Raw genomic sequence first — 57,671 nt, 5'->3', positions numbered from 1 at the left:
ATTGCAAACTCTGTTGAACTACTGTCTAAAAAGAAGTTGGTCGACATTCGTACGAACGCGATTAAGATTAAGGATTACGAATCACAATGCGATGATATTCGTCGTCATGCGATTAAACACTTATTCTCTCGTGAAAAAGATCCGATTAAGATTATTCAATACAAAGAGATTTACGAAGAGCTTGAAGAAGTAGCTGATAGCTGCCAAAGCGTTGCAAACGTATTAGAAACAATTATTATGAAGAACGCGTAAGGAGTTTGATCATGGATACACTCTTGATACTGACCGTTTTAGTAGTCATTTGCGCTTTAGCTTTTGACTTTATCAATGGATTTCACGATACAGCAAACGCTATTGCAACGGCTGTTTCAACGAAAGCTCTAAAGCCTAGACATGCAATTATTATGGCAGCTATTATGAACTTTTTAGGTGCAATGACATTTACAGGTGTAGCAAAAACGATTACAAAAGATATCGTTGACCCATTTGCTTTACAAAATGGTTCTCTTGTAATTTTAGCTGCTTTACTTGCGGCGATAGCTTGGAACTTAATTACTTGGTACTACGGTATCCCAAGTAGTTCTTCGCATGCAATTATTGGCTCAATCGCAGGTGCAGCTATTGCTGCTGCTGGTATTAGTTCATTAAACCTTAAAGGATTCATTAAAATTCTTGAAGCTTTAATCATTTCACCGATTATCGCTTTTGTTATTGGTTATATCGTATACAGTATTTTTAAAGTGGTCTTTAAAAACTTTAACTTAACGAAAACGAATAAAAACTTCCGTATATTCCAGATTTTCACTGCAGCATTACAAGCTTATACACATGGTACAAATGATGCACAAAAAGCAATGGGAATCATTACGATGGCTCTTATGGCCAATAACTATCATACTTCTAGCGACATCCCGTTCTGGGTACAATTATCTTGTGCAATTGCAATGGGTCTTGGTACTTCTGTTGGTGGATGGAAAATTATTAAAACTGTCGGTGGACAAATTATGAAAATTCGTCCTGTAAATGGTGTAGCTGCTGATTTATCATCATCACTTGTTATTTTCGGTGCAACATTCATTCACTTGCCAGTTAGTACAACGCACGTTATCTCTTCTTCTATTTTAGGGGTTGGTGCTTCTCATCGTGTGAAAGGTGTAAAATGGGGAACTGCAAAACGCATGTTAATTACTTGGGTTATTACACTTCCTATTTCAGCTTCATTAGCTGCGTTATTTTACTACTTATTACACTTAATCTTTTAATCAAAAGTCGTCTTCCTTATTTTTCTAGGAAGACGACTTTTTTGTGAACAAGCCTATTTCTTATTAAAAAGCGTGTATAATGATTGATGGATAAGTTATATAGAGGAGTTGGCAATTTTGGAATACATCATGTTACTTTTCATCGGATTAATCGCTGGGACCGTTGGGAGCCTAGTAGGGCTTGGGGGCGGAATTATTATCGTTCCGTTATTAATTGGATTACACAGTTTATCACCACAACTCGCAGTAGGAACTTCTATGGTAACAGTCGTTTTTACAGGACTGGCTTCTACCCTTACGTATATGAAGCATAAACGGGTGGATTATAAAAGTGGACTTATTTTATTTATCGGGAGTGGCCCTGGTGGTATTATCGGATCATGGGCAAATAAATTTTTAAACCAAGATACATTTTCTTTATATTTTGGGATTTTCCTTATTTTCGTATCCATTCTTCTTATGCTACGAGACAAATTAAAACCTCTTTCCTTATCAAATATGTCTGTCATTAAGCGGTCTTTTACAGATAACAAAGGAAATACTGTACACTATCAATTCCCACCGTTTCTTGCTATCTTTATCGCCTTTATAGTTGGGTTTATATCTGGATTATTTGGAATTGGTGGCGGTGCCTTACTTGTTCCAGCGATGATGCTTCTTTTTGCATTCCCAGCACACATTGCTGTGGCAACTTCGATGTTTATCGTATTTTTATCAGCAATTGTAAGTTCTGCAACTCACATCTCTCTTGGAAATGTTAGCTGGACTTATGCATTAATTCTTATTCCTGGTGCATGGATTGGCGGAAAAATCGGGGCTTATATTAATACAAAATTAAGCGGTAATGCCGTAATTAATTTATTACGTATCACATTAATAATTCTTGGAACTAGATTAATCATTACTTCACTTTTATAACGCGTTCTTTCTAGAATGCGTTTTTTTATACACATGAATATAAAAAAGCTCCTAGGAGAACAAATAAAACTAAACAAACACTTAATAGCATAAAATTTGAAATATGTACCTTCTTCAAGTTGATCACTCCTATAGCTGCGACTGTTATCTTTATGATAGCGAAAAAACAGTTCGCATGCAGTTACAAAGTGCTAACAATGCAAAATCATTTATTACAAATTTTATCCTTTTATTTCATTTCCTTGTATAATCTATCGATTCAATAAAAAAAGATGTCATATTGACATCTTTTTAGTGAAGAAGTGACCATCCCATAAAGTCTTCATGTACTTGGCACGCCCTCTTATCGTTTCGATCATATAATTCAGCATAACTATCTGTTTCTTCATCATAGGCCATCGTATAAATAATTTGGCCGTCTATTTCAACGGATAGAACGACTCCACCTTTCATCTCTTCTACATGAATGATAGCATTCGCTGGTATTCTCACATCCGTCATCTTCATCGCATCTAACAATATACTAAACCCCCTACAGCGTATTCATTGCTAGTACTATTACACACTAAATAGTATACTACTGTAATAGCATACATTTCGTCAATGAAATTGCTGTTCAAATAGCATATTATCTTTATACATATACGCTAAAATAGAAGAAATAGAAATGTTTAAATGGGGGGCTAACATTGATTCTACACAAAGGAGATGTACTATTCCGTCAAGGCGAGGATGGTCCTTTATATTTTATAAAAACAGGTTTATTAAAAGTGGTTCGGCTAGAAGAAGACGGAACACCATTTCTATTCAACATTATCGTTCCAGGTGAAACGATACCTCACCATTCTTTAATTTCACCGAAGGAATATCACGGTACCGCTATTGCTTTAATAAAAACAGAAGTTGAACCGATTACTAGTAGCGAATGGTACGATAGACTTCAAGCAAACCCTAAATCATATGCCGACATCGCTATGCAATTACAATTGAAACTAAGAATGATGCAACAGCGGATTGACCAATTGTCAACTGTCTCTCCGAAAGAACGTCTTCATCGTTTACAAGAGTGGTTCACACTATATTTAGGTGACATTCCTATATATGAAATATTAACGCAAACTGAAATTGGTCAACTGATAGGTATACGCCGTGAAACAGTAAATCGGCTATTAAGAGAACAAATAAAAAACGAGGTAAAATAATACCTCGTTTTTTGCTTATTCAAGCTCACCCTATTGTAAGCTTGCTGCTGGACCAAAAAATTCATAATGAATATGCTCTTGTTTCACACCTAAATCAATTAGTGCAGTATTTATATGCTTCATAAATGGCACTGGACCACAGAAATAAAATTCTGCTTCAGTTGTCGGAATAATGGTTTGTAACCATTCACCCTCAATGAATCCTTCTTTATCAAAGTTTTTCATTTCCAAATCTTTTTCAGTCGGCGCAGAATAGCAAGTGTATGCTTTAACTTGTTCGTATTCATTGTCTACTGCCTTAACGTGTTCTTTCATCGCATGTGTAGTACTATTTATCGCTGCATGAACAAAATATACATTACGTTTTGAGTCTTGTTCAATTAACGTATTTAGCATACTCATCATCGGTGTAATACCTACTCCACCACTAATTAGTACAACTGGTAATGTTGAATTCATATTTAATACGAAATCTCCTGCTGGTGCACTTACTGGCAGAATATCTCCTTCCCCTACATGATCATGTAAGTAATTAGATACTTTACCACCTGGTGTATCTACACCTTCTTCTTTTTTTACACTAATACGATAATATTCTTTTCCAGGAGCATCAGATAAGCTATATTGACGATTATGTGTATATGTTTCACCTTTAATATTTATTTGAATTGTTACATATTGTCCTGGGATGAATGAAGAAACTTTCCCGCCATCTTCAGGTTTTAAATAAAATGATGTAATAACGTCACTTTCTTTCACTTTTTTAACAACTACAAAGTTTCGGAAATCTTTCCATCCACCTTCTTTATGTGCAGCCTCTTCATACATCTCTGCTTCAATGCTAATGAATGCATCAGCAATCACTCCATACGCTTCTCCCCATGCATTTAAAACTTCATCAGGTGCACCTGCGACCTCTTTAATCGCTCGTAGTAAACATGTACCCACAATCGGATAATGTTCCGCTTTAATACCTAAACTTCTATGCTTATGACCAATTTGTTTTACAACTGGAATAATTGCTTCTAAATTATCAATGTACATCGCAGCTGCATAAACAGCATTTGCTAACGCTTGTTGTTGTCTTCCCTTTTTCTGATTCGTGTGGTTGAAAATATTCAATAACTCCGGATGTTCCTCAAATAAAATTTGATAAAATCTCGTTGTAATTTCAACGCCTTTTTCTTGTAATAATGGTACTGTTGATTTTACGATTTCAATTGTTTTTGCACTTAACATTGTATCCCACTCCTCTATTTCCTTAACTGTTTTTAGTTTAACTGAATTGTATTATACACATTGTGATTTTAATCACTATTAACACGGTGTTTTTGTGAAAAATATATGAACATTGCACTTACAAAAAGAAAATAAGCCAACTAGAATGCTAGCTAGCTTATTATTTGGACTGTATTGCTTGTTCAATTCCCCTTATATATTTCCCATCTCCAAATTCTGTATACCCCCAGATATTCGTTTCACCTCTATATTTATTTACGATAATATCTAAGTCATGGTATACACGATGGGCATAAACTACATACTCAATATTTTGAAGCTCCACACCTTTTTTTACAATTTCATAACTTCTATTTACATCACGTTTGATCTTTTCATTTTTTATTTCTGTATGTATGTTTTTTAAAGATGATTCTTGTTCTTGAAACCATTTCTTTAAATGGTTCCAGTCCCCGTCTGTATAATTCTCTGCCTTACCATAATTTAAGAAATTATTATAACTTTCATGTGTCGTACGAATAAAATCAAGCACTTTTGTCTCTTCTTGTACCGCTTCTATTTGAGCTATTGTATTTACCCCAGCGGGCTTATTCGCATAATGTAATAGCACTTTCATAAGACTATAACTCGCAATGATCATCACGATTATAATGCTGAACACACTTAGCAATTTCCTCATATACAGAACTCCTTTTCTACTATGAATATTACAATAGAGTGTTTCACTTGTATCATTCGCTCGTAGAAATACAATTCCTGTTTAAATTCTTCCTATCATTTCGACCCTATTTTTCTACACATTTCGCCTTGGCAAATGCTCCTGTAAAACAATATAACCTTCATAAGCTGTATAACCAAGTATAGCTATTAATCCGATATAACAAGCGAATACTGTCCATTTCGTTTTCGCATCAACTTTATAATAGTTTTCTTTTTGTACTTTTTCTTTTTCCCATTCATTTAATTGTCTTTCCGCTACTTCAAATGCCTCTCTGATGTGAATTGTATACTCGTCTTTTTCATCCTCATATGGAACATAATCTAGCGGCTCAAACTTCGGAAAAAGATGCTCTAGCACTTCCATTCTTTGAAGTTCCCCTGTTTTTAATTCTTTTTCATGCTCTCTTTGTCTTAATACATTCATCTCATGATGCATCATGTATATAGTCCGATGCACAGCACCAGTTTCTTTTAGTTCCTCTTCAAGCTTAGCAACATATTCTTTCATTCCATCAATTCTATAACCTAATTCTTTAATCGGCTCATCTCTCTTTATTACTCTATATAGTTCCATACAGCCGATAATGAAAATAAATCCTCCCAAAATACTTTTAAAGTAAATTGAATAGCCTAGCAATAAAACAAGCCCTGCTCCCCAAATTTTCGTACTTACCACTGAAATAATTCGGCCACCATCTAGCGGTGAAACGGGAATTAAATTAAAGAAATTAATCATACTTCCAAGCAAAATAACAAGTGCCCAAAACGGCTCTTTTGTGATCATATAAAGTGGAATAGCTGGTAAAAATGAAAGTAATCCGAAAAGAGGCCCCATATAAGCAATATACGCTTCATCTTTTGCGTTTTTCGGCATCTCTTTCATTCCAATAAGAGCCCCCATAAATGGAATGAAGATTGCCGGTGATGTAGGTATCCCTTTTCTTCTTGCCGCCCATAAATGACCCATTTCATGAACAAATAACAAATAAACAAGTGCTACTCCAAATTTCCAACCATATATAACTGCGTATGCACCAAGTGATAGAAACATACTAAATACAGTTGAAAACTTTGCTAATTTAAAGATTGCGAATACCCACTTTAGCTTAGATAGTAAAAATAACCCTATTGCAACAATAATTCCCCATAATCCTTTTTTATTATTTCTCATGTCCCTCTCCTTTATCTTATTGAAATGAGCTATATGCACCCATTTCAGTTTATTCTATTCTCTATTATGACACATTTTTTTCTTTTCTTAGAAATAATGTTTATATCATCCATTTTTAGACAAAAATACAAATGAAAGGAGGTGGATACAAATGAAATTACAATCTCTCATTATAGGTGCTCTCTCTTTCTTAGCCTCAACTCTTATTTTTTATACCGTTAGCTACCTATTATTATTAGATTGGTTGCCAAATCACTTATTCATCGCTCTTATTATTCTATCCGCTCTTATGATTTCATTTCTTATTACACGAAAATCCATAAATGAGCCATCTGCAAAAGCAAAGTAATAGAGAGGGGATTCTCTCCCCTCTCTATTATCATTTCCTAGGAAAGTCCATATAGACTTTCCTATTCACTTTATCTTTGTAAATCCATTTTTTCACCATACTCTTTAACAATTTGAATGATATTTTGAAAAACGCCTATTTTTTCTTTTTTATTATTTAATATTTTCAAATCATAATTTTCATAATATGTTTCTAATGCTTTTAATTGTGATAATGAAGCATCTTTTATCGGAACAGTAACATTCAATTCATACTGTTTATACCCTTCCTTTACTTTTTCACCTGAAATCATTTCACTCTCTTTTGCTCTAATTAATTTTTGAACCTTTTCCGGGAAAATCAATTGCAAATAATATTCTTGTTCCTTTGCTAACTTGTTGTAAAGTGATTGCGAAATTGTATAACGTACCTTATAATTCATTTTTTGATCCCCTGCTTTAATATGAAACGCTGTAATCTGCAAATCTTTTTTCGTTACTTCTGTTAAAGGATCAACCTGTATCTCATCTTCTTTTTGTTCTAGAATCTTTGGAAATATAGACAAAAGTTTTTCCGTATCTTTTTCGTTCAACATGTACATAGCCTTTTTATATTGTAGCCACCCTCGTCGATCTTCTCCTCTTAACCATGCATAATACGTTTCTTTTTTCCCATCTCTACTAATTTGTATTTCATATTCAGGTTCACCAAAGCTACCTGTTATTTCTTGTTTTTCCGCATTATTTATAATATCTATTACGGCCTTAACTTCTGACTCCTGTAACTTTTTCTCTTTATGTTTTTTTTGTATAACAGTTATCCCTATTGTTTCTTCCACTTCATTCACCGTCTCCTCTACTTGTTTCGTTTCTTTCTTTTGCTCTGCTTGACCACACGATGCTAATAAAATCACACATAAAACCATTACATACTTCACTTTCAACTCAATCCCTCTTTTCTAATAAGAAATCCTTATAACCTTCATATAAGAAACAAAAACATGAGATCATATTAAATAAGCTATACTATACACTGAAGGGAGGATTTTACAATGTCCATTAATTTTCATGATGCAAATAATAAGTACACATATGCAACTAGAAATGCCCATGTTTCTTGGGAGGAAATGATAAAAAACATTACAGATATACAAAACAAACAAATAATTGACATAGGCTGCGGCGGTGGTATTTACACGAAAGAACTTGCTTTTATGGGAGCCAAAAATGTTGTTGGACTTGATTTTTCAAAAGAGATATTACAAGCCGCAAAAGAAAATTGTAGCGGCTTCCCAAACATTTCATTCATTCACGGTGATGCACATAGCATCCCATATCCTAATGAAACATTCGACATAGTTATTTCGCGCGCAGTTATTCATCATTTACAAGACATTCCTACATTTTTACGTGAAGCTTCTCGTATATTAAAGAAAAACGGTGTACTTATTTTACAAGATCGAACCATTGAAGATTGTACAATTCCAGGAAGCCCTGAACACATTCGCGGATATTTTTTCTCAGTATTTCCAAAACTCATTGAAATCGAATCAAAAAGAAGACCAAAAACTGCTACTATACAGCAAGAATTACAAAAGCATTCTCTTCACGTGTTCCCTTCGCAAACACAATGGGAAGTACGAAAAATACACGATTCTGTAGAAGCATTACTACAAGACTTATCTCCTCGAACCGGACGATCCATTCTATACGAATTAACAGATCATGAGCTTGCTCAACTTCTACATCATATCCAAATCGCATTACAAAACATCTCTCCTATTATTGAAAGAGATCGGTGGACAATTTGGAGCGGCAGGAAATTGTAAGGAAGGAAGCCTCACAAATGAATGTGAGGCTTCCTTCTTTCATAATCTAATTTTGCAACACTCTTGATATCCTCCACTTCTGGCCTGTGCACTCCCACACTTCGGACATACTAAATATCTAGACTGATTTGTCAACAAACTACCTTTTTGAAAGAGTAAAACTTCTGCTTGTTTAAACGAACGCGAATAATATAACCACATAAAACCAATTATAGCAATAATGCCAAATAATACTCCCATCGCAAGCATTTCAGTCACCTCTTTTGGTTTGTTCTTTCCAGCAAGTGGATTGTTTTATTATTCTCTGTAAATTCTATTAATACCTTCTTTACTCCTATAAATATCAACTTTCTCTACAAATTTTACATTTCTCTACAACTATTCACTCCTGTTTTACACTTCATCATTTCCTTCACAATAACCAATATCATCTTCGATATTTCCGCATATACATATATCTTTCAAAAAACATATTGACTTTCAAAAAAAAACATGCAACAATACTGTCAGAATACTTGAACTAAAATTCATTGACGAGAACGAGTACGTTATAGGACTGTTCCCCAGAGAGTTGGCGATTTGCTGAAAGCCAACGTTCAGTGCGTAGCCGAAAATCATCTCCGAGAAGTAGAACCGAATGTTACAGTAAGTTCTTACCGGCTGTCCCCCGTTACAAGGAACACGTATCATGTTGTACGTTGCAAAGCCGTATACATATAGATTTATTTCTACATGTATAAATTAGGGTGGTATCGCGGGTAAATATAACTCGTCCCTTTCTTTAGGGGCGAGTTTTTTGTGTTCTTACAAATGAATTTTAAAAAAGGAGGAAAAAAAAACAATGAACACTGTATCAAAAAAACATATTTTTTTCACAGGTCTTATGCTATTTTCTTTATTTTTTGGGGCAGGTAATTTAATTTTCCCTCCCATGCTTGGACAAAATGCAGGTGAAAACTTTTGGCCTGCAATGATTGGATTTTTACTAACAGGAGTCGGCTTACCTTTATTAACTGTTATTGCAATTTCTTTATCAGGAAATGGTATGCAACAACTTGCAAGTCATGTTCACCCATTATTCGGAATTTTCTTTACCGTAGTTGTATATATTGCAATCGGTCCATCTATGGGGATTCCGCGCGTCGCTAACGTCGCCTACGAAATGGGTGTTAGTTCTTTCTTACCAGAAACAATTCGCTCTAGTAGCCTAGCGTTATTTTTATACACAGTCATCTTCTTTGCTATCGTATTTTGGCTTAGTTTAAATCCATCTAAACTTGTTGACCGTATCGGAAATATATTAACACCTATTTTATTACTCTCTATTTTCTTATTGTTTGTTAAAAGTGTATTTACACCACTTGGGCAATCCGGACAAGCAATGCAAGAATATCAAACTTCCCCAATCTTCAAAGGTTTTATGGAAGGATATTTAACGATGGATACTATTTCAGCACTTGCATTTGGGATTATCGTTGTAAATGCCATTCGCTCTAAAGGTGTGAATGATCGTAAAACCATTGCCATTGCAACAGCAAAAGCAGGATTTATTGCTGCTACCGGACTCGTACTTGTATATGGTGCACTTGGCTGGCTCGGTGCGACTAGCGTCTCTCTCGGATACGCAAAAAATGGTGGACAGCTACTTACTGTTATCGTACAACAACTATTCGGTCCATATGGTCTTCTTCTATTGTCTCTTATCGTTACACTCGCTTGCTTAACGACATGCGTTGGACTCGTATCTGCATGCAGTCAATATTTCGCAACATTATTGACTACATTCTCATATAAAGCATTCGCGAGTATCATTTGCGCATTAGGGTTACTAGTTGCTAACTTAGGTTTAACAAAAATTATCGCCATCTCTGTTCCAATTCTACTTGTTGTATATCCAATTGCGATTGTACTCGTTCTCCTATCGTTACTACATAAATATTTCGGCGGTTATCGATCTGTTTATGTAGGTGCTTTATTCGGGGCAGCAGTTGTGAGCGTATTTGACGGATTAAAACAAGGCGGTATTCCAGTTTCATTTATCACACCCTATTTTGAATTTATCCCTTTATATAATGAAGGAATAGGCTGGCTAGTACCAGCATTAGCCGGAGCTCTTATCGGCCTTACTATCGCTAAGCTAAGCGGTGCGAAAAAAGTTCCCCTACTAACCGAATCCAGCGAAGCAAAAGCATCCTAAAAAAACTCCCGAAAGGGAGTTTTTTTACATTTGATAAGCAGTATGATTAAAACTGCTTATTTTATACGCTTTCGTATAATATTCAATATTTGTATCAACTGTTTCTACTTTGACAACATCATAGCAATCTTCTTGCTTTACTAAAAATAAATAATACTCTTCTGTCGCCTCAATAATTGCAATTTTATCTGTTTCAACATTATATTGTTCACAAAGCGCTTGTAATGCGTTCACATAGTCCCCTAATTTTTTAGACTTATCCATTCCGAATATAGTTTGAACTAACATATACATTCTCCCCTCTGTATGTACTGTTAACAACTTAATGATAACGCTTACATTATTTATCGTCAATAAAAAGATGCAACGATTTTACTGCCAAATCCAAATTGATGCAAGCTAATAATCAGCGAGGAATCTCCCCCGCTGATTAAAATTTCACTTTCCCCCGCATTAACGGGCAGTAAGACTCCCCCCTCAAAATTCAGCGAATACGAGGAAGGTAAGCGGGAGATAACTGCCCGTAAAAGCCCGATTGGTGAAGGCCAATAATCAGTAGGAATAACCCCCCACTGATTAAAGTTTCACTTTATCATTTCGTTAATTGATGTCTAAATGCATAAATAACCGCCTGTGTACGATCACTTACATTTAGCTTATTTAATATGTTACTCACATGTGTCTTTACTGTTTTGAGGGCAATAAATAACTCATCTGCAATCTCTTGATTACTTTTCCCCTCTGCAATTAATAACAAAATTTCAGACTCTCTTTCTGTTAACTCCTCATGTAAAGGTTGTTCTTTTTTCTGGCGCATACGAGACATCATTTTGCCAGTAACTTTCGGCTCTAATACCGTTTCTCCATCATAAGTAGCTCTTACAGCGTCTGCAATATCACTTGCTCGGGATGTTTTTAATAAATAACTTGTCGCTCCTGCCTCGATAACAGGATATAGCTTTTCATCATCTAAAAAGCTCGTTACAACTACAATTTTCGCTTCTGGCCATTCTTGAATAATAGCACGTGTCGCTTCAACCCCGTCCATTTCATCCATAACAAGATCCATTAAAATAATATCTGGTCTTAATTGCAACGCTAGCTCTGAACCTTTTCTTCCATTTTCAGCTTCACCAACTACTTCAATATCTGGCTGCGTTGATAAATATGCTGATACTCCCATTCGAACCATTTCATGATCATCAACTAGTAATACTTTTATCATGATTCTCCCCCTTTCTCAATCATAATTGGCACTTTCACTTCAATTTGCGTACCTTTTGCCGGAAAGCTAAGTACTTTTAATGTTCCACCAATTTCATGAACACGCTCTTGCATTGATCGTAAACCGTATGAACCCGCTTTATTCACTCCCACTTCAAAGCCAACACCGTCATCAATAATTTTTAAAATCGCATATTGATCTATTTTACGAAGACGTACTTCCGTTTTCTTTGCCTTCGCATGTCGTAACGTGTTTGATAGAGCTTCTTGTACAATACGGAATAAATGATCTTCTACACCTTTTTTTAATTCAATTGGCTCAATTAACCATTCAATTTTCATATGTTGCTTTCTAGACAGTTCTGTTAATAATTCTTCTATACCCTCTGTTAACTTCTTACCTTCTAACTGTACTGGGCGTAGATGTAAGAGCAATGCTCTCATTTCTGATTGTGCATTTACGACCATATTTTCAACAAGTTGTAATTGTTTTTTTGTCGTGTCTGGAATTTCAGCTACTTGTTCATTAATGGCTGACATCATCATCGACATTGCAAAAAGCTGCTGACTTACTGAATCATGCAGTTCCCTTGCTAATCTATGCCTTTCTTGAGAAATCGCCTCTTGCCTCATCTCTTCATTCCAATGGGCTCGTTCATTCGTTACTTTTTGAAATAATCCCGCTTGCTCCTCTAATCGACGAGCAAGGCCGATTACTTTTCGTTCCACTTCATGGAATTCATCATCCGCAGTAAATGAAACATCGTTCGGAAAATTCCCTCGTTCTACTTCAAATAGAAACGTATTTAATCCTTGTATACGCTGCTCAATATAATAGCCGATTGCATATCCTATAATCCCCCCGATAAGGAGACTTGTGCTCATAATAAACAAGCCAATTGGAACAGAAGCGATGGATTCTTCCCATAATAAATCATAAACTTGTTGCTCGCTTTTCCATACATACACAATTGTACAAATAAGTGCGATACTCACTGAGGATAACATCGAATAACGAATATACATCCACGAAATATTTTTTTGTTTTTTCATTATACTTTCCTCACTTCCGTATCACCTACTACAAGTGAAGAAATGATTTTTATACGACGAGGAGCTTCTTTATACTGTTCTGTTCTAAATGTAACATTACGATTAAAACCTGTTTCTTCATGCCCTGGCAGGAGTACTCGCCCAACAATTACAGAATGATTTAAAGACAATTCAATATCATACGGTACATATAAACGAATGTTACCAACGACACCTCGAATAACAATTACCGTTTCCCCCTCCGGAATCATAGCAGTTGTTAAATCAATCTCGACATCACAAGCACCATATTGGACGTTAATATCTTCAAGTTCATAAATATGATCCATCATTCGTACATTACCTACGAACATATTTTTTATATACGGTTCTGTACGATATATTTGTTTTTCTTCATCTATATATCCCTTTTCTTTAATTTCAACTTTCATTACTTTTTGCTGATGTCCTTGTTGAATCAGTTGATAACCAATTAAAGCTAAACAAGCAAATACGACAAGTACAAACGCTGCTGATGAAAATAAGAAGAATAAGAATACTATACCACCGACAAATAAAAATACATTCCCTCTTACGTAACGATTCTTCTTTCGATAATGTCTTCCAAACATAAGCATAATAAATGCAAAAATTAGACCACCCGGTTCAAAATGTCCAAGTATCATATCAAGAAATAGACCGAATCCAAATATGATGAGGAGCATCCCCATTAATTGTGTTTTTGAAAAGCGCTTCTTCATTTCAGCTCCCCCCCTCCTTGTCACATATACATAGAAGAAAAGGCATTGCTTTCCAACACCTTTTCTCCTATCACTATATCATAAGCCTGTTTTATAATATACTACAATTATTTTGTTACTTCTTTCGTTAACGATACTTCATTTTTCTCTTTCATTTCACGCTCAAGCTTTGCAATTTTCATATCAAATGTATCACGCTCATGCTCTTCATTTATACGAAGCTCTATGTCACGAATATGATCTTCAATTTCTTCGAATCGTAAGAACGGATTATTTTCATCCATTTTATGAATAGCAGTATTCATACGGCGGTTTGCATGCGCCATATTTTCACGAGCCATTAATTCCATACGCTTTGCGTTCATTTCTTTTAATTTATTTTTCATTTCTGAAAGACGACGCTCTAACTCATCAATTTGCTCTACAACACCAGCATACATTTCTTCTAAGCGAGTTACTTGCCCTTCATAATACGCCACTTCTTCTAATGCACGTTCATGCAGTTGTAATTCGCCTGCTTCTTGAGCAATGATAGCTTGCTTTGATCTTTTGTTAACAAAATAGCGTGCTTGCTCAAGCTCACGAGCGAAGTTAGATTTTAATGTTTTATGACGCTGAATTAACTTCTCAATTTTTGTTATTTCACGCTCACTATCGCGTAAATATTGGTTTAACATTGCAATTGGATTTTTTCTTTCTTTCTCATCTAACACATTATGAAAATCAGCTAAAATTGCATCGCGTACACGTCCGAATAAAGATTGTTTCATTATAAATCTTCCTCTCTTCTACTTTATTTATAATTTATTGTTTTATTGGTTTATTGTTTTAGTTTTTCATTAATTTGTTCCACTCATCTTCAAAGTTGCTATATGGTTTAGAACTTTCTGAAGCTGAATCAACAACTACATCTTTTTCTTTTTTCCATTCACGGTATCCGTAGTACAAAACTACCAATGCAGCGATACCAATTAATGCTGGTGAATGAGAAAGTGCAATGGATAAACCGATTAAACCAACAATGCCCCAAGCTAGCTTTCCAAAAAATGATTTAGCTCGCACAAATGATTTATAGCTCCAGTACACAACTCCTGCTCCGATTGCGAATCCTACAATACCAGCAAGACTACCAAGAGCAATTAAAGCCAAAATACCGGCCGCGATAAACGCTAGAAATTGTTTCATCTTGTGCTTGCCTCCCTTCGATTTGATACTCTTATCTTAACTATTTTTTCATTTTTCCATAACGAGCTTAAGAACCGTTTTCAACTCAGACTTAAGACCGAGATACATTCAGCCTTCTGTAAAAAACATAAGGTAGAATAGGATGATTCACTCTTTTACCACACATAAAAAAAACGTGCAGAGAATATTCTCTGCACGGTTTCAATTACTAAAGTTATCATTCATATTAAATTATGCTGTTTTATGATACTCTTTTTTCTCCGCCACTTTCGAAAACTTCGGAAATCCAATCAAAATCGAAACAATTCCACATACCCCAACTAAAATTGGATAAAATGCATACGGTAACAGTTCAATCGGAGATAAAGCAGCAAACCCTGCCGCAGTTAACATTTGAGCACCATACGGAATTAATCCTTGCACACAACATGAGAAAAGGTCTAATACACTTGCTGATTTACGGGGATCAATTTCATATTGATCTGCAATGTTTTTCGCAAGCGGGCCTGTAAAGATAATTGAAATCGTATTATTCGCTGTACACATATTCGTCATACTCACTAAACCAGCAATACCGAACTCTGCGCCTTTTTTCGAACGAATATTACGCGTTAAAAGATTCATTAAATATTGAATCCCACCATTATATTGAATTAGTTCAACCATACCTCCGATTAAAATAGCAAGTAATACTAACTCCATCATACCGCCCATTCCAGTCGTTACACTTTTAAAGAAACTCTCCAACGTGTAACTTCCATCTATAAGACCGATAGCGCCAGATAATACAGTTCCACCAGTTAACACAATAAGTACATTCCAGCCAAGTAGCGCGGTAATAAGTACTCCTGCATACGGTAAAATCTTTATCCAATCAAAACTATGAGCTTTAACCTGCGTATCACTTCCTGAAGTAATTATTACTAATAGTACAATTGTAATAATAGCAGCTGGCAATACAATTAAAAAGTTCGTTTTAAACTTATCTTTCATTTCTGTTCCTTGCGAACGAACAGCTGCGATTGTTGTATCTGAAATAAATGATAAATTATCACCAAACATCGCTCCACCAACAACAGTAGCCATCGTAAGTGCAATTGAGATATCAGTTTGTCCACTAATACCTACAGCAATCGGTGCTAACGCTGCAATTGTTCCCATTGAAGTTCCCATCGCTAATGAAATAAACGCACCTATAACAAAAATTCCAGCTACGATAAATCCTGGTGGCAAAATAGTTAACGCTAAATTAACAGTTGAGTCTACTCCGCCCATTCCTTTTGCTGTTTCAGAAAATGCACCTGCAAGTACAAAAATTAATACCATAATCATAATATCCGGATTTCCTGCACCTTTAGCGAATCTTTCTACTTTCACATTAAAACTTTCTTTACGATTCATCACCAAAGCAATTCCTACAGCAATTGAAATCGCTACAAGTATCGGCAATTTATAGAAATCACCCGTAATAATTCCAGAACCAATAAATAGTGCTAAAAATATCCCAAGTGGTAATAAAGCTAAACCATTTCCTCTCGTTTCTTTCAAAGTACCATCTCTCCCTAGTTTCAACCTTTTTTCTAATGAATAACAAAAGACCTCTTCCAACGAGAAGAGGTCTTATACATCTATAAGGAACGCTCTTCTCATCTTTCAAGCACATGCTTGCTGGATTTGGCACAGCACTCTAAAATCGAGTCCGCTGCCGAGGCATCGTAGGGCCAGTCCCTCCGCCTCTCTTTATAAGAAGGTTTCATATTTATTTTTTAATAATAATTTCTTCCCTAACTTTACTCGCTTACAAAACAAAAGTCAATTATTTTTTGTATAGATTTTTTTGGTAATTATACAAAAATATGAATACACCCATCATTTTAACTTTTCGATTTCTTTATCTAATATTGAAATCCAATAAAATTCACTATTGTTTATCGCTTCCATGATCCATTTCGTTGTTTGCCAGGCTAATTCATATTCTTCCTTTGTAACATCACTATTTTTATAAGCGTCCTCTAACTCATCTTCATCCAATACATACATCTTACCATTCGGCAATAGCACTACATCTAAATATAAATCATCAAAATACGGTAAACCCCGGTCGTCTATTTCGTATTCTTTCGTCACATCAATATAATATTGTACTAAATTCCCCTTATTATCTAACATAGCTGTAATCGCAAAGTTTTTCCCTTTTATGAAATACTGAATCCACGTATACTCATTACCTGCGATACAAATTTCTTTACCATCATATTCTTTATAACTAGGTTCTCTCACCTTTTTTATGTCCAGTATTCCTAGCATGCCCTCTTCTACTTGCTTAACCATATAATCCTTCTCTATTAGTCGCTTCCACGAAGAACCGTCACCATATTTACGTTTCATTACGCCCGCTCCTCTTCTATATATAGAAAAGCTCCCACATATATTATGTGAGAGCTTGTTCATATTATAATTAAGCTGCTTGACCCTTTTCAGATATCTCTTTTAAATAGGCTTGTCCTTTTTCAGCGTCATATTGACCTTCCCACTTAGACATAACTACAGCTGCTAAAGAGTTACCTACAACGTTAACTGCTGTACGAGCCATATCTAGAATACGGTCAATACCTGCAATAAAGGCTAAACCTTCTGCTGGAATACCTACTGTACCAAGCGTTGCTAATAATACAACGAATGATACGCCCGGTACACCTGCGATACCTTTTGATGTAACCATTAATACAAGTAATAATGTAATTTGTTGAGAAATAGATAAATCAATACCGTACATTTGTGCTAAGAAAATAGCCGCAATTGCTTGATATAAAGTTGATCCATCTAAGTTAAATGAATAACCTGTCGGAATAACGAAAGATGTAATTGCTTTCGGACAACCGAACTTTTCCATTTTCTCCATGATTTTCGGTAAAACTGTTTCTGAACTTGCTGTAGAATACGCTAAGATCAGCTCGTCTTTTAAAATCTTAAAGAATTGGAAAATGTTAATTCCAAATATTTTCGCTGTAAGTCCTAAGACAACTACAACGAAGAAGATCATCGCTCCGTATACTACAATTAGTAATTTCCCTAACGGAATTAATGAAGCTAAACCGAATGTAGAAACTGTAACACCAATTAATGCGAATACACCAAATGGTGCAAACTTCATAACTTGGTTCGTTACGTAAAACATTGCGTCTGCTACACCTTGGAAAAATTGTAGAACTGGTTTACCACGTTCACCAATTGCTGCTACACCTAAACCAAATAATACAGAGAAGAAAATAATAGCAAGCATATCACCATCAGCTAATGATTTCATAATGTTCGTCGGAACAATATTTACAAACGTATCCGCAAACGAATGACTTTGTACTTGCTCTGTCGTATGTGTATATTTAGAAATATCTGTTTTTGTTAACTTATCCATATCAACGCCTTTTCCAGGTTGGAAAATGTTCGCTATTAATAGACCCACTACAATTGCAAGTGTTGTAATAATTTCAAAGTAAATAATTGTTTTTCCGCCTAGTCGACCTAACTTCTTAACATCGCCAACACCAGCAACCCCAACAACAATACTTGCTACAACAATCGGTACAACGATCATTTTAATTAATCGGATGAAAACATCACCAATTGGTTGTAAGTACTTCGCAACTGCTGGATTATCAAAGAAAATCGCACCAACTGCAATACCTAACGCAAGACCTATTAATATTTGCCATGCAAGTCCTATTCTTTTCATATTTGTTGTAACCCCCTCTTCGATGTATCACTCTATCCCTCATTCTATCTCTATAAAACTAAGAAATTAAGAGTATTATATATTATTCGACAATTCACTACATTTTGTCCCTGTTAAAAATCATAAATCAAAAAATTAAATCTGACAACAAAATAACTTTTCCCGAACGCAAATAATTTTCTTGACAAAAATAAAACCCATGTCAGAAAACCTAACATGAGAACGATTCCTTACTAGTGTTTAATTGACTCCCTACATAATTTTTCGCTATATACAACAATTCCGTTTATTCCTTTATTTTATAAAAATACCTAAATATACCTTTATTTCATATATAAAAAAATATAACTTTCATGACAATTACTGTTGAAAAATGATAAATTCCGACAAAACTTAGCAATTTTATAAAATTTTCTTTACATTATGATTACAACGATAGACACACTTCTTCTTATGATATATAACATTCATAGGGAAAGGAGCCAGACAACCATGAAAAAGAAATTTGCAGCGTTTAGTGTTTTAGCAGCAGGAACGATTTTTGCTTCCCCATTACTTTCACCCGTATACGCTGAAACAAATCAAGATAAATTATCGAATATACAATCAGAATTAGACGGCAAACAAAATGACTTACAAAATAAATCAGCTGAGAAAGAACAAATAGAAAAAGAAATCCAAGATTTACAGAAAAAAATCGACGAATTAACTACTTCTATTAATAAAAACGAGGCTGAATTAAACGATACAAAAAAAGAAATTAGCAAAACACAACAAGTAATTGCTGACAAAAAGAAACATATAGAACAATTACAAACAAACATAGATACACGTCAGGAAGTTATTAAACAACGATTACAATCTATGCAAGAAAAACCACGTACAAACATCATTACAGAGGTATTAACAAACTCTGCAAACATTGCTGACCTTATTGATAATATGTACTCCGTCAGTTTAATTTTAAACAATGATACAGATATTGTGAAAAAACAAACAACTGATCAAAATGCTGTGGCGACAGAAAAAGAGGCTGTTGAGAAAAAAGAACAACAACTAAAAGAGGCCGAACAAAAATTAATCCAAAAACAACAAGAGCTACAAACAAACCAGCAACAGCAACAATCATTTATTAATGATCTACATACGAAAGTAGCAAAAGTAGATTCAGAGATTGAAGGACTAGAAGAATCAAAAGGCATTTTAGAAAATCAGCGTCAAGCTGTTCAAAAAGCAATTGAAGAAGAAAAACGTGCAGAAGAGGCTCGTAAAGCCGAGGAAGCCCGCAAGGCAGAAGAAGCTAAACAAGCTACTACATCTGCTCAAAAAGCTCAAGCTGCTTCACCGCCACACGATACAAATACTGGCGGCTTTATTAAACCAGCAGCTGGATCAAAAACTTCTGGGTTTGGTACACGTTCTTTAGATAACCATAAAGGTATCGATATTGCCGCTTCGGGAACGGTTCCAATTATTGCTGCTGCAGATGGTGTAGTTATCCGCTCGGAATTCTCATCTAGTTACGGAAATGTTGTGTACTTATCTCACCGTATAAACGGAAAGACATACACGACAGTATATGCACATATGAGTAGCCGTTCTGTATCAAATGGACAAACTGTAAAACAAGGCACTCAACTTGGATTCATGGGGAATACTGGCCAATCATACGGGCAACATTTACACTTCGAACTTCACCTTGGAGAATGGAATGTCGGCAAGACAAACGCAGTTGATCCATCTTCATATATCGGATTATAAAAAACTCGGTGCATACCGAGTTTTTTCTTTACACTTCACACACTATAGGCATTCTACATAGACTATAACTAAATGCCTATTGGTTACGGGGTGATCAAAGATGGATACACAATTACAACAAAAAATAGAAGAAGCTAGAGAAACGTATATTGGCCGGTTATTTACATTTGGCGGCTCAGCATTGTTTTTAATCGGTTCTTTCATCGCAGTTGTCACAGCTTATAAAGCATATAACCGCTTATTAAATACTCCTGCAACATAATAAAAAGACGGAGGAATCTCCGTCTTTTTATTATGCAAACATTTTAAATACGCCTATCGCATTTAAAAATACGATAATTACAGTTACTGGAATAACATAACGAAGCAAGAAGAACCAAATGTTAAATAACGTCTTCCCTTTCGTTTCCGTAACTTCTAATTCTTTCATTAATAACTCTTTACTCATTTTATTTGGTACAAATAGCGAAATAGCTAGTACCCCTAGCGGCAGCAATACATTACTTACCGAGAAGTCGACGAAATCAAAGAATGTTTTCCCAAATATTTTCACATCACTCATAATTCCAAACGATAATGCTGACGGAATTCCAACTGCAAAAATAAGAATACCAATTAATAATGATGCTGAAGGACGCTTCTTTTCATTACCTTTCGCAACAGATGCTACTACAATTTCAAGCATTGAAATAGCTGATGTTAAAGTCGCAAAGAAGAATAAAATTAAAAACATAATAAAGAAAAATTGTCCAAATGGTATTTTTGCAAATACGGCTGGAAGGACGATAAACAGTAATCCCGGTCCTTCCGTCGGTTTAACTCCTAATGCGAAAATCGCTGGGAAAATCGCTAATCCCGCAAGTACTGTAACGAAAACAGTTAAACTTACAATAGATGTTGCTGATTTCGCTAAATGTTCTTCTTTCTTTAAATACGAACTATACGTTACCATTACCGAGGCACCTACTGTTAGTGAGAAGAAAGATTGTCCCATCGCATATAAAATCGTATCTGCTGTAAGCTTTGAAAAGTCAGGTTTTAAGAAGAACTCTACTCCAGCAAAAGCACCATCAAGTGTCAACGCACGAATAATAATCGCGATAAATAAAATAAATAATAATGGCATCATATACTTACTTGCCTTTTCTATACCTTTCTCTACACCTTTACTTACGACAAAAATAGTACAAAGCATAAAGATAAATTGCGCTCCAATCGCACTTACTGGATTTGAAATCGCCTCACCAAACACACTCGCATAATCGACAACACCATTCCAGAAACTACCTGTAACACTGTAGTATAAATACAGTAAAATCCATCCACCTACAACACTATAGAAAGAGAGTACACTAAAACATGTTACAACTCCCATACGACCAATCCAAGGATATACTTTACTATTTGGCACTAATACTTTATACGCTGTAACTGCCTCTTTTTGTGTACTACGACCAATAACAAATTCTGCTAGTAATAGCGGCATCCCAATAAATAAAGTTAATAGTAAGAAGACTAGGAAGAATGCGCCTCCCCCGCCATTACCTGCAACATATGGAAATTTCCATATCGCACCAAGACCTACTGCTGCTCCGGCTGCTGCGAGTACAAAGCCTATTTTCGACGTCCATTGCTGTGTTTCTTTCATCATAAATTCCCCTTTTCTGAATATTTAAACTTTTAACAATTATACACTTTCATTTCATACTCGCACACCTCCTTTAGAAAATAAAAAAGTCCCCTACACGCAAATATGCATGTAGAGGACGATATATGTAATGTAAATACCGTGGTACCACCTCAATTGGACTGATAAATCCCACTTGTTCAAGTACAGGAATAATTCCGATACTCTATCCTTTTAACGGCGGAACCCGGGTTGCCTACTACAATGTTCAACATACCTCTCGCAAGCCCATTCTGTATATTTTATCGTACCGGGCTCACACCTTACCCCAGCTCTCTGAACGCATCAAATATACGTACTCTTCTTGCTCATCGATTTCATCTATTGAAGTTACTTGTGATTATAAATTATATTTTTATACTTGTAAAGCGCTATTTACTTTTTATCTCTTTAGAACTCTCTCCTCTAATTCTTGTAAAAACTGTTCTCTTTTCCCCTCATTTTGCACATATGCTGATTTCAATACTTCTTGTAGTAATATATGCCGTTCTTTCTTTTCTAACTGTAAGTCTTTTAACTTCACCCTTACTTCATATAAAAAATCTAAATATATTTCGTATGTTTCATCGTATTTATTCGCGATATCATCTCGAATTTTTTTTGCGAGTTTTGGACTTGCTCCTCCGGTAGAAACCGCTATATTAAGTAACCCACGATGAATCGCTGCCGGAAAGTGAACATTGCCACTTTCCGGGTTCGTAATAACATTTACCAATTGATTCTTTGCAGCATCTTCAGCAACTTGTTCATTTAATATAGAATCACTACTCGCCGCAACAACTAAAAAAGCATCTTTAATATCACTTTTTTCATACTCTCTTTGATACCAACGAATTTTCTTCTCCTCCACAAGTTTCACTAAATTTACATCTAATTCTGGACTTACTACTACTATATCCGCACCTTGTTTGAGTAAAGGAATTATTTTAAATCCGGCAACTTTTCCTCCGCCAATGACAACAACCCGTTTCTTATTAACTTGCACTGTAAGTGGATACATATGGATCTCCCTTCAATAACTCCTTCGTTTTCTGAATTAACATATCTTGAACCACTTCATTTTTTCCTAAATACGGACTTATTTTTATCTCATCCAACTCATATTGACGCACTTCTTTCTCAATCTGTTTCATAAGTAAGCCTGTAAATAACAAATAAGGTAATACAATAACACACCCTTCTTTTCGCTCTACAACTTCCTTTAATTTCCCCTCAAATTTCGGCTCCGCAGCTGCTAAAAAACAAACTTCTACTTTAGCAATTTTTTCTTCCGCTTGAAATAAAGTAGCGATCCTATTTATATCTTGTAAAGTTTCAGGATCGCTGCTACCCCTTGCAACAAGTAAAAGTGTTACTTCATCTTTATATTTTTCAATACCACTTCCGTTATATACCGACTTTATAAGTGTCTCTGATACACCAAACGGATTACCATACGTCACTTTAATATTAGGGTATTGATTATTTAATTTTTGTAATTCAAAAGGAATATCATTCTTCACATGCCCTGCTGCTAATAAGAAAACAGGAATAGCAATAATCTCTGTCGCACCACGCTTCGCACATGTACGAAATCCTTCTTCAATAGAAGGATTCGCCAGCTCTAAAAAACAAACTTCTTGAATAGCCGCTTCTATACGGCTCATACATGTCGTAATAAATTGAATTGCCTCTTCTTTCGCTGCCCTCAAACGACTTCCATGACATATATATAAGATGGCTTTCATTTTATAACACTCCGCTTACTTGATAAGTCTGTTCCGTTTGTTTTTCAAACCAATGAATTTTCTCTCTAAAACGGACAACTTCTCCAATTACAATCATACTCGGATTTTGAATTTGTTCTTTTCTCGCAACATCTACAATTGTCCCTAACGTCCCGACAACTGTACGCTGCATAGACGTCGTTCCCCGTTCAATAATAGCAGCAGGTGTACCTTTATCTTTTCCATGCTTCATAAGTTGTTCGCATATGTAGGGCAAATTACTAACTCCCATATATACTGCCAAGGTCTCTACACCTTTCGCTAAATTTTCCCACTTCACTTCCTCTTCAGCACCTTCTTTTCTATGCCCTGTCACAACCGCAAAACTCGCACTTGCATCACGATGCGTCACCGGAATACCAGCATAAGCAGGTGCAGCTATTCCAGCTGAAATACCAGGAACGATTTCAAATGGTACACCCTGCTTTGCTAACGCTTCAGCTTCTTCCCCCCCTCTACCAAATACAAATGAATCCCCGCCCTTTAACCTCGTTACAACTTTTCCTTTTTTCGCATATTTAATAAGAAATGTGTTAATTGTCTCTTGCTTCATCGTGTGATAATTCGGGAGTTTCCCGCAATAAATTAAATCCGCTTCAGGCTTTGCATATGAAAGCAATTCTTTATTCACGAGACGGTCATATAAAATAACATCTGCCTCCTCAATACATTTCAATCCTTTAACAGTAATTAAATCCGGATCGCCAGGACCCGCTCCAACTATATACACCTTCCCCATCATCTCTCCTCATTTCTACTATTAAAATGAAACTTCCATCCTTATGCATGAATGGAAGTTAGTATACGTTCGTATTTCAATGTTATTTACTCATGAACAACAAATGCCGCACCTTTTCGAATCTTCTTTTTTTCAAATAAGGAGATTTCCTTTACTTCTGGCAACGGTAAAAAATGCTTTTCAAGCTCAATCTCCGCAAGCTTAAATGCCTGCTCTTCACTTTGAGCAACAACAACAATCGGAACGATATTATTCGCTAACACAGCTTCAAATCGATATAAATCCATATTGCCCCTCCTAAGACGCTATTACTTCTTCTAACACGTTATTTAAAGCTATTTGCAATGTATCTACACCGATACGTCCGACAAAATCATAAAATGTTTCGGCAGGTAACTTATTCTCTTTAAAATAACTTATAAATGATGCGAGTACATCCGGTAAATCCTCGCCATCTATTTTCCCTTTTAACTTTTGATTATAGGCACCGCCATCTAACAACGTTCCACCTACATATATTTCAAATGCTTCAACAATCCCTTTTTCCTTCGTTTTCATTTTTACCCCTTGTAATCCGATGTCAGCAATTTGACGTTGACCACATGAATTTGGGCATCCTACCATATGAATTCGAACTGGAACATCAAGTGCAATTTCTGTATCTAAGTATTCTGCAATTTTCCGTAATCTTTCTTTCGTTTCTACTAGAGCAAGATTGCAATATTCAATACCAGTACATGAAACCGCATGACCAATAAATGATTTCGGACTTGCAGATATCGCTTCAAACAACGGTTCACTTAATAAACCCGTTACATTTTCTGGTGGAACATTCGGAATGATGAAGTTTTGTGAGTTACACGTACGAATTTGCCCATTTCCATACTGCTTTGCAATTCTTGCAATCTCAAACATTTCTTTTGCATGTAAACGACCTACCGGCACATTAAAACCGACATATTTTAATCCATCTTGCTTTTGATCTTGAACACCATAAAAATAACCTGCATTCCATCCTTTAAGTGCACTTTCTCCTTTACTTTGCAATGGTCCTGTATACTCTATTAGTTTCTCTTTAAATTTCTCTGCTCCCCAGTCTGCAACAAGAAATTTCAAACGAGCTAAATGACGTTTCTCGCGATATCCAAAATCACGGAATATAGTAGCAATCCCAATTGCTACCGCCTTCACTTCTTCTGGTAAAACGAACACATCTAATTCATCAGCTAAATATGGACGGGCTGATAATCCACCGCCTACTTTTATATGAAAACCAACTTTTTTCTCACCATCTATTTCTTTCGTAGCAGGTGTAAATGCAACACAGTTAATCTCTGCGTTTGCCGAGTTATAAACGTTAGAACTAATAGACATTTTAAATTTACGTGGTAAGTTAGAAAACTCTTCATTATGTTGGAAATAGTCATATACCTCCTTCACAATATGCGTTGTATCAAACAGTTCATTCGCATCAATTCCTGCAAGTGGATTACCTGTAATATTACGTGTTATATCACCACACGCCCCTGCTGAAGATAACCCAACTCTTGCTAATCTTTTAAAAATATCTGGCATTTGCTGAATTTCTAACCAGTGAAACTGAATCGCCTGTCTTGTCGTAATATCTATTACATCACGTCCATAATCCTCAGCGATAGAAGCAAGCACTTCCGCCTGCGCATTTGTAATAATCCCTGAAGGAATATTTACACGCATCATAAAATAGCCAGCTTCTTTCGGTCTTTGCAAATACAATCCTGCCCATTTAAATGCGTCCCACTCTTCTTTCGGAATAGATTCGAATCCATTTTCCGCATAGTAAGGAATATCATTAAAAATTTCCAAACCATCTTTTGCTAATTTATTTTTCTCAGTCTGATTTAATTTTTCATTATTAGCCCATACTTTTTCATAACTCATTTTTAAATCCCCCTATATAAAGTGAAACTTTAATCAACCCTCACCAATCGGGCATTTACAGCCTGCTCCAGCCGAATTTTGAGGTGGGCGTTTTACTTCCCAGCAAACAACGGGACAAAACTACGCTCTTGTAAGTACTTCACGATTTGTTCTGCACATTCTTCAATAGAATACTTGTGCGTTTCTACAATTAATTCCGCTCGATCTGGTTCCTCATACGGTGAATCAATACCTGTAAAATCTTTAATATCACCTTGTCTCGCTTTTTTGTATAACCCTTTTGGATCACGTTTTTCACACTCTTCAATTGGACATTTTACAAACACTTCTATAAACTCATCTGCCGCTAATAGATCCCTAACTTGTTTTCGATCTACTCGAAATGGTGAAATGAACGCTGTAAGAACAACAGTACCTTGATCTACAAATAGCTTCGCCACTTCGCCAATACGCCTTATATTCTCCATACGATCACTTTCAGAAAAGCCTAAGTCTTTATTTAAACCATGGCGAATATTATCCCCATCTAACACATAATTTCCAATATTCTTTTCAAATAGTTTACGAGCAACCGCATTCGCTACTGTAGATTTACCCGAAGCTGATAAACCAGTAAACCAAATTACAAAACTATGATACCCATTCTTCACTCTTCTCTCATTTTTCGAAACAGAAGCTGTGTGCCAAGTAATATTCGTATCCATCTCGTTCTCTCCCTATTCTGTTACTACTTCTTTTTTCAAACCTTTAATTAACACTTCCACTACTTCTTTACGACTAAATGTACTTGGCGGAATCTCACCATTTCTTAACATTTCTCTTACTTTTGTACCTGATAAAATGACACGGTCCTCTTTTCCATGCGGACACGTTTTCGTTGAAGCCATCGCTTCACATCTCGTACAGTAAAAGCTATGTTCAAAAAATAGCGGCGTAATCCCTAACTCTTCCACTGTAAAGTTCGTAAAGATTTCCTGCGCTTCGTATGTTCCGTAATAGTCTCCTACCCCAGCATGATCACGTCCTACAATAAAGTGGGTACACCCAAAATTCTTTCTTACCAATGCATGAAATATCGCTTCCCTTGGTCCTGCGTAGCGCATCGCTGCAGGAAATACACCTAAAAAGACACGATTTTTCGGATAATAGTTTTGAAGCAATACTTCGTAGCTTTCCATCCTTACATCAGCAGGAATATCATCTGACTTCGTTTCCCCAACGAGCGGATTTAAAAAGAGACCATCTACAATTTCAAGAGCAGATTTTTGAATATACTCATGGGCACGATGTACCGGATTTCTCGTTTGAAATCCAACTACTGTTTTCCAACCACGTTTTTTAAATTCTTCTCTCGTTTCAATTGGGTCTAAATGATAAGAAGGAAATTGCTTATTTTCCAAGCGTTTTATAAGCGTAATAGCTCCTCCAACATAAACATCTGGTCGTTCATATAATTTTTTCACGCCTGGATGAGCCTCATCCGTCGTTTTATATACAAGTAAAGCTTCTTTTTCTTTATCAGGTGCAAAAATATCTTCTATTTGAATGACACCATATATATTTCTGTCGTTAACAAGTTTTACTTCCTCTCCAGCTTTCAGTCCCTCTGCTACTTCTTCTGTTACCGGCAATGTAATCGGTATACTCCATACGCTTCCATCTGCTAAACGAAGCGTTTCTACGACCGAATCATAGTCTTTTTCCCCTAAAAAACCAGTAAGCGGACTATATCCCCCTGTCGCTAGCAGTTCTAAATCACTTAATGCAATGTTGTCTAATTCAATTTCTTTTTCAATTTGTGATACGTCGTATGTCTCATCTACACGGTTTATTAATTCGTTTCTTGTAGTCATTTTCTATATCCCCTCTTAGCTTTATTTCAAGATACATCTTATTGGTAATGAAGACCGCATTCGGTTTTCATTTTCCCGGTCCACCTACCATCTCTTGAATCACCACCGGCACCTACAGGTAACGTACACTTCTCACACCCGATACTTGGATATCCAATATCATGTAATGGGTTGTATGGCAAGTTATGTTTGTATACATATCGCCATACTTCTTTCCACGTCCAATGAATAAGCGGACAAACTTTAATAGATTGAAAACGATGATCTTGATTTATAAACTTTGTATGCTTACGCGTTTCTGATTGTTCCCTTCTTAAGCCCGATATCCACGCTTTTTCCGCTGTAAGTGATTTTTCTAACGGCAAAATCTTCCTAATCTTACAACAGAGATTCGGATTGCTTTCCCATAGTTTCTCACCGTGCAACTTCGCTTGTTCATCGAGTGTAAGTTCCGGCTGTTTTTCTATAATATTTAATGAAGGAAACCGTTCTCTTACTTTTTGAATTAATTCATACGTTTCTTGAAAATGAACATTTGTATCCAAAAATACAACTTTAGCAGATGGATTTACTTGGTTTATAAGATGCAGTAAAACCATGCCTTCCACTCCGAAGCTACACGCGTATACAATTTCATCTTTATATTCTTTATAAGCCCAACTTAATACGGATAGCGCGCCTTTCGTTTCATCTTCCTCTGAAAATGAAACACGATTTTCTTCCCACGTTTCATACGTCAACATGTTTTTTCCCCCTGTAAAAGCAAAAAGACGGTTTTAATCTATTAAAATAGATTAAAACCGCCTCTAGTTTTTCTAGTCAGCGCTTTTCACTTTAAACGTACTTTTTCACTTTTCTCTAATTGAATTACTTTTCCATCTTGCACCACAATTGTAATTGAACCATATTTCATATCAGCAAGCATCGCTTGAATTTTCTCAGATACTTCATCAAAATGTTCCCGTACGCTCACGCGAACAGCCCCCCTTTTTATTCATAAAAAAAATCTTTCCCATTTCGAAAAGACTGTTCGGTAATATATTTTACCTTATCTTTCAAAATGGATTCCATTTTGCTGGATTTAGCACCTTGCTTTCTATAAGCAGGTTGCCGAGCTTCTTCGGGCCAGTTCCCTCCGCTTCTCTTGATAAGCTTTGTATTTGTATTTTATCACAATTCTGATTTTTTTCAATCCTAGTTTTCCGATATATTTTAATTATTTTATTTTATCCCACTATTTGCGGGCAATACCCCCCCCACTGATTATAGTTTCACTTTATAAAAAAGGAATTGCCCATTCGAACAACTCCTTTTCCTTATTTAAACAAGCTCTTTAATACGTATGCGATCGTTCCCAATGATATTTTCGTATGTTTCACGTTCCACAACAATTTGCGATGTGCCACCTTTCGCAAAGACGACGGCTGGTCTCCGAATTCGATTATAATTATTCGCCATCGAGTACCCATATGCTCCCGTACAAGAAATTGCTAGTAAATCAGAAGAAGCAACTTTCGGTAGATTAATATCCCAAATGAGCATATCTCCACTCTCACAGCATTTCCCAGCAATTGAAACGAGTTCCTCATTCTCATCATTTCCTCGATTCGCTAACATCGCTTCGTAACGAGCGCTATATAAAGCCGGTCTTAAGTTATCTGTCATTCCACCATCGACGGATACATATTTCCGAATGCCAGGAATTTCTTTCACAGATCCAACTGTATAAATTGTCGTTCCCGCATCACCTACAATACTACGACCTGGTTCAACCCATATTTCTGGCAATGGATATTCACATACTGTAAATTGTTCTCTCACTGCACTTGTTACAGCTCGCACATATGTCTCAAGAGTTAATGGTGTATCTGACTCTGTATAGCGTATTCCAAATCCTCCGCCTACATTTAATACTTTTACTACATAGTTCGTTTGCTCTCTCACCTCTTCCAAAAATTTACGAAGAACTTCAATCGCTCGAACAAAACCAGCCGTTTCAAATATTTGTGATCCGATATGTGAATGAATCCCTAACACATTATAATTTGATTTTTGTAAAGCAAGCCCAATTGCCTGCATCGCTTGACCATTTGAAACGCCAAATCCAAATTTTGAATCCTCTTGGCCTGTCGTAATATATTCATGTGTGTGCGCCTCTACTCCAGGCGTTACACGAATTAATATGTTTACAAATTTCCCATGTTGCATTGCTAAATCGTGTAAAACTTCTAATTCCAAGAAATTATCTACTACAAAACAACCGATATTCGCCTGAAGAGCCATCACTATCTCTTCTTCTGTTTTATTGTTTCCATGAAAATGAATACGTGATGCTGGAAATCCTGCTTGGAGCGCAGTATATAATTCCCCACCCGAAACAACATCTAATGACATGTTCTCTTCACGAGCTACTCGGCACATCTCCATGCACAAGAACGCCTTGCTTGCATATGCTACTTGATAAGAGAAACCACTTTCTTTAAAAGCACGATGAAACGCACGACATTTCCCTCGAATAGACTCTTCATCGTATACATAAAGTGGCGTTCCGTATTGTTTTGCTAGCTGCGTCGTATCGCACCCTCCAATTTCTAAGTGTCCTTGCCCATTGATTCGGCTTGTGCCGTGTAAATACATTTGAATTCCTCCCTTATTTCCTCTAAAACTCATAACCCCAATCTTCTATTCATTGCAGCACGCTTTTAGATAGACAAAAAACGCGCGGAACAATGTTCACACGCGTTTCTTATTAGGAAAAATATATATTGAAAAAATAAACAAGTTGTTATCTTCTCAAAATAAGAAACCGCATCAACATCTCCAAATAGCTCTCCATAAAATAAATCTTATGACAGTACTACATTTATTCAATGCAGTCCCAATATATGAATAAGGTGGTTATTCTTATATTTCGGCAATAGTCCCTTTCAACCCATGGTCACAGATTCCACTAAATCTCCCATAGCTTACTCTTTCCTATCGCGGCCTCTACCTTTGAGAGTAGATGAGGTAAGTCTATTTAATTTTCAAACATCTAATTGTTGCTATTAACAATACCAAAGGACCATTTTATTTGTCAAACAATTTTTTATATTGTTTTTTTACAGTTTAATTTCGTATCATTTGGTAAGCGCTTTACTATTATCTTCGTTACTTCCCATTCGCCTTCTTCATTATTAAACGTAATAGTTACTTTTTCAAATGGCGGAACAATTTTCCCACCAATCTGTTCGTACTTCGTCACTTCAATAACCGTTTGAAATAAATATGTACCACTATACACTTTTTTTAAACTAATAATTTTAGGGCATTGATAAGGTTTCAAACTCCCATATTGTTTTTCAATTGCTTTATTTATTTTCGGAAATAAAACAGAATAAAGTGCATCTTCCATAAGAGGTGCATCATACTGAGCTACTGATACACTCGGTGAAGCAAAGAGTATAAAAATACTGCACATTATAAGATAAAATAATTTTCGCATTATAACCTCCGCACCATTACGCGATACTTTCTATGTTTAATGAATTACAATAATCGCGCATAGAAATTCTATTTTATTGTCTCCTACTTCTCTTTTTCTACTCAATTGTTGCAAAAAAAGCCCACAATCCTCTTTAATTTTCGTATAATGATACTCATAGTATAATAATCATAATAACAAAAGACTGTTCGTATATATAAAGTGAGACGCTAATGAAAACGGCTCGCAAGAACTGTCATGCTTTCTAGGAGAGGAGTATATTATGCTACAACATCTGTTTCCAAAATTACGATTTGCACTCGTTGCAGTCGTTTTATTATGGATTAAAACATATATTGTGTACAAGCTAGCGTTTGATATTAAAATTGATAACTTCTTTGAAGAATTTATGCTGTTTATTAATCCACTAGCTGCGTTACTTTTATTTTTCGGTTTAGCTTTATTTGCATCTAAGCATCGAAATCGAATTATAATTGGAATTAGTTTTATACTGTCATTTATTTTATTTGGAAATGCAATGTTTTATGGGTTTTATAACGATTTCGTTACCTTCCCGGTTTTATTCCAAACAAATAATATGGCTGATTTAGGGACGAGCATAAAAGAGCTCTTTACGTACAAAACATTACTTTTATTTGCAGATGCAATTATTTTAATGTTTATTTCACGTAAATTCCCATCATTTGGTGATAAAACACCACTTTCACGATCTGAGAAGAGAACTTTCTTTAGCGGTGTCACTGCGTTATTAGCACTACAAATTGTTGTTTCAGTTATTTATAAGCCACAAATGTTCTCACGCTCATTTGACCGTCAAACTGTCGTGAAAAATTTAGGGTTATACACATATCATCTATTTGATATTACGCTTCAATCTAAGTCTTCGGCTGAACGTGTATTCGCAAGTGGCGACGGATTCTCTGAAATTAAAAACTATACAGATGCAAAAGATAAGCAAGTTGATAAAAACTTATTTGGAGCTGCAAAAGGTAAAAATGTAATTTTAATTTCAATGGAATCTACACAAAGTTTTGTTATTAATAAAAAAATAAATGGAAAAGAAATTACTCCATTTTTAAATGAATTTATTAAAGATAGTTTTTATTTCGATAACTTCTATCATCAAACGGGACAAGGTAAAACTTCTGATGCTGAATTTATCGTTGAAAATTCACTTTATCCGTTAGACCGTGGTTCTGTATTCTTTACTCATGCAACAAATGAGTATACTGCCACACCAGAACAATTAAAGAAATACGGATATTCTTCTGCTGTCTTCCATTCAAACGATAAAACGTTTTGGAATCGTGACGTAATGTATCCTGCGCTTGGTTATGACCGTTACTTTAATTTAAATGATTACGTAGGTACGGAACAAATGTCTGTTGGTTGGGGATTAAAAGATAAAGAGTTCTTTGAACAATCTATTCCAAAGTTAAAATCTTTACCGCAACCGTTCTATACAAAATTTATCACTTTAACAAACCATTTTCCATTTCTTCTAAATCCAGAAGATCAATATGTTGATGAGTTTAATTCGGACAGTGGTGTTTTAAACCGTTACTTCCCAACTGTTCGTTACACGGATGAAGCTCTTAAATTATTTATTAAACAGTTAAAAGATGAAGGACTGTATGATAATTCAGTTATTGTCATTTATGGTGATCATTACGGTATTTCTGAAAACCATAACGCAGCTATGGCCCAGTTCCTTGGGAAAGACGCTATTACACCGTTTGATTCTATGCAATTACAACGCGTCCCTCTCATTATTCATGTGCCAGGTCAAGAAGGAAAAACGATTTCTAAAGTATCCGGTCAACTTGATATTAAACCAACGCTCCTCCATTTACTTGGGATTAAAACAAATCAATCCGTTGAATTTGGAACGGACTTATTTATTAAAGAAAAAGATCCACTTATGGTAATGCGTGATGGTAGTTTTGTTTCGGAAGATTATGTTTATACAAAAAACATGTGCTATAAACGAAATACAGGTGAAGAAGCTGCTATATCACTATGTCAGCCGTATATTGAAAAAGCAAAAACAGAATTAAAATTATCCGATAAACTCATTTATGGAGATTTATTACGTTTCGATCCTAACAATCGATATAAAACCGGAACGATGACAACAAAATTTGAATAGTGCAAGAAGCAACTTTATAAAAGTTGCTTCTTTTTCTACTTATTTTCCAAATCATTCTCCCATGAAATCTTTCACAAATTGGTAATTTCTTTCGTATGAGGAAGAAATTTATGGTATGATAAAATAAGTAAACTTTCATACACTAATTAAGAATTTATTACAGAAAGCAAGGGATCAGATTTTGTATAGAGCAGCTATTCCAAACTTATTTACGCTCGGAAATTTATATAGCGGATTTTTATCAATCGGCTATGCATCTTTAGGATATTATAAATCAGCTGCTATTTTAGTACTTATCGGGATGATGTTAGATAGTCTTGATGGTCGTGTTGCTCGTTTATTACGCGTTGATTCACAAATGGGAAAAGAGCTTGATTCACTCGCAGATGTTGTAACATTTGGCGCGGCGCCAGCTGTTTTAATGTATTACACATCTTTCTCAAACTACGGAATCATCGGATTATACATAGCGGGATTATTCCCTCTTTTCGGAGCATATCGTTTAGCACGATTTAATGTAACACCATCTTCTACTTCAATGAAATATTTCACTGGAGTACCGATTACAGCAGCGGGAGGGCTTGTTGCTTTCTTAACATTATTTTCACATACCATTCCCAAAATCGTTCTTATTACAGTCTTTGTAACGTTCGCATTTTTAATGGTGAGTCGTATTCGTATCCCAAGTTTAAAAGATGTACCAATTCCAAGATATAGCATCATTATTACATTATTTTTAGTTGGAATCATTATCACAATGTATCAAACTGGGATCGGTAATTTTTCTGTTTTCTTATTCATTGCTATTCCACTATATATTTTGTATATGCTATCTCAATTTATTAGACAAAGACCGTCTAAAAAAGCGAATAAAGAAAAATAAGAAAAACAAAAACCTTCCGTATTCGGAAGGTTTCTTTTTATCCCGCTATTTGCGGACAACCTGATTAATCGGGAGGCCTTACAAATTAAAGTCTCACTTTATTTTGTAACTAATACTTTTGGATTTACAGGTGTTACAGGGTCTTCACCGTTTAATACAGCTAAAATATTTCTTACTGCCATTTCAGCCATCGCATCACGAGTTTCGAATGTTGCATTCCCTACGTGAGGAGCAAGCACCACATTCTTTAATCCTTTTAGTTCTTCCGTAATTTTCGGTTCAAATTCAAATACGTCAAGAGCTGCTCCTTCAATTTCTTTCGTTTTTAATGCATAAGCAAGTGCTAATTCATTCATAATTGGTCCACGCGAAGCATTTATAATATATGCTGTCTTCTTCATCATTTTAAACTGTTCTTCATCGATCATATGATGTAATTTGGGATTATAGGCACAGTTAATTGTAATAAAATCTGCCGTTTGTAACAGCTCTTCTAATGTTACATATGTCGCTTCTAGTTCAACTTCAGCTTCAAGCTTACGATTTGGTCCTGTATATAAAACGTTCATTCCAAATGCTTTCGCACGCTTTGCAACTGCCTCTCCGATTTCGCCAAGACCGATAACTCCAATTGTCTTACCGTGTACTTCGCGGCCCAAGAAAAATAATGGCGCCCATCCGTTAAATCCAGTTGTACGACATAACGTATCTCCTTCAGGAATTCTACGTGCTGCTGCTAAAAGAAGTGCAAATGTTAATTCTGCTGTCGCTTCAGTTGATACTTTCGGTGTATTCGTTACCGTAATCCCTTTTTCTCCTGCATGCAAGTAATCAATATTATCGTAGCCAGCACCATAGTTTGCAACAATCTTTAAATTAGGTGCCGCATCTATAACTTCTTTCGTCACCTTTGTAGAAAGTAAGCTTAACAATGCATCTTTATCTTTTACACGCTCTGTTAATTCATCTAAAGAAATTAACTCTTCTTTATCATACATTTCTACATCATGATCTTTTAATAGTCCTAATCCGATTTCTGGAATTTTCCCTGCTACTAATATTTTTGCCACTACTAACACCTCTTCTATAGAAAATAAGATATCTCTTATATTTCATTGTAAGAAATCCACTTATAAAAACCAAGGAATTTGATTATAGTTTTGAAAATCGACACTTTTCCATGAAAAAAGAGGAGATGCAACTCCCCCCTCTTCTTACGCTTTTTCCTGCGATTCTTTTCCGAGCTTTACATCAATTGTTCCTTCTGCAACTGTATCGCTAATTTGCTCCTCAATAACTGATTGAGATGCAGCATTCGTTTCAGAAGTATAAGCTTGTTGCTGTGCACCTTGTACATTTTGTTTATTTTGTTGTTTCGCCATTTCTTACCCTCCTTTTTTTCTTTCTTATTTTGAACAAAAAGGAAGGTTTTCATCAAAAAATCGTGGGTCATTTTATAATTGTTATTTCTTCTTCAAGTAGTCTCATTACTCTTGCTCGTTTCGTAAATGTTGCGATATGAGTAATACCATGATTTCGTAATGTTTGCACATTTTCTTTTACGTATTTCCCTAAATCATTCGGATAATGAGCATCTGAAGAAATAGTAATGGGAACACCATGTTTAGCTAACACTTGTAAATACAGTGGACTCGGGCACATTTCCCGTACAGGATAACGATAGTACAATCCCGCATTTATTTCTGTTGCGGTATTAGTTTCTACTAATGCACGGGCTATTTTCTTATAATAAGAAAGCTGTTCATTCTCATCCAACCTGTAATTAAATACTTTTATGTTATCAAGGTGGGCTATAATATCAAATAATTCGGAACGAACTGCACTCTCAACTGTTTTGAAAAACGTATCATATAGTATATGTAAATCATGCTCTTCAAAATATTCTTTCGTATCTGGATTATCAAACCCCCAGCCGTTTAAAAAATGAACAGACCCAATTACATAATCAAAGTCTCCTAGTGCTAACAATTCTTTTAGCTCTTCTTCACAGCCAATAAAATAATCCGCTTCAATTCCAAGTTTAAGTGTAACGCCTCTTTTACTCCATCGTTCTTTCGCCTCTTCAATCGACTTTGTAAAATCGTATAGTGAAACTACTCTTACTTGGTCTAACCATTCCTTCTGTAAACGCCCAAGCTTCGAATCACTAATATTCACATATTTTTCATAATATACTTTCGACTCATGAAAGCGGTATAAATGATCCACAATCCCAACTTCTTTTATACCTTTTCGCAATGCCTCTTCTAAATATAAATCAATCCATTTCGCTGTAAATGGTCCTTCCTTCACACGTCTTTGCAGGCGTTCTTGCGTCTTCATAAGCCATTCGATAGAATGTCTTTCTTCTTGAAGCGGCTCATAATATTGTAGCGTTTCATTTATTTTGGCAAGCCAACCTATTGAATAAGGCCCTTCTTCTAAATGAAGATGATAATCCACTTTCATACATATTCCCCCTTATAACGTATCTATTTCTTTTCGTTCCCCTACTCTCGAAAGCTTTCCATTTCTTTCTTTCACTTCTTCCATAACATCTTCTAGTGAAATGTTTTTTTCGGCTAATAGAACAAAACAGTGATAAAACACATCAACCATTTCTTTTACTAGTTCTTTTTTATCATTATTTTTAGAAGCAATGATCACTTCAGAGCACTCTTCCCCAATTTTCTTTAAAATTTTATCTTCTCCTTTTGAAAATAAATAATTTGTATATGATTCTGGCAATGGATTTTCCTTTCGGTCTTCAATTGTTTCAAATAATAATTTAAGGACATCTTCCATCTTCATCCCCCTATATAACTTTATAATGAAAACATGTTTTCTCTCCCGTATGACAAGCAGGTCCTACTTGCTTTACAACAACTACAATTGAATCTTGATCACAATCTAAATAAAGGGATCGAACATACTGCATATTGCCCGATGTTTCTCCTTTATTCCATAACGATTGTCTTGAGCGAGAATAAAACCACGTCCTTTTTGTTTCTAACGTCTTTTCATACGCTTCTTCATTCATGTAAGCGAGCATTAAAACTTCTTTCGTATCTTCCTCTATCACCACTGCTGGTAATAACCCTTTTGAGAAGTTAGGCTTCATAGTCGCACCTCAACGTTTGCTTCTCTTAATTTTCTCTTTACATCCTGCACAGTCTCTTCACCATAATGAAAGATTGATGCTGCTAGCGCTGCGTCGACTGTTGTCTTTTTAAATACCTCTATAATGTGATCCGCATGACCACATCCTCCTGATGCAATTACCGGGACGGAAACGCTACTTGAAATTGCTTCTGTTAACTGAAGATCGTATCCATCCTTCGTTCCATCTGCATCCATACTCGTTAGCAAAATTTCTCCTGCCCCTAATTGTACGGCGTGCTTCGCCCATTCGATTACATCCATTCCTGTATCAACCCTCCCGCCATTTACGTATACATTCCATTTACCTTCTGCTACTTTTCTAGCATCGATTGCTACAACAATACATTGCGAGCCAAAATGTTCTGCACCTTCCTGAATTAGTTTTGGATTCCGTACTGCTGCTGAATTAATTGAAATTTTATCCGCACCGGCTCGTAGCAGATTGTATATATCTTGAACATTAGAAATCCCCCCGCCTACTGTAAGAGGAATAAATATTTTTGAGGCAGTTTTTTCTACAACATCTATCATCGTTTTTCGCCCTTCATGTGTCGCAGTAATATCTAAAAATACAACTTCATCTGCTCCCGCATCATTATATAAAGCCGCTATTTCAACAGGATTACCGACATCTTGTAATCCTATAAAATTTACACCCTTTACGACTCGCCCTTCTTTCACATCTAGACATGGAATAATTCGTTTCGCTAACATAGCTTTGTTACCTCTAGCACTTCTTCTAAATCAATTGTATTCTCGTAAAGAGCCTTACCAATGATAACACCATGTATATTCATATCATTTAATCTTTTCACATCTTGAATAGACGCCACTCCTCCAGAGGCAATGAGACGAATACCCACACTTTTTTGCAGTAACCCTAATTGCTCAAAATTTGGTCCTGCAAGTGTCCCATCTCTCGAGATGTCTGTAAATACAATCGTTTGAACACCTACACTCTCCATTTGCTTCGCTAAATGAATATAAGAAATTTCAGACACATCAAGCCAACCTCTAGTTGCTACGAAACCATTTTTCGCATCAATTCCAACAATTATTTTCTCTTTATATAGCCGAACTGCTTCCTCTAAAAATGACTTATCATAAAGAGCAGCTGTTCCTAAAATGACTTTTTTTACACCTGCTAACAATAACTTCTCCACTGCTACAAGCGATCGAATTCCTCCTCCAACTTGCACAGGAATACGTACCGCCCTGCATATTCTTTCAATGATAAACAAATTTAAAGACTCTCCAGCAATTGCACCGTCTAAATCAACAATGTGTAATATTTTCGCTCCAAGCTTTTCAAATATGATCGCTTGTGCAACCGGATCTTCATTCATAACCGTTTCTTTACTAAACTCTCCTTGATAAAGTCTGACACATCGCCCTTCTTTTAAATCGATAGCTGGGAAAATTTCCATGCTTCTACCACCCCTTTAAAATTCTTTAAAATTTGTATTCCGACTTCCCCACTTTTTTCAGGGTGAAACTGCGCTCCAAATACATTTCCTTTCGCTACAAAACCAGGTACTTGCACCCCATACTCGCTTGCCCCATACACAATTCCCTTTGGACAATCTGCATAATAAGAGTGGACATAATATACGAAAGAACCGTCTTCTATTCCATTCCAAAGTGGTATTTCTCCTTCTTTCTTCAATTCATTCCATCCCATATGTGGAATTTTATAAGGCACTTTTAATTTCCGAATAACACCTGGCAATAAACTTAATCCGCTACAGTCTTTTAATTCCTCACTTTTTTCAAATAAAAGTTGCATACCTAAACATATACCAAGGAACGGTTTCCCTAAATTTCCAACCTCTTTTAGCACAAATACTAATTTTTTTTCTTCTAGAACGTCCATCGCTTTCGGAAATGCCCCTACTCCTGGTAAAATAACGCCATCACTTCTCAATATTTCCTCTCTATCATCCGTTACGATATACTCTGCTCCAATATATTTTAATGCCTGTTCCACACTACGAATATTTCCCATCCCATAATCTACAATAGCAATCAATTACAACATCCCCTTCGTTGAATTTACACCAGTAATGTTGTCATTTTTTTCGACTGCCTCTCTAAGCGCTCGACCAAATGCCTTAAATAAAGCTTCAATTTTGTGATGTGTATTACTTCCGTATAAAATACGAGCGTGTAACGTAATATTTGCTGCATGAGCAACTGCTCTAAAAAACTCTTCCGTTAATTCTGTGTCAAAATCGCCTAATTTCGGATTTGTTAACTCGCCTTGAAACACAATATAGGAACGTCCACTTATATCAATTGCGACAAAACCTAAAGATTCATCCATCGGTACATATGCGGAACCGTACCTATTAATACTCTCTTTATTTTGCAATGCTTCTTTCAAGCAATTTCCGAGTACAATTCCAACATCTTCAACCGTGTGATGTGCATCGACAAACACGTCACCTTCAGCTTCAATTTGTAAACCAAATCGTCCATGCCTTGCAAATAAAGTTAGCATATGATCAAAAAAACCTACTCCTGTTTGAATAGAAACATTCGTACTTTCATCAAGCTGCAAACTTAATTTAATTTTTGTTTCTGTCGTTTCACGTACTTGACTCGACTGTCGCATTATTCTTCCTCCTCAAATCTCATTTGGACTGCTCTTGCGTGTGCGTATAAACCTTCTTTATTTGCCAGTTCTACAATATGATGTTGTACATTTTTTAACGCTTCCTCTGTATAAGAAAGAAAGCTTGATTTTTTTACGAAATCATCGACTGATAACGGGGAGAAAAATCTTGCTGTTCCACTTGTCGGTAAAACGTGATTCGGTCCTGCCAAATAATCGCCGAGCGGCTCTGGTGCATATGGCCCAAGGAAAATAGAGCCTGCATGTTTCACATAAGCTAGAGCATTCATTGGCTCTTTTATATGTAACTCTAAATGTTCTGGAGCAATTTCATTTGATAACTTTAGTGCCTCATCTAAAGAAGAAACGATAAAAATGGCTCCATTTCTTTTGATTGATTCACGAGCGATTTCACTTCTTGGTAATGTTTCTAACTGTCTTTCTATCTCTCTTCCTACTTCTTTAGCTAGTTCTATATTCGTTGTAATACAAATCGCTGTTGCCCTCTCGTCATGTTCTGCTTGCGATAATAAATCAGCAGCGATATATTTGGCATTGCCTGTTTCATCAGCGATAACTACAATTTCTGATGGCCCAGCAATCATATCGATATTTACTATTCCGTATACTTCTCGCTTCGCTAAAGCGACGTACAAATTTCCCGGTCCAACTATTTTATCCACTTTCGGAATCGATTCCGTCCCATACGCTAAAGCAGCGATTGCCTGGGCACCACCAGCCATATAAACTTCATCTACACCTGCAAGACCTGCGGCAGTTAATATATGCGGGTCAATTCCTTCTTGCCTTGGCGGTGTTACCATTACAATTTTTTTCACACCTGCCAGTTTGGCTGGCAATACATTCATTAATACTGAAGAGGGATACGATGCCTTCCCGCCTGGCACATATACACCTACATTTTCTAACGGTCTAATGAGCTGCCCTCTAATTATCCCATCACTTTCGCAATCAAACATAGATTGCCTCTTTTGCTTTTCATGATATGAGATAATGTTTTTTTTCGCCTCTTGTAGCGCCTCTAAAAAAGAAAGTTCTACAAACGCACTTGCTTGTTTTATTTCTTCTTCACTTACACGAAAATTTTTAACATCCGCACCATCAAGCTTTTTTGTATAGAAAGATAAAGCCTCATCTTTACTTTCTCTTACGTTTTGAACGATTTCCCTTACACTTCTTTGAACAGTTTCTTCTATTATATTAGCGTTTTCTCGCAACACTTTTATTTTGGATAATGCCTCCTTGAAGTCTTCATAAATGATCTCCATTGTAAGCCCTCCTATTTCCCTGATAAAATTTCTTGCTCCATCATGTTTATAATACTGAATATTTCGTCTTTTTTAGTTTTTAAAGCTGCCTTATTTACAATCATTCGAGCGGATATAGAATACATTTCCTCAAATACAATGAGCCCATTCTCTTGTAGTGTTTTTCCTGTTTCAACAATATCAACAATCGCATCTACTAATCCAAGAAGCGGAGCAATTTCTACAGAACCTTCTATTTTTATGATTTCTACATCTTCTCCCTTTTCGTGAAAATAATTGGAAGTGATGTGTGGATATTTCGTAGCAATTCGTTTCTTTCGGTAACTCTTCGGATTATACGTAGGAATAGAAGCGACACAAAATTTACACATACCCACTCCTAAATCCAACATTTCATATATATCTTTCTCGTTTTCCATTAAAATATCTTTTCCAACGATCCCAATATCAGCTACTCCATGTTCTACATAAGTAGCAACATCAACCGCTTTTACTAAAATAAATGAAATATTTGTATTTTTACTTTGAAAGACAAGCTTTCTCCCTTTATCTTTAAGCTCTGAACAATCAATTCCAATTTTCTCAAACAGCGGGATAACATGTTTCTCTAATCTTCCTTTCGTTAACGCAATTTGAATGTTACGCATGAAGTCTCCCCTTCTTTCTGAACGACCCATTTCTCTTTCCATACATATTCCACCAATGATTCATTCCTTGCCTCAACGACCGTTACTATTTTATTGTTTTTTGCAAATTGAAATGTGTCGTTTAAATTAGAGAATAAAGATAACTGGGCATTCTTCCCGTCCTTTCGAAGTAAGTTTCTTAACCTTTCAGCTTCCGCTAATCTATTCAATTCATAATGTATCATCATATCTATTGGCTCTCGTTTATAAGATTCTTGTTGCTCTTGAAGTGCCTTGACTATTTGATTTACTTGCACCGCGAGGCCAACCGCTGACACCATCTCTCCAAAATTCCCAATTAACTCATCGTATCTTCCACCACTAACAATCTCTTCTCCAATTTCATATATATACCCTTTGAAAATAATACCCGTATAATAGTCCAAATGTTGAATCATGCCTAAATCAATGGATATGTAAGGTCCATAGCCTAGCCTTTCAACCGCTTCATATATTTCTTTCACTCTTGCAATGGCCATTTTCATTTCATTACTTGAGGCGAGTTTTTCAGCTTCCTCAATAACCTCTAAATTCCCAAATAACCTTGGTAATTTCTCAAGTAATTTTACTGTTTCATCGCACCGATCTAATTTCTTTTCTCCGATAAAATTTGAGAGAGCAGCATAATTTTTGCTTTCTATATACGTTCTAAGTACTCTCTCTTCTTCATCATGAATAGAGAGCTTTTTTACAATACATTTATATAACTCTACCTGCCCAATTTCGATTGTAAAAGATTGTACCTTCAACCTTTGTAGTGCTTGCATTACACTTATCACACATTCAATTTCAGCTCTTATATTATCAATCCCGATAATTTCAATACCACTTTGTACAATTTCATTATATTTTCCAGACAGAGACTCATTCGCCCGAAATACATTTCCACTATATGTCACCTTAAGAGGCGTATCCCACCTTTGCGTTCCAATTACTCTCGCTAAAGGAATCGTCATATCTGGACGTAACACGATAATCCGTCCCTTTTCATCAAAAAATTTATACATCTTCTCTTCATCTATCGGCCGATTTTGAAAAGCAAACACATCATAAAATTCAATTGTAGGTGTCCTTATTTCCTCATAGCCTCTCTCTAAAAATGTATGTCTTAATTTTTGTTCCACTTCTTCAATTAACGTACATTCTTCAAATAAGTAATCTCTCGTTCCATTCGGATTTGCCCGCTTCCACTTTGTCATCTGAATTCACACGCCCTTCCCTTTCTAATGTATGCCCACTCCATTCACCCAAACCGAAAATAAAAAGAGCCTTGTAGACAAAATACCTACAAGGCTCTTTAGTAGAGTGTAGGTACAACGGGAATAACCCTTGTGCCTACACGTTTTCACGTTAGGTTCAAGGGTTTCATGTATGATGATGTAGTTGTGTAAGCATTTTAATAGATTGTACGATATTCATAATACTTACTCCCTTTCTCCTCTGATTTTTCCATAGTATATAACAGTTAATTCTGAATGTAAATACATTTTTAATATTCCGTTATTTCTTAATATAAAGCTACTTTTCTTTCATACTCTTCAATTTCTTGTTCATATTGCATCGTAATGGCAATTTCATCTAGACCATTTAATAATTTTTCTTTCCACATTTTCTCGATTGTAAAATGAAACCTGTGCGTATTTGTAGTAATGACTTCATTCTCTAAATCGACTTCCATTTGATCTCTCACATTTATTGTAGCAAGTTGTTCACGCATCTCTTTATCCATTACAATCGGTAACATACCATTTTTCATACAATTCATATAAAAAATATCTGCAAATCCCCCTGCGATAATAACGCGGAAACCATAATCAGCAAGGGCCCACGGAGCATGCTCTCTTGAAGAACCGCATCCAAAATTATCACCTGTAATTAATATACTTGCTCCCTTTCGTTCTTGTGCATTAAGGGGAAAATTAGGATTTTCATGGCGCTCATTATCGTAACGCCACTCATCAAATAAATACTTTCCAAATCCTGTCCTTTCAATTCTCTTTAAGTATTGTTTCGGAATAATTTGATCTGTATCAATGTTATCATTCATAAGTACTGCGGCAGTACCTTTATGAATACGAAATGGCTCCATCGTAACTCTCCTTTCTAATATCAACAAAATGCCCATATAATGCAGCTGCTGCTGCCATAGCTGGACTTACTAAATGTGTTCTTGCCCCTTTCCCTTGCCTTCCTTCAAAATTACGATTTGAAGTAGACGCACAATGTTCTCCTTCAGGTACTTGATCTGGATTCATCCCAAGGCACATTGAACATCCAGGCTCTCTCCATTCAAACCCCGCTTCTTCAAATATGTGATGTAAGCCTTTTTGCATTGCCCGCTCTCTCACACTTTTTGATCCTGGTACAACGAGTGCTCGCACACCTTCTTTTACCTTTTTCCCTTTTACAACAGATGCAGCAATTTCTAAGTCAGATAAACGTGAATTTGTACAAGAACCAATAAAGACATGCTTAACAGGAATTTCAAACGTACTTTGTCCAGGGCTCAATCCCATATATGAAAATGCTCTTTCATCATTTTCGTTATGCTTTTCTGGTAACTTTTCATCAATAGGGACACCCATACTAGGATTTGTTCCCCAAGTTACGTATGGAGCTAGACTCGTAACATCTATTGAAATATGTAAATCATAAATTGCATCTGAATCCGTATAAAGCTCCGAACATTTTTCCGTGAAAGATTCATAGTCTTTTGGTGCATATTTACGCCCTTTTACATAAGAAAATGTTTTTTCATCCGGTGCAATAATGCCTGCTTTCGCTCCTCCTTCAATTGCCATATTACAAAGTGTCATTCTCTCTTCCATTCCCATATCACGAATCGTCTCTCCGTAGAATTCCATTACATACCCAGTCCCAACCGCTACACCGTACTTTGAGAGAAGATGTAAAATAATATCCTTTGCATAAACGCCTTTCGGTAACTTTCCTGTTAATTCAATCCCCATCGCTTTCGGTTTTCGTTGCCACAACGTTTGAGTTGCTAATACATGTTCCACTTCACTCGTACCAATACCAAACGCTAGCGCGCCGAAAGCACCGTGAGTTGCTGTATGGCTATCACCACAAACAATCGTTTTCCCTGGTTGTGTGAGTCCAAGTTCCGGCCCGATAACATGAACGATTCCTTGCTCTTCATCACCAATATCAGCTAATCGCACCTCAAATTGTTTACAATTTTCACGAAGTGTATCCAATTGCTGCTTCGCAATGCGATCGGTAATATTCCAAACATCTTTCGTTGGAATATTATGATCCATCGTTGCAAACGTTAATTCCGGTCTCCGAACAGTTCGATTTGCAAGCCGCAAGCCTTCAAAGGCTTGCGGTGAAGTTACTTCATGAACGAGATGAAGATCAATATATAATAAATCCAATCCATTTTCATTTGTTGTAACTACATGTCTTTCCCAAAGTTTATCTAGCAACCTTTTCCCCATTATCTTCCTCTCCCTACTAGTGCCTGCTCTTCCATTTCTTGAACAACCGCCTTCGTAAATGAAGTTGTCGTCTCATCTCCCCCAATATCAACTGTACATTTTCCAGATTGAAGAACTGCAGAAATTGCCTCTTCAATCGCATATCCTTCTCTCGTTAATCCAAATGATTGCCCAAGCATCATCGCAACCGAACGCATCATCGCAATTGGATTTACTTTATTTTTCCCTGCAATATCCGGTGCTGAACCGTGAATAGGCTCATATAAAGATGGCCCGTTTTCCGCATGACTCGCTGATGGAAGCATTCCTAATGATCCTGCTAATACAGAAGCCTCATCACTTAAAATATCACCAAACAAATTCTCTGTTACGATAACATCAAATCTCTTTGGGTTCCGAATTAACTCCATAGCAGCTGCATCTACTAAAATATGCTCTAACTCAACATGAGGATAACGAAGAGCGACTTCTTCCGTAACAGTTCTCCATAATTTACTAGATTCTAAAACATTCGCCTTATCAATAGACGTTACTTTTTTCGATCTCTTACTCGCTAATTGAAAAGCATAAGAAACGATACGTTCAATTTCATGACGATGATACGTAAGTGTATCCGTTGCGACTTCTTCCGTTCGCTCTTTCGGATAAGAAAAATAAATACCACCTGTTAATTCACGAACGACAACGAAGTCAATTTCATCAGCATTTTTTAATGGGGATAAATGCGAAGTTGAGCTTTCTACCGTTACAGGGCGAACATTCGCAAATACACCAAGTCCTTTTCTTAAAGCTAATAATCCTTTCTCCGGTCTTTCTTTCGCACCATCCCAACGAGGTCCACCAACTGCCCCAAGTAAAACCGCATCACTCGCTAAACAAGCGGCAAGTGTTCGCTGTGGTAATGGTTGCCCCGTTAAATCAATAGCAACACCACCAAAGTGCTCATCTTGCAAATGAAAATGATGCCCATATAGTCTCTCTACCATATGCAATACTTCCTTTGCACTTTCCATAATTTCCGGGCCGACACCATCACCAGCTAAACAAACGATACGTTTTTCCAATTTTAACACTCCTTTTAACTGAATTTTCAGAACTTTTTTGATAGGTGAGGAAAGCTTCACTCACCTATCAAACCCTTATTTTACAAGCGCTATAAACGATTTCAATTTTCCAGCTGCATGAACATATGCTCTCGCCGATGCTTCCAATACGTCTTGCGCAACACCAAAACCTGATACTTGATGCGTTCCTTCTTTTAATTCAACATGAACATGAGCAAGTGCGTCTTGACCTTGTGTAATAGATTGTATGCGATAATCTGCCAATTCACATTCTAATCCTAAAATTCTTTGGATTGCATTGTATATTGCTTCAATACTTCCAGAACCAGTCGCTGCATCTTCGTATATAGTTCCCGCCTCATCTTTCAATACAACTGTCGCACACTGTGTACTATTCGATACGAAGTGTACTTGCAATTGCGTAATGTTATATTGCTGCGCTGCAAAAGCTGCTTCACCAAGCATAAGTGCACGTAGATCTTCTTCCGTAATTTCCTTTTTACGATCAGCTAATTTTTTAAACGCTTCAAACACCACATCGCGTTCTTCGTTTGTAAATTCATAGCCTAGTTCTTTCATTTTTTCTGTAAATGCGTGACGCCCAGAATGTTTGCCAAGTACAAATAGGTTTTGAGATTCTCCTATAAGTGCTGGTTCAATGATTTCATATGTTGTCACTTCTTTTAAAACACCATCTTGATGAATGCCTGATTCGTGAGCGAAAGCATTTGCTCCCACAATCGCTTTATTTTTCGGTACAACCATACCCGTTAACCTACTTACTAATGTACTTGTCGATTTAATCTCTTTTAGCGCCATCGAAGGCTCCGCCTTATAGAAATCTTTTCTAATATGAAGAGCAACTGCGACCTCCTCTAATGCAGCATTCCCTGCTCTTTCTCCAATGCCATTAATCGTTCCTTCTACTTGCAGTGCTCCACCTTCAACCGCAGCTAACGAATTTGCCACCGCCATCCCAAGATCATCGTGGCAATGACAAGAGAAAATCGCTTTTTCATATGAAGGAACGGATTCTTGTAAGTATTTAAATAAGGAATAGTATTCTTCTGGGTTCGTATATCCAACTGTATCCGGAATATTAATTACATTCGCTCCTGCACGAATCGCAACTTCTACTGCTTCAGCTAAAAAATCTCTTGATGTTCTTGTCGCATCTTCTGCAGAAAATTGCACTGTCGGAAATAAAGATCTCCCAAGCGTAACCGAGCGATAAATACTATCTAACACATCTTCTTTTGACATACAAAGTTTATATTTCATATGAATATCACTCGTAGCTAAAAATACATGTAAACGAGGAGATACGGCACCTTTCACAGCTTCATATGCTCTTCGAATATCACTTTCTTTCGCTCTAGCTAAACTCATAACTGTAGCATTTTGAATGGTATTTGCGATGCGCTTTACCGATTGAAAATCGCCTTCGGAAGCTGCTGCAAAGCCAGCTTCCATTACATGAATACCAAGTCTCTCTAATTGCCTTGCAATTTGCAATTTCTCTTGTTCATTTAAATTCACTCCTGGTGATTGTTCGCCATCACGTAGCGTCGTATCCATGAACAAAACCTGCTTCATATTATTTAATCCCTACCTTTACACGCGGTTGTACGAAAGGCATCATTTCACGTAATTTATGTCCAACTACTTCAATTTCATGTTCATTTTCTTTCTCATTTGTCGCATGGAAATTTGGTCTTCCTGCTTTATGCTCTGCAATCCATCCTCTTGCAAAAGTACCATCTTGAATTTCAGCTAGTACTTCACCCATCGCTTTCTTCGTATCTTCCGTAACAACACGTGGTCCTGATACGAAGTCTCCCCACTGCGCTGTATCTGAAACAGAATATCTCATATTTTCAAGACCACCTTCGTACATAAGATCAACAATAAGTTTCAGTTCATGTAAACATTCAAAATATGCAAGTTCAGGCTGGTATCCTGCATCAACTAGCGTTTCAAACCCTGCTTTTACAAGTGCAGTCACTCCACCACAAAGTACTGCTTGCTCGCCAAATAAATCTGTTTCTGTTTCTTCTTTAAACGTCGTTTCTAATACTCCAGCTCTCGTCGCTCCAATTCCATCTGCATAAGAAAGTGCCTTTTCAGTAGCAACTCCTGTTGCATCTTGATATACTGCAAACAGCGCTGGAACCGCACCGCCCTCACTAAACGTACGGCGCACTAAATGTCCTGGACCTTTTGGTGCTACTAGAAATACATCTACATTCGCTGGTGGTTTCACTTGATCAAAGTGAACATTAAATCCATGTGCGAACACGAGAGAGTTTCCGGCCTGTAGATTTGGTGCAATTTCAGCTTCATATACCTCTGGTTGCAGTTCATCAGGTAATAAAATCATTACTACATCCGCCTGTTTTGCTGCTTCTGCTACTGTATATACAGAAAATGCATCTTCTTTCGCTTTATCCCAAGACTTGCCTTTTCTTAAACCTACTACTACATCAAATCCGTTATCACGTAAGTTTTGTGCATGCGCATGACCTTGTGAGCCGTATCCGATGATCGCAACTTTCTTTTCTTTTAATACATTTACCGTTACATCTTTTTCATAATATACTTTTGCCATTTTCATTTCCCCCTATATTTAAATGATTATTGAATTAACATAACTTGCTTATCTTGCTTTTTCATACTACGTGTAAATGCTGTTACACCTGTTCTAGCAATTTCTTTCAAACCGTATGGACGAAGTAATTCAATTAACGCTTCTACCTTCTCCTGCGTACCTGTTACTTGCACAACTATGGAATCCTTCCCAACATCTATTACAGCGGCTCGAAATGGCTCAATTAAACTATATAATTCTGCTCTTGCTACAGACGTTGCGACTTTAATAAGTGCCAATTCTCTAGCAATCATTGCTTCTTCTGTAATATCTGATACTTTCAAAACATCAATTTGTTTATGAAGTTGTTTAATTAACTGCTCCACTTGCTGTTCATTTTCAACGTGTACAACAATCGTCATCCGCGATATGTCCGATGATTCCGTATGACCTACTGAAATACTTTCAATATTAAAATGTCTTCGTGTCATAACACCTGTAATTCGGTTTAACACACCACTTTGATTTCGAACTGTTGCTGTAACAATTCTCTTCACCTTTTTTCCACTCCCTCCATTTGGTGAACACCTTTCCCTGGCGCAACCATCGGCATTACCTTTTCTGATTGAAGTACACGGCAATCAATTACGAATGGCTCTTGTAATTCAATCGCATGCTGTATTTGCTTCTTTGCAAGAAGTGGATCATCTATGCGAATTCCTTTTATGCCATACGCATTCGCAAGAGCGACGAAATCTGGTTGGCACGATAGTAAAGAGTGCGAATATCTTTGATTATAAAATTCATCTTGCCATTGTCTTACCATTCCTAAAGCTTCATTATTTAAAATAAAAACTTTAACAGGCAAAGAATGTTCTTTTAAGACACTTAATTCTTGCAGAGTCATTTGAAACCCAGCGTCACCTACAATTGCAATAACTAGTTCTTCTGGCTTTGCAATTTGTGCACCAATTGCTGCTGGAAATCCGAATCCCATCGTTCCTAATCCTCCAGAAGTTACCCATTTATCTGGATTTTTCAACGGATAATATTGCGCTGCCCACATTTGATGTTGCCCAACGTCTGTTGTTACAATCGCTTCTCCTTTCGTAATTTCATATAGCATATCAATTGCGTATTGAGGTTTAATACTTTCAGGATTTCGTTTGTAAGAGAGTGGATATTTTTCTTTTCTACCCTTTAATAAAATGAGCCATTCATGATGATTTTCTTTCTTCCCTTCTGATTGAAGTAATACTTTCAAAGCTCGCTTAGCACTTGCAACAATAGGAATTTCAGTCGGCACATTTTTTCCGATTTCTGCTGGATCAATATCGATATGTGCAACAGTCGCCTCTTTAGCAAAATAAGCTAAATTCCCAGTAAGACGATCATCAAATCTCGCCCCAATATTGATCAGTAAGTCGCATTCATATAGCGCCATATTGGCTGTGTAAGAACCATGCATTCCTCCCATCCCTAGAAATAGTCCATCATCTGGCGGAAAACCACCAAGACCAAGTAACGTATGCACAACAGGAATTTCATATTTACGAGCAAAACTTGTTAATTCTTTCGAAGCTTTCGCATGCAATACACCTGCTCCAGCTAAAATTAACGGTTTTTTTGAAATCTCAATTGCTTGTAATAATTTGTTTATTTGGAGTAGATTCGGTTCATAATTAGGGTTGTACCCTGGTAAATCCATTTGCACGTCACTACATCGTTCCCCTTGTTCTACTACCATATCTTTCGGAAGATCAATTACGACTGGACCTGGTCTTCCTGTTCTAGCGATATGAAATGCTTCTTTAATAATTCGAGGTAAATCCGAGGCCTTTCGCACTTGATAATTATGTTTTGTCACTGGCATCGTAAGCCCCATAATATCCGCTTCTTGGAAAGCATCACTTCCAATTAACGTTGTTGCTACTTGCCCTGTAAATACAACAAGTGGCAATGAATCAATCATCGCATCAGCTAGACCAGTAATAACATTTGTAGCACCAGGCCCGCTTGTTGCAATTACAACCCCTGGATTTCCAGTAATTCTGGCATACCCTTCAGCTGCATGAATGGCCCCTTGCTCATGCCTTGTTAAAATATGCGGAATTTCACAGTCATAAAGCGCATCATAAAGAGGTAAAACGGCACCACCCGGATAACCGAAAATCACTTCTACGCCTTCCTTTTCTAGCGCTTCTAACAATAGCTGTGCACCAGTTGCCAGTTTCTCTTCCGTTTTTGAAGACATTGTTCTTATAAGCCCCCTTTAAAAAAAATTTATAAATAAAAAAAATCCTACGTCCACACTCCAGCTATGTGCTGAAGGGACGAAAGATTTCGCGGTACCACCCTTCTTCGCAAGAATACTCTTGCCTCAGTGACCCATAAATGAGTCTAGCTAATAACGGAGCTACCGTCTAAGCCTAACCAAATGCTTCAGCTTAGCACTCAAAGGCGATGTTCGTCGACGTGAACCATCGGTTTCCAGCAACCACCGACTCTCTGTGAGGCTTCACAATCAACTACTCCTCCCTATCAACGCTTTCTCATTTCATAAAGAGTTATTATCCAACTTTATTTTCTTCGTAAATTTTCTCTCCATCTTCTACAACTAATTTACGGAATTCTTCTAGTAAACGATTCGTATGTAGTCCCGTTTTTCCTAAACCAATCGTCCTACCATCTACTGTCGTAACAGCAATAACTTCAGCAGCTGTTCCTGTTAAAAATACTTCATCAGCTACATATACATCGTGCCTTGTAAATAACTCTTCTCTTACGTCATACCCAAGTTTTTCGCCGATTTCTAAAATTGCGTTTCGTGTAATACCTTCTAACGCTCCAGCAGAACTTGGTGGTGTAATTAATTTATTTCCTTTTACAATAAATACGTTATCTCCTGAACCTTCAGCTACGTATCCTTGATCATTTAACATAAGTGCTTCTTGTACTCCAGCTAATTTCGCTTCAATACGAACTAAAATATTGTTTAAATAATTTAAAGATTTTACTTGAGGTGATAAAACATCTGGTCGATTTCGGCGCGTTGCAACTGTTACAACTGGAATCCCCTTTTCATAATATTCTTGTGGGAATAAAGATAGTTGTTCTGCAATTACTACTACATTCGGTGTCTTACAAGAATCAGGATCTAACCCAAGATTTCCTGCTCCTCTCGATACAACAAGGCGAATGTATCCATTAGATAATTTATTTTGTCGAATCGTCTCAACAACAATATTCGTTACTTCATCTAACGAATATGGAATTTCTAACATGATGGATTTCGCTGATTCATATAACCGGACAAGATGCTCTCTCAAACGGAAAACATTACCGCTATAAACCCTAATGCCTTCAAACACTCCATCGCCATATAAATAGCCATGATCATATACTGAAACTTTTGCTTCGTCTTTTGGAACAAATTCTCCATTTAAGAAAATCCATTGTTCGTTCACTGGAAAGCGCCTCCTATGTTCTATGAATTTTTTATTGTTTCCTAGTTTACTCTCCTTTCTAAATAAATCAAGTAAATTTTTAGAAAATTTTTAATTTTTAATCGTACGTACATCTTTAATTATATTGATTTAACAACATTGTTAACGTTTACAAAAAGTCAAAAATTTTTTTCGCCAATTTCCACTAAAAAAAATATTTGTTTAAAAGAAGGATTTTCTCTAAGAGGTACGAATCTATTGTATTCAATAAACGGACGTCCGATTTTATAAATTCGGGAATATATAACGACTTTTGCTGAAAAAGGGGGAAAATAAAAAAATTAGTGCTGTGTAAAAATAACATTCATAATTTTTATTTCGAAATCATAATCCTATTTTTAAAAAACAATTTGTCAAAATGAAGGAGGAAATAAATATGGCATGTGTACAAATTAAAGGAACGAGACAAGAGGTAGTTGAAATGCTACAACTATTTGATCTAATGGATACGAAAGGTTTTTGTAAATTCGATAATTATGTAGAGGTAGAACCGAATAACAAAGAACATAATAATTTTATCGCTTCAATCGATATTCAATCTAATCCTTCTTCCGCACAGGATACATTAAACGATCAATTCGTTAGTCAAATGCTTACTGGTGTTTATAACGACTAAACAAATATATGCTTCCTACCATCTTTTCATAAATATATGCTATAGACTTGAGCATACTAGCAACTAGATGGTAGGAGGTGAGAATTATGGCTAGAATTGGCGTTGAAAACTCATTAACAGATGTTCAACAAGCTCTTCAGCAACAAGGACATGAAGTCGTTACACTTAACTCAGAACATGATGCACAAGGCTGCGATTGTTGTGTTGTAACTGGGCAAGATTCTAATGTGATGGGGATTGCAGATACATCAATAAAAGGATCGATAATTACAGCTCATGGTTTAACAACAGATGAAATTTGTCAGCAAGTTGAGAACCGCATTTAAAAGTCATTTCTCATTATGGTATAACACACAAAAGAAAGAGGACTCCTTTTAAAAAAGGAGTCCTCTTTTTTATATTCACCTAACGGGAAAGTAACATATACTGGATGAAAGCCCTACCTCTCTCTCATCATTACGGTTCCAATGACCGCTCCTTGATTCACTAGTATACATATATGGCTTACAAATACAATTTATAGGGTTTGTTCACAAAAGTTGTTGATAAAATTACCCGATCTTTCGCAAACTTTTCGTATTGTATTCATAAGAGATATTTACTTTACACTAGCTGTAACCGAGACACGAATTAAAATTCTAACACCAATTCGGTAACTTGTCAATATTTTTTACAAATTAAAAACAGACAGTAACGGTTTGTCTGTTTTAGAATGGAGCTTTTTCTTTTATTACATATACAACAAAGCCGCTTACTAACATAAATAAGCCAACTACTAAGTTTTTAATATTAATCATACATTCCTCTCCCTTATTCCACACATCTTATTATATATTTACATTTCAATTATTCCGATCATCCTAAAGCGCACTTTTTCTAATATATCACAATTCCTAAAAATTGCAAGTTCACTTTTGACGACCATTCACAAATTTATCTACAGTACTTGGTACAGTGTTTAAAGCTTTTTCAATTAAATGTGTACTACTGTTAAGATGCAATACTTGTACTCCGTTAGAACCAACTACTAAAAAAGCAACGGGACTAATGGAAACCCCAGCCCCACTTCCGCCTCCAAATGGATGCCCTGACTTATTCTCTTTATGCTGACCTTGTCCACCATTATGTTTTTCAGTAATGAAATCCCCTTTAAAGTCACTTCCACCAGCTCCAAAACCAAACGCCACTTGAGATACTGTTAATACTACATTTCCGTCAGCTGTCGAAACCGGACTTCCAACAATCGTATTTACATCTACCATCTCTTTTAAATTTGTCATCGCTGTTTTCATTAAATTTTCAATTGGATGTTCCATTATGTACTGCACCCTTTCCTCATTATTCCTTTTTATACTTTCCAAAATAGAGGAAGTCATACTAACTTTTCCTATTTCAAAAAAACAATTTTCTTCTACATGGATATTACTCCCTGCCTATCCTCGGATAAAAAAGAAAAAGAGATACATACTACTATTGAACCTTGTTATGAAAGGAGTCATGACTTTGACTGAGAAATTTGATGATTACAAAAAAAGAGATAGAATAGATAGTGATTATAGTGACTATAAAGAAGAATATGCAGCTGAAGTTGCACCACAGCGCATTGATTATGATTACGATAAGAAAGAAGATAAAGATGATGTAAGATCGTCTGCCGCTGGATCAACTGCCGGTTTTATCGCTCTTGCCTTATCTATATTATCACTCTTCACCTTCCCAACACTATTTGGTCTTGTTTCTGTGTTACTAGGAATTTACGCTTATAATCGCGGAGCTACTGTAACTGGTGGTATCGCTGCCATTGTTGGTGGAATTGCTGCACTCATCGCGATTTTATTCCGTGTAGCACTTATCGGTTTATTGTTCTCCCTTTTTTAAAAAGAAAAAGGTATCTCGCTTTATGCGAGATACCTTATCCTGTAAATACATCTTCTGATGGATATTTTATTTTTTGTTTTGCTGGGCGTGCTAAAGAAAACACAAGTGTTAGCGGTCCAATTAATCCACAAAACATAACAAACATAATAATACATTTTCCAAATGCTGATAGCTTCGCAGTAATCCCCATCGTTAATCCAACTGTGCCAAATGCTGAAATTGTCTCAAATAGTAGCTGAATAAAGCTAAAGTCTTCTGTAAGCATTAATACAAATACTGCTGTAAAAATAAGTATTTGACTGGCAACGACAATTGCTAACGCTCTCGTTACTGTCGACATTTTAATTGTACGCTGAAATAAAACAATTTCCTCCTTCTTTCTAAAGAAAGAAAGGACAGATGTAATTAAAATAACAAACGTCGTTAATTTAATACCTCCACCCGTCGATACACTTCCTGCACCGATAAACATTAAAACCATCGTAAATAATATAGATGATTCTTCCATCCCTCCATAGTCAACTGTATTAAAACCAGCTGTACGAGGTGTAATACCTTGAAAGAAAGACGCCCATAACTTTTCATTTAAAGATAAATTCCCTAACGTCTTCACATTATTATATTCCAATACAAAAATCACAATCATTGCTATAACATTTAGCGCTACTGTTCCAATAATCATTATTTTTGAGTGAAGTGATAATTTTCGAAAACTACGACTATACCATATATCAATTAATACGGTAAAACCGAGTCCTCCTATTACAATTAAGGAACAAATTCCAATATTAATAATAGGGTCTCCTACATACCTTGTTAAATTATCTGGCCAAAGAGCAAACCCCGCATTATTATAGGAAGCAATTACATGGAAAATACTATAGTATAAACCTTTCCCAAAACCAAACTCTGGAATAAAGCGAAACGATAAAAAGATGACTCCAATGAATTCAATACAAATAGAAAAAATAAAGACACGTTTTACTAATTTTACAAGACCACCTATATTTGTTTGATTAAATGCTTCTCCAATTAATAATCGATGGCGTAAGCCAATTTTTTTACCTAGTACCCAAACAATTAAAATGGCAATTGTCATAAGACCTAAACCACCTGTTTGAATTAGAAGCATAATAACAATTTCACCAAACATCGTAAACGTACTTGCAGTATCTACTACTCCTAAACCCGTTACAGTCGCTGCCGACGTTGCTGTAAAAAAAGCATCTACCCAACTAATATGTACTTTCGTTGCGAATGGTGACTTTAATAACAAACCTCCGGCCACAATTAAGCAGAAAAAACCTAATGCTAATATTTGTGGTGGGTTTAATTGTATAAAACGATTATACAAACTTTGTCTTTTTGTTACTTTCATATCACTAACTCCCTTTATTAAGTGAAGCTTCTATCCTCACATAAATACAGGTTTTTAAGAACCTACAAGTAGCGGGATAAACCTTATATTCTCATAACATAGTTGAGCATAATCCTTTTTTTCATAGATTTCAACTTTTATTTATATTCGAACTTTACTTCATTTTATGACAGAAAAACTTTCTATTATCTTTCTCTTAACTCTACAACTCTTGCAACAATAATTTTATATGTACTATTTTTCAAATCCCCATACCTTTCACTCTATGTTCACATGGGGGTCACATCTATCTTTTATAGTATATGTATCGAAGCTGTTCCTCCCTAATTTAAGACATTCCCCAGTGTCTTTGAATAGCTTCCATCCCTAATTAAATTGACATAAATTG

At 36.1% G+C, this 57,671-nt stretch carries 64 protein-coding genes, 1 pseudogene, 3 riboswitches and 3 other annotated features (1 of these 71 running past the window's edge); of the genes and pseudogenes, 14 read left to right on the top strand and 51 right to left on the bottom strand.

Going from position 1 to position 57,671, the window contains the following annotated elements; translation table 11 throughout:
• The 3 genes from ACS2MN_RS11295 to ACS2MN_RS11285 form a co-directional block, all read left to right on the top strand.
• A protein-coding gene (locus ACS2MN_RS11295) for a DUF47 domain-containing protein (protein ID WP_000231446.1) crosses the window boundary here: on the top strand, positions 1-252 show its final stretch. The gene continues 369 nt to the left of window position 1, outside the view; 252 of the gene's 621 nt are visible here — the last part of the coding sequence; its start codon lies beyond the left edge, outside the window; the stop codon is at positions 250-252.
• 11 nt (positions 253-263) lie between these two features.
• Complete coding sequence (locus tag ACS2MN_RS11290) at positions 264-1,262, top strand: inorganic phosphate transporter (protein WP_000380277.1); 999 nt, start codon at positions 264-266, stop codon at positions 1,260-1,262.
• 117 nt (positions 1,263-1,379) lie between these two features.
• Positions 1,380-2,180, top strand: a complete 801-nt coding sequence (locus tag ACS2MN_RS11285; protein WP_000455752.1) for a sulfite exporter TauE/SafE family protein — start codon at positions 1,380-1,382, stop codon at positions 2,178-2,180.
• Between the two features lie 291 nt (positions 2,181-2,471).
• Here the strand turns inward: ACS2MN_RS11285 and ACS2MN_RS11280 are convergent, their stop codons facing one another.
• The gene (locus tag ACS2MN_RS11280; RefSeq protein ID WP_000883006.1) at positions 2,472-2,699 is read right to left on the bottom strand and encodes a hypothetical protein; all 228 of its coding nucleotides are present in this window, start codon (positions 2,697-2,699) and stop codon (positions 2,472-2,474) included.
• A gap of 170 nt (positions 2,700-2,869) precedes the next feature.
• On the opposite strand from ACS2MN_RS11280, the gene ACS2MN_RS11275 reads away from it, so the two are divergent.
• A complete protein-coding gene (locus ACS2MN_RS11275) occupies positions 2,870-3,382 on the top strand; it encodes a Crp/Fnr family transcriptional regulator (RefSeq protein WP_000600583.1) in 513 nt (170 codons plus the stop codon).
• A 30-nt stretch (positions 3,383-3,412) separates the two neighbouring features.
• Here the strand turns inward: ACS2MN_RS11275 and hmpA are convergent, their stop codons facing one another.
• From hmpA to ACS2MN_RS11260, 3 genes are all read right to left on the bottom strand, one after another.
• On the bottom strand, positions 3,413-4,621 hold the full coding sequence (gene hmpA, locus ACS2MN_RS11270) for an NO-inducible flavohemoprotein (protein WP_000947326.1): 1,209 nt from the start codon (positions 4,619-4,621) through the stop codon (positions 3,413-3,415).
• 160 nt (positions 4,622-4,781) lie between these two features.
• Positions 4,782-5,300 carry a hypothetical protein gene (locus ACS2MN_RS11265; RefSeq protein ID WP_001228786.1) on the bottom strand — a complete coding sequence of 173 codons (519 nt, stop codon included), beginning with the start codon at positions 5,298-5,300 and terminating at the stop codon, positions 4,782-4,784.
• A 114-nt stretch (positions 5,301-5,414) separates the two neighbouring features.
• Positions 5,415-6,512, bottom strand: coding sequence for a site-2 protease family protein (locus tag ACS2MN_RS11260; protein WP_087949110.1), 1,098 nt, complete (start codon positions 6,510-6,512; stop codon positions 5,415-5,417).
• A gap of 151 nt (positions 6,513-6,663) precedes the next feature.
• Between ACS2MN_RS11260 and ACS2MN_RS11255 the strand changes: the two genes are divergently transcribed.
• The gene (locus ACS2MN_RS11255) at positions 6,664-6,861 is read left to right on the top strand and encodes a hypothetical protein (protein WP_000776283.1); all 198 of its coding nucleotides are present in this window, start codon (positions 6,664-6,666) and stop codon (positions 6,859-6,861) included.
• 70 nt (positions 6,862-6,931) lie between these two features.
• Here ACS2MN_RS11255 and ACS2MN_RS11250 read toward each other — a convergent pair whose 3' ends face one another.
• Positions 6,932-7,783: a hypothetical protein gene (locus ACS2MN_RS11250; RefSeq protein ID WP_000865658.1), complete on the bottom strand. Its 852-nt coding sequence runs from the start codon at positions 7,781-7,783 to the stop codon at positions 6,932-6,934.
• Positions 7,784-7,891: 108 nt separating this feature from the next.
• Here ACS2MN_RS11250 and ACS2MN_RS11245 point away from each other — a divergent pair, with 108 nt between their 5' ends.
• On the top strand, positions 7,892-8,668 hold the full coding sequence (locus ACS2MN_RS11245; protein WP_000026265.1) for a class I SAM-dependent methyltransferase: 777 nt from the start codon (positions 7,892-7,894) through the stop codon (positions 8,666-8,668).
• Positions 8,669-8,707: 39 nt separating this feature from the next.
• Here the strand turns inward: ACS2MN_RS11245 and ACS2MN_RS11240 are convergent, their stop codons facing one another.
• Positions 8,708-8,917: a hypothetical protein gene (locus ACS2MN_RS11240; protein ID WP_000880630.1), complete on the bottom strand. Its 210-nt coding sequence runs from the start codon at positions 8,915-8,917 to the stop codon at positions 8,708-8,710.
• Positions 8,918-9,189: 272 nt separating this feature from the next.
• Positions 9,190-9,448, top strand: a binding site (T-box leader).
• A gap of 61 nt (positions 9,449-9,509) precedes the next feature.
• On the opposite strand from ACS2MN_RS11240, the gene brnQ3 reads away from it, so the two are divergent.
• Positions 9,510-10,865, top strand: coding sequence for a branched-chain amino acid transport system II carrier protein BrnQ3 (gene brnQ3 / locus ACS2MN_RS11235; RefSeq protein ID WP_033661247.1), 1,356 nt, complete (start codon positions 9,510-9,512; stop codon positions 10,863-10,865).
• A gap of 24 nt (positions 10,866-10,889) precedes the next feature.
• Here brnQ3 and ACS2MN_RS11230 read toward each other — a convergent pair whose 3' ends face one another.
• From ACS2MN_RS11230 to gltP, 9 genes are all read right to left on the bottom strand, one after another.
• A complete protein-coding gene (locus ACS2MN_RS11230) occupies positions 10,890-11,228 on the bottom strand; it encodes a DUF3922 domain-containing protein (RefSeq protein WP_131202359.1) in 339 nt (112 codons plus the stop codon).
• A gap of 229 nt (positions 11,229-11,457) precedes the next feature.
• Entirely contained in the window at positions 11,458-12,090 is a 633-nt protein-coding gene (locus tag ACS2MN_RS11225) for a response regulator (protein ID WP_000598709.1), read from the bottom strand.
• Positions 12,087-13,142, bottom strand: coding sequence for a sensor histidine kinase (locus tag ACS2MN_RS11220; RefSeq protein WP_000744314.1), 1,056 nt, complete (start codon positions 13,140-13,142; stop codon positions 12,087-12,089). Before ACS2MN_RS11220 ends, ACS2MN_RS11225 begins: the two co-directional genes overlap by 4 nt.
• Positions 13,142-13,882: a cell wall-active antibiotics response protein LiaF gene (liaF, locus tag ACS2MN_RS11215; protein WP_000745642.1), complete on the bottom strand. Its 741-nt coding sequence runs from the start codon at positions 13,880-13,882 to the stop codon at positions 13,142-13,144. The genes ACS2MN_RS11220 and liaF overlap by 1 nt, the downstream gene beginning before the upstream one ends.
• Before the next feature lie 107 nt (positions 13,883-13,989).
• Positions 13,990-14,652 (bottom strand): PspA/IM30 family protein, encoded by a 663-nt coding sequence (locus tag ACS2MN_RS11210; protein WP_000814140.1) that lies wholly within the window; start codon positions 14,650-14,652, stop codon positions 13,990-13,992.
• A 58-nt stretch (positions 14,653-14,710) separates the two neighbouring features.
• Positions 14,711-15,067: a lmo0954 family membrane protein gene (locus ACS2MN_RS11205; protein WP_000808637.1), complete on the bottom strand. Its 357-nt coding sequence runs from the start codon at positions 15,065-15,067 to the stop codon at positions 14,711-14,713.
• Between the two features lie 231 nt (positions 15,068-15,298).
• Positions 15,299-16,615 carry a Na+/H+ antiporter NhaC family protein gene (locus tag ACS2MN_RS11200; protein ID WP_000665472.1) on the bottom strand — a complete coding sequence of 439 codons (1,317 nt, stop codon included), beginning with the start codon at positions 16,613-16,615 and terminating at the stop codon, positions 15,299-15,301.
• Between the two features lie 95 nt (positions 16,616-16,710).
• Positions 16,711-16,816: riboswitch (SAM riboswitch) on the bottom strand.
• 120 nt (positions 16,817-16,936) lie between these two features.
• A complete protein-coding gene (locus ACS2MN_RS11195; protein ID WP_000824636.1) occupies positions 16,937-17,455 on the bottom strand; it encodes a DUF402 domain-containing protein in 519 nt (172 codons plus the stop codon).
• A 70-nt stretch (positions 17,456-17,525) separates the two neighbouring features.
• On the bottom strand, positions 17,526-18,800 hold the full coding sequence (gene gltP, locus ACS2MN_RS11190) for a glutamate/aspartate:proton symporter GltP (protein ID WP_000821124.1): 1,275 nt from the start codon (positions 18,798-18,800) through the stop codon (positions 17,526-17,528).
• A gap of 492 nt (positions 18,801-19,292) precedes the next feature.
• Between gltP and ACS2MN_RS11185 the strand changes: the two genes are divergently transcribed.
• On the top strand, positions 19,293-20,561 hold the full coding sequence (locus ACS2MN_RS11185) for a murein hydrolase activator EnvC family protein (protein ID WP_000726072.1): 1,269 nt from the start codon (positions 19,293-19,295) through the stop codon (positions 20,559-20,561).
• 100 nt (positions 20,562-20,661) lie between these two features.
• Positions 20,662-20,823 carry a hypothetical protein gene (locus ACS2MN_RS11180; RefSeq protein WP_000380941.1) on the top strand — a complete coding sequence of 54 codons (162 nt, stop codon included), beginning with the start codon at positions 20,662-20,664 and terminating at the stop codon, positions 20,821-20,823.
• Positions 20,824-20,853: 30 nt separating this feature from the next.
• On the opposite strand, the gene ACS2MN_RS11175 is transcribed toward ACS2MN_RS11180, so the two are convergent.
• The 12 genes from ACS2MN_RS11175 to ACS2MN_RS11120 form a co-directional block, all read right to left on the bottom strand.
• Positions 20,854-22,209 (bottom strand): sodium-dependent transporter, encoded by a 1,356-nt coding sequence (locus tag ACS2MN_RS11175; protein WP_000665454.1) that lies wholly within the window; start codon positions 22,207-22,209, stop codon positions 20,854-20,856.
• 111 nt (positions 22,210-22,320) lie between these two features.
• Positions 22,321-22,569, bottom strand: a binding site (T-box leader).
• Positions 22,570-22,630: 61 nt separating this feature from the next.
• Positions 22,631-23,248 carry an NAD(P)-binding protein gene (locus tag ACS2MN_RS11170; RefSeq protein WP_000283323.1) on the bottom strand — a complete coding sequence of 206 codons (618 nt, stop codon included), beginning with the start codon at positions 23,246-23,248 and terminating at the stop codon, positions 22,631-22,633.
• Positions 23,223-23,975, bottom strand: a complete 753-nt coding sequence (locus ACS2MN_RS11165; protein ID WP_088055423.1) for a sirohydrochlorin chelatase — start codon at positions 23,973-23,975, stop codon at positions 23,223-23,225. Before ACS2MN_RS11165 ends, ACS2MN_RS11170 begins: the two co-directional genes overlap by 26 nt.
• Before the next feature lies 1 nt (position 23,976).
• Positions 23,977-24,753: a uroporphyrinogen-III C-methyltransferase gene (cobA, locus tag ACS2MN_RS11160; RefSeq protein WP_438894696.1), complete on the bottom strand. Its 777-nt coding sequence runs from the start codon at positions 24,751-24,753 to the stop codon at positions 23,977-23,979.
• An 86-nt stretch (positions 24,754-24,839) separates the two neighbouring features.
• Positions 24,840-25,040: a DUF3906 family protein gene (locus ACS2MN_RS11155; protein WP_000366906.1), complete on the bottom strand. Its 201-nt coding sequence runs from the start codon at positions 25,038-25,040 to the stop codon at positions 24,840-24,842.
• A gap of 10 nt (positions 25,041-25,050) precedes the next feature.
• Positions 25,051-26,673, bottom strand: coding sequence for a nitrite/sulfite reductase (locus ACS2MN_RS11150; protein WP_000119600.1), 1,623 nt, complete (start codon positions 26,671-26,673; stop codon positions 25,051-25,053).
• 92 nt (positions 26,674-26,765) lie between these two features.
• Positions 26,766-27,377 (bottom strand): adenylyl-sulfate kinase, encoded by a 612-nt coding sequence (gene cysC, locus ACS2MN_RS11145; RefSeq protein ID WP_000380524.1) that lies wholly within the window; start codon positions 27,375-27,377, stop codon positions 26,766-26,768.
• 12 nt (positions 27,378-27,389) lie between these two features.
• Positions 27,390-28,526 carry a sulfate adenylyltransferase gene (gene sat, locus ACS2MN_RS11140; RefSeq protein ID WP_087949113.1) on the bottom strand — a complete coding sequence of 379 codons (1,137 nt, stop codon included), beginning with the start codon at positions 28,524-28,526 and terminating at the stop codon, positions 27,390-27,392.
• 38 nt (positions 28,527-28,564) lie between these two features.
• Positions 28,565-29,269 carry a phosphoadenylyl-sulfate reductase gene (locus ACS2MN_RS11135; RefSeq protein WP_000959006.1) on the bottom strand — a complete coding sequence of 235 codons (705 nt, stop codon included), beginning with the start codon at positions 29,267-29,269 and terminating at the stop codon, positions 28,565-28,567.
• Between the two features lie 86 nt (positions 29,270-29,355).
• Positions 29,356-29,499 (bottom strand): YezD family protein, encoded by a 144-nt coding sequence (locus ACS2MN_RS11130; RefSeq protein WP_000116159.1) that lies wholly within the window; start codon positions 29,497-29,499, stop codon positions 29,356-29,358.
• Positions 29,500-29,571: 72 nt separating this feature from the next.
• Positions 29,572-29,680, bottom strand: a riboswitch (SAM riboswitch).
• 166 nt (positions 29,681-29,846) lie between these two features.
• Positions 29,847-31,163 (bottom strand): diaminopimelate decarboxylase, encoded by a 1,317-nt coding sequence (lysA, locus tag ACS2MN_RS11125; protein WP_000280670.1) that lies wholly within the window; start codon positions 31,161-31,163, stop codon positions 29,847-29,849.
• Between the two features lie 180 nt (positions 31,164-31,343).
• A riboswitch (Lysine riboswitch) is annotated at positions 31,344-31,525 on the bottom strand.
• Positions 31,526-31,614: 89 nt separating this feature from the next.
• Positions 31,615-32,010, bottom strand: a complete 396-nt coding sequence (locus ACS2MN_RS11120) for a DUF3888 domain-containing protein (protein ID WP_001228518.1) — start codon at positions 32,008-32,010, stop codon at positions 31,615-31,617.
• Between the two features lie 262 nt (positions 32,011-32,272).
• Here ACS2MN_RS11120 and ACS2MN_RS11115 point away from each other — a divergent pair, with 262 nt between their 5' ends.
• Both ACS2MN_RS11115 and pssA read left to right on the top strand, forming a co-directional pair.
• Complete coding sequence (locus ACS2MN_RS11115) at positions 32,273-34,159, top strand: LTA synthase family protein (protein WP_000939071.1); 1,887 nt, start codon at positions 32,273-32,275, stop codon at positions 34,157-34,159.
• Positions 34,160-34,340: 181 nt separating this feature from the next.
• A complete protein-coding gene (pssA, locus tag ACS2MN_RS11110; protein WP_000285424.1) occupies positions 34,341-35,042 on the top strand; it encodes a CDP-diacylglycerol--serine O-phosphatidyltransferase in 702 nt (233 codons plus the stop codon).
• Positions 35,043-35,140: 98 nt separating this feature from the next.
• On the opposite strand, the gene ACS2MN_RS11105 is transcribed toward pssA, so the two are convergent.
• The 21 genes and pseudogenes from ACS2MN_RS11105 to ACS2MN_RS11005 all read right to left on the bottom strand — a co-directional run bounded on the left by ACS2MN_RS11105 (position 35,141) and on the right by ACS2MN_RS11005 (position 53,728).
• Positions 35,141-36,112, bottom strand: a complete 972-nt coding sequence (locus ACS2MN_RS11105; RefSeq protein ID WP_098709737.1) for a 2-hydroxyacid dehydrogenase family protein — start codon at positions 36,110-36,112, stop codon at positions 35,141-35,143.
• Between the two features lie 144 nt (positions 36,113-36,256).
• The gene (locus ACS2MN_RS11100) at positions 36,257-36,424 is read right to left on the bottom strand and encodes a YozQ family protein (RefSeq protein WP_001118878.1); all 168 of its coding nucleotides are present in this window, start codon (positions 36,422-36,424) and stop codon (positions 36,257-36,259) included.
• Positions 36,425-36,491: 67 nt separating this feature from the next.
• Positions 36,492-37,511, bottom strand: coding sequence for a histidinol phosphate phosphatase domain-containing protein (locus tag ACS2MN_RS11095; protein ID WP_098709738.1), 1,020 nt, complete (start codon positions 37,509-37,511; stop codon positions 36,492-36,494).
• Between the two features lie 12 nt (positions 37,512-37,523).
• Positions 37,524-37,847, bottom strand: coding sequence for a phosphoribosyl-ATP diphosphatase (hisE, locus tag ACS2MN_RS11090; RefSeq protein WP_000390406.1), 324 nt, complete (start codon positions 37,845-37,847; stop codon positions 37,524-37,526).
• Positions 37,848-37,857: 10 nt separating this feature from the next.
• Positions 37,858-38,163 carry a phosphoribosyl-AMP cyclohydrolase gene (gene hisI, locus ACS2MN_RS11085; RefSeq protein ID WP_000803971.1) on the bottom strand — a complete coding sequence of 102 codons (306 nt, stop codon included), beginning with the start codon at positions 38,161-38,163 and terminating at the stop codon, positions 37,858-37,860.
• Positions 38,160-38,918, bottom strand: coding sequence for an imidazole glycerol phosphate synthase subunit HisF (gene hisF / locus ACS2MN_RS11080; RefSeq protein ID WP_346994115.1), 759 nt, complete (start codon positions 38,916-38,918; stop codon positions 38,160-38,162). Before hisF ends, hisI begins: the two co-directional genes overlap by 4 nt.
• Positions 38,912-39,631, bottom strand: a complete 720-nt coding sequence (gene hisA, locus ACS2MN_RS11075) for a 1-(5-phosphoribosyl)-5-[(5-phosphoribosylamino)methylideneamino]imidazole-4-carboxamide isomerase (protein WP_000402303.1) — start codon at positions 39,629-39,631, stop codon at positions 38,912-38,914. Before hisA ends, hisF begins: the two co-directional genes overlap by 7 nt.
• The gene (gene hisH, locus ACS2MN_RS11070) at positions 39,604-40,233 is read right to left on the bottom strand and encodes an imidazole glycerol phosphate synthase subunit HisH (protein ID WP_000560641.1); all 630 of its coding nucleotides are present in this window, start codon (positions 40,231-40,233) and stop codon (positions 39,604-39,606) included. The genes hisA and hisH overlap by 28 nt, the downstream gene beginning before the upstream one ends.
• Positions 40,234-40,818, bottom strand: coding sequence for an imidazoleglycerol-phosphate dehydratase HisB (gene hisB / locus ACS2MN_RS11065; protein WP_001249957.1), 585 nt, complete (start codon positions 40,816-40,818; stop codon positions 40,234-40,236). It lies immediately after the preceding gene.
• Positions 40,818-42,107, bottom strand: coding sequence for a histidinol dehydrogenase (gene hisD, locus ACS2MN_RS11060; protein WP_000402921.1), 1,290 nt, complete (start codon positions 42,105-42,107; stop codon positions 40,818-40,820). The genes hisB and hisD overlap by 1 nt, the downstream gene beginning before the upstream one ends.
• Positions 42,108-42,118: 11 nt before the next feature.
• On the bottom strand, positions 42,119-42,754 hold the full coding sequence (gene hisG / locus ACS2MN_RS11055) for an ATP phosphoribosyltransferase (protein WP_001244463.1): 636 nt from the start codon (positions 42,752-42,754) through the stop codon (positions 42,119-42,121).
• Complete coding sequence (locus ACS2MN_RS11050; protein ID WP_000170288.1) at positions 42,730-43,992, bottom strand: ATP phosphoribosyltransferase regulatory subunit; 1,263 nt, start codon at positions 43,990-43,992, stop codon at positions 42,730-42,732. Before ACS2MN_RS11050 ends, hisG begins: the two co-directional genes overlap by 25 nt.
• 308 nt (positions 43,993-44,300) lie before the next feature.
• A complete protein-coding gene (leuD, locus tag ACS2MN_RS11045) occupies positions 44,301-44,882 on the bottom strand; it encodes a 3-isopropylmalate dehydratase small subunit (RefSeq protein WP_098709740.1) in 582 nt (193 codons plus the stop codon).
• Positions 44,860-46,254 (bottom strand): 3-isopropylmalate dehydratase large subunit, encoded by a 1,395-nt coding sequence (gene leuC, locus ACS2MN_RS11040; protein ID WP_000520121.1) that lies wholly within the window; start codon positions 46,252-46,254, stop codon positions 44,860-44,862. Before leuC ends, leuD begins: the two co-directional genes overlap by 23 nt.
• Positions 46,254-47,318 (bottom strand): 3-isopropylmalate dehydrogenase, encoded by a 1,065-nt coding sequence (gene leuB, locus ACS2MN_RS11035; RefSeq protein WP_000415349.1) that lies wholly within the window; start codon positions 47,316-47,318, stop codon positions 46,254-46,256. The genes leuC and leuB overlap by 1 nt, the downstream gene beginning before the upstream one ends.
• A 75-nt stretch (positions 47,319-47,393) precedes the next feature.
• The gene (gene leuA / locus ACS2MN_RS11030; protein ID WP_098709741.1) at positions 47,394-48,914 is read right to left on the bottom strand and encodes a 2-isopropylmalate synthase; all 1,521 of its coding nucleotides are present in this window, start codon (positions 48,912-48,914) and stop codon (positions 47,394-47,396) included.
• 1 nt (position 48,915) lies between these two features.
• Positions 48,916-49,926: a ketol-acid reductoisomerase gene (gene ilvC, locus ACS2MN_RS11025; protein ID WP_001151722.1), complete on the bottom strand. Its 1,011-nt coding sequence runs from the start codon at positions 49,924-49,926 to the stop codon at positions 48,916-48,918.
• Positions 49,927-49,952: 26 nt separating this feature from the next.
• Positions 49,953-50,462: an acetolactate synthase small subunit gene (gene ilvN, locus ACS2MN_RS11020; RefSeq protein WP_000822948.1), complete on the bottom strand. Its 510-nt coding sequence runs from the start codon at positions 50,460-50,462 to the stop codon at positions 49,953-49,955.
• The gene (gene ilvB, locus ACS2MN_RS11015) at positions 50,459-52,159 is read right to left on the bottom strand and encodes an acetolactate synthase large subunit (RefSeq protein WP_346994114.1); all 1,701 of its coding nucleotides are present in this window, start codon (positions 52,157-52,159) and stop codon (positions 50,459-50,461) included. Before ilvB ends, ilvN begins: the two co-directional genes overlap by 4 nt.
• Positions 52,160-52,231: 72 nt before the next feature.
• Positions 52,232-52,459 (bottom strand) — a binding site (T-box leader).
• Between the two features lie 16 nt (positions 52,460-52,475).
• Complete coding sequence (ilvE, locus tag ACS2MN_RS11010) at positions 52,476-53,372, bottom strand: branched-chain-amino-acid transaminase (RefSeq protein WP_001005499.1); 897 nt, start codon at positions 53,370-53,372, stop codon at positions 52,476-52,478.
• 158 nt (positions 53,373-53,530) lie between these two features.
• Positions 53,531-53,728, bottom strand: a pseudogene (locus ACS2MN_RS11005) (hypothetical protein).
• Positions 53,729-53,787: 59 nt separating this feature from the next.
• On the opposite strand from ACS2MN_RS11005, the gene ACS2MN_RS11000 reads away from it, so the two are divergent.
• Positions 53,788-54,027 (top strand): DUF3911 family protein, encoded by a 240-nt coding sequence (locus ACS2MN_RS11000; protein WP_000752506.1) that lies wholly within the window; start codon positions 53,788-53,790, stop codon positions 54,025-54,027.
• Between the two features lie 86 nt (positions 54,028-54,113).
• Positions 54,114-54,353 (top strand): YkuS family protein, encoded by a 240-nt coding sequence (locus ACS2MN_RS10995; RefSeq protein WP_140154051.1) that lies wholly within the window; start codon positions 54,114-54,116, stop codon positions 54,351-54,353.
• Positions 54,354-54,734: 381 nt separating this feature from the next.
• Here the strand turns inward: ACS2MN_RS10995 and ACS2MN_RS10990 are convergent, their stop codons facing one another.
• Both ACS2MN_RS10990 and ytfJ read right to left on the bottom strand, forming a co-directional pair.
• Positions 54,735-54,824, bottom strand: coding sequence for a hypothetical protein (locus tag ACS2MN_RS10990; RefSeq protein WP_000608227.1), 90 nt, complete (start codon positions 54,822-54,824; stop codon positions 54,735-54,737).
• A gap of 111 nt (positions 54,825-54,935) precedes the next feature.
• Positions 54,936-55,403, bottom strand: a complete 468-nt coding sequence (gene ytfJ / locus ACS2MN_RS10985) for a GerW family sporulation protein (protein WP_098709742.1) — start codon at positions 55,401-55,403, stop codon at positions 54,936-54,938.
• Between the two features lie 109 nt (positions 55,404-55,512).
• On the opposite strand from ytfJ, the gene ACS2MN_RS10980 reads away from it, so the two are divergent.
• A complete protein-coding gene (locus ACS2MN_RS10980) occupies positions 55,513-55,905 on the top strand; it encodes a hypothetical protein (RefSeq protein WP_002038267.1) in 393 nt (130 codons plus the stop codon).
• 34 nt (positions 55,906-55,939) lie between these two features.
• Here ACS2MN_RS10980 and ACS2MN_RS10975 read toward each other — a convergent pair whose 3' ends face one another.
• Positions 55,940-57,283, bottom strand: a complete 1,344-nt coding sequence (locus tag ACS2MN_RS10975) for a TrkH family potassium uptake protein (protein ID WP_438894695.1) — start codon at positions 57,281-57,283, stop codon at positions 55,940-55,942.
• Between the last annotated feature and the right edge of the window lie 388 nt (positions 57,284-57,671).

The organism is Bacillus cereus group sp. BceL062 (assembly GCF_051780025.1).
In the GTDB taxonomy this organism is placed as follows: domain Bacteria; phylum Bacillota; class Bacilli; order Bacillales; family Bacillaceae_G; genus Bacillus_A; species Bacillus_A toyonensis.
This window is presented reverse-complemented; position numbering and strand designations above follow the sequence as displayed.

What these genes read in the sequence shown, in the direction of transcription:
- ACS2MN_RS11180 (WP_000380941.1), top strand. Translation starts at nt 20,662, where the DNA reads ATGGATACACAATTACAACAAAAAATAGAAGAAGCTAGAGAAACGTAT.
- brnQ3 (WP_033661247.1), top strand. Translation starts at nt 9,510, where the DNA reads ATGAACACTGTATCAAAAAAACATATTTTTTTCACAGGTCTTATGCTA.
- ACS2MN_RS10995 (WP_140154051.1), top strand. Translation starts at nt 54,114, where the DNA reads ATGGCTAGAATTGGCGTTGAAAACTCATTAACAGATGTTCAACAAGCT.
- hisE (WP_000390406.1), bottom strand. Translation starts at nt 37,847, where the DNA reads ATGGAAGATGTCCTTAAATTATTATTTGAAACAATTGAAGACCGAAAG.
- leuC (WP_000520121.1), bottom strand. Translation starts at nt 46,254, where the DNA reads ATGGGGAAAAGGTTGCTAGATAAACTTTGGGAAAGACATGTAGTTACA.
- ACS2MN_RS11260 (WP_087949110.1), bottom strand. Translation starts at nt 6,512, where the DNA reads ATGAGAAATAATAAAAAAGGATTATGGGGAATTATTGTTGCAATAGGG.
- ytfJ (WP_098709742.1), bottom strand. Translation starts at nt 55,403, where the DNA reads ATGACTTCCTCTATTTTGGAAAGTATAAAAAGGAATAATGAGGAAAGG.
- ACS2MN_RS11290 (WP_000380277.1), top strand. Translation starts at nt 264, where the DNA reads ATGGATACACTCTTGATACTGACCGTTTTAGTAGTCATTTGCGCTTTA.
- hisB (WP_001249957.1), bottom strand. Translation starts at nt 40,818, where the DNA reads ATGCGACAGTCGAGTCAAGTACGTGAAACGACAGAAACAAAAATTAAA.
- ACS2MN_RS11175 (WP_000665454.1), bottom strand. Translation starts at nt 22,209, where the DNA reads ATGAAAGAAACACAGCAATGGACGTCGAAAATAGGCTTTGTACTCGCA.
- hisA (WP_000402303.1), bottom strand. Translation starts at nt 39,631, where the DNA reads ATGGAAATTTTCCCAGCTATCGATTTAAAAGAAGGGCGATGTGTCAGA.
- ACS2MN_RS11240 (WP_000880630.1), bottom strand. Translation starts at nt 8,917, where the DNA reads ATGCTTGCGATGGGAGTATTATTTGGCATTATTGCTATAATTGGTTTT.
- ACS2MN_RS11225 (WP_000598709.1), bottom strand. Translation starts at nt 12,090, where the DNA reads ATGATAAAAGTATTACTAGTTGATGATCATGAAATGGTTCGAATGGGA.
- cysC (WP_000380524.1), bottom strand. Translation starts at nt 27,377, where the DNA reads ATGGATACGAATATTACTTGGCACACAGCTTCTGTTTCGAAAAATGAG.
- ACS2MN_RS11150 (WP_000119600.1), bottom strand. Translation starts at nt 26,673, where the DNA reads ATGAGTTATGAAAAAGTATGGGCTAATAATGAAAAATTAAATCAGACT.
- ACS2MN_RS11185 (WP_000726072.1), top strand. Translation starts at nt 19,293, where the DNA reads ATGAAAAAGAAATTTGCAGCGTTTAGTGTTTTAGCAGCAGGAACGATT.
- ACS2MN_RS11255 (WP_000776283.1), top strand. Translation starts at nt 6,664, where the DNA reads ATGAAATTACAATCTCTCATTATAGGTGCTCTCTCTTTCTTAGCCTCA.
- ACS2MN_RS11170 (WP_000283323.1), bottom strand. Translation starts at nt 23,248, where the DNA reads ATGTATCCACTTACAGTGCAAGTTAATAAGAAACGGGTTGTTGTCATT.
- cobA (WP_438894696.1), bottom strand. Translation starts at nt 24,753, where the DNA reads ATGGGGAAGGTGTATATAGTTGGAGCGGGTCCTGGCGATCCGGATTTA.
- ilvC (WP_001151722.1), bottom strand. Translation starts at nt 49,926, where the DNA reads ATGGCAAAAGTATATTATGAAAAAGATGTAACGGTAAATGTATTAAAA.
- lysA (WP_000280670.1), bottom strand. Translation starts at nt 31,163, where the DNA reads ATGTATTTACACGGCACAAGCCGAATCAATGGGCAAGGACACTTAGAA.
- liaF (WP_000745642.1), bottom strand. Translation starts at nt 13,882, where the DNA reads ATGAAGAAGCGCTTTTCAAAAACACAATTAATGGGGATGCTCCTCATC.
- ACS2MN_RS11155 (WP_000366906.1), bottom strand. Translation starts at nt 25,040, where the DNA reads ATGGATTTATATCGATTTGAAGCTGTGTTAGCGAATAATATCGTTCCG.
- ACS2MN_RS11165 (WP_088055423.1), bottom strand. Translation starts at nt 23,975, where the DNA reads ATGAAAGCCATCTTATATATATGTCATGGAAGTCGTTTGAGGGCAGCG.
- ACS2MN_RS11050 (WP_000170288.1), bottom strand. Translation starts at nt 43,992, where the DNA reads ATGACAAAGTGGAAGCGGGCAAATCCGAATGGAACGAGAGATTACTTA.
- hisG (WP_001244463.1), bottom strand. Translation starts at nt 42,754, where the DNA reads ATGCGTAACATTCAAATTGCGTTAACGAAAGGAAGATTAGAGAAACAT.
- ACS2MN_RS11115 (WP_000939071.1), top strand. Translation starts at nt 32,273, where the DNA reads ATGCTACAACATCTGTTTCCAAAATTACGATTTGCACTCGTTGCAGTC.
- ACS2MN_RS10975 (WP_438894695.1), bottom strand. Translation starts at nt 57,283, where the DNA reads ATGAAAGTAACAAAAAGACAAAGTTTGTATAATCGTTTTATACAATTA.
- ACS2MN_RS11120 (WP_001228518.1), bottom strand. Translation starts at nt 32,010, where the DNA reads ATGCGAAAATTATTTTATCTTATAATGTGCAGTATTTTTATACTCTTT.
- ACS2MN_RS11195 (WP_000824636.1), bottom strand. Translation starts at nt 17,455, where the DNA reads ATGAAACGTAAATATGGTGACGGTTCTTCGTGGAAGCGACTAATAGAG.
- leuA (WP_098709741.1), bottom strand. Translation starts at nt 48,914, where the DNA reads ATGAAGCAGGTTTTGTTCATGGATACGACGCTACGTGATGGCGAACAA.
- sat (WP_087949113.1), bottom strand. Translation starts at nt 28,526, where the DNA reads ATGACTACAAGAAACGAATTAATAAACCGTGTAGATGAGACATACGAC.
- ACS2MN_RS11210 (WP_000814140.1), bottom strand. Translation starts at nt 14,652, where the DNA reads ATGAAACAATCTTTATTCGGACGTGTACGCGATGCAATTTTAGCTGAT.
- ilvB (WP_346994114.1), bottom strand. Translation starts at nt 52,159, where the DNA reads ATGTCTTCAAAAACGGAAGAGAAACTGGCAACTGGTGCACAGCTATTG.
- ACS2MN_RS10990 (WP_000608227.1), bottom strand. Translation starts at nt 54,824, where the DNA reads ATGATTAATATTAAAAACTTAGTAGTTGGCTTATTTATGTTAGTAAGC.
- ACS2MN_RS11135 (WP_000959006.1), bottom strand. Translation starts at nt 29,269, where the DNA reads ATGTTGACGTATGAAACGTGGGAAGAAAATCGTGTTTCATTTTCAGAG.
- hisF (WP_346994115.1), bottom strand. Translation starts at nt 38,918, where the DNA reads ATGTTAGCGAAACGAATTATTCCATGTCTAGATGTGAAAGAAGGGCGA.
- ACS2MN_RS11245 (WP_000026265.1), top strand. Translation starts at nt 7,892, where the DNA reads ATGTCCATTAATTTTCATGATGCAAATAATAAGTACACATATGCAACT.
- ACS2MN_RS11205 (WP_000808637.1), bottom strand. Translation starts at nt 15,067, where the DNA reads ATGAAACAATTTCTAGCGTTTATCGCGGCCGGTATTTTGGCTTTAATT.
- ACS2MN_RS11265 (WP_001228786.1), bottom strand. Translation starts at nt 5,300, where the DNA reads ATGAGGAAATTGCTAAGTGTGTTCAGCATTATAATCGTGATGATCATT.
- gltP (WP_000821124.1), bottom strand. Translation starts at nt 18,800, where the DNA reads ATGAAAAGAATAGGACTTGCATGGCAAATATTAATAGGTCTTGCGTTA.
- hisD (WP_000402921.1), bottom strand. Translation starts at nt 42,107, where the DNA reads ATGGAGATCATTTATGAAGACTTCAAGGAGGCATTATCCAAAATAAAA.
- ACS2MN_RS10980 (WP_002038267.1), top strand. Translation starts at nt 55,513, where the DNA reads ATGAAAGGAGTCATGACTTTGACTGAGAAATTTGATGATTACAAAAAA.
- hmpA (WP_000947326.1), bottom strand. Translation starts at nt 4,621, where the DNA reads ATGTTAAGTGCAAAAACAATTGAAATCGTAAAATCAACAGTACCATTA.
- hisI (WP_000803971.1), bottom strand. Translation starts at nt 38,163, where the DNA reads ATGAAGCCTAACTTCTCAAAAGGGTTATTACCAGCAGTGGTGATAGAG.
- ACS2MN_RS11220 (WP_000744314.1), bottom strand. Translation starts at nt 13,142, where the DNA reads ATGAAAAAACAAAAAAATATTTCGTGGATGTATATTCGTTATTCGATG.
- ACS2MN_RS11100 (WP_001118878.1), bottom strand. Translation starts at nt 36,424, where the DNA reads ATGGCGAAACAACAAAATAAACAAAATGTACAAGGTGCACAGCAACAA.
- ACS2MN_RS11000 (WP_000752506.1), top strand. Translation starts at nt 53,788, where the DNA reads ATGGCATGTGTACAAATTAAAGGAACGAGACAAGAGGTAGTTGAAATG.
- ACS2MN_RS11095 (WP_098709738.1), bottom strand. Translation starts at nt 37,511, where the DNA reads ATGAAAGTGGATTATCATCTTCATTTAGAAGAAGGGCCTTATTCAATA.
- leuD (WP_098709740.1), bottom strand. Translation starts at nt 44,882, where the DNA reads ATGGAGCCATTTCGTATTCATAAAGGTACTGCCGCAGTACTTATGAAT.